The sequence below is a fragment of the Bacillus cereus group sp. MYBK14-1 genome (genome assembly GCF_051916885.1).
Taxonomy (GTDB): Bacteria; Bacillota; Bacilli; order Bacillales; family Bacillaceae_G; genus Bacillus_A; species Bacillus_A cereus.
In genome coordinates, this window is sequence record NZ_JBQAHM010000019.1 from 1 (window position 1) to 52,159 (window position 52,159).

Genomic DNA, 52,159 nt, shown 5'->3' on the forward strand with positions numbered 1-52,159 from the left:
TAGCTCGGCTGTCTTAGGACGAATTCGTTAGCTACCAAAAGTAACGACTAACCGAGAAGCCCCCACTTCAAACAGTCCGTTAGGACGTTAAGTGGCGGGTAGTTCACAAACCTAGAAACGTATATTTTATTAATTCTAAAATAAAACCCTTACTTGATAGCGAATTAGTAAATTTAATTCTTATTTAACAATATAAATTTTTTCTTCATAATATGTTTTGTAGCGATTCATATGAAAGCGGGCTGAATGATTATGCTTTATTCGAATATAAGTAAGCAAATTAGAGTACATTCTCATGGTGCAGTTGGGGTTCATGCTATAACACATAGTGCTGCACACAGTACAGTTCAAGCTGTTCATCAAGCATTGCAAATGCAACAACAAATGTATGAAAGTATGCAGCCGCCTATTTATCTGGATATGCAACCATACTATATATCTGGAGGTTATTACAACCCTATAGTGATTTCAGGGGAAGGGATATATTTTTCAACAATTCCTTATGAAACTGTATACAATCTATAGAAAGATTTTGATTGTTAAATTAGTATTTATAAGTAATAATGGTTTTACTAAATTGGTATAAAAAAAGAGCAGCTGAACAGGGTGTTCTCCCCATAATTATGAATTATTCTCCATCATACGTGCAAACAATTATAGGTTATTTTAAATTGAAATATTTTCAAAATACACAAGGACATCTCGCCTAAATTGAATGAGTAAAGAAAGCATACTAAGAGAGCAAAAAATGCTTATCAATCAAAAAAATTTTCTTCATTTTATAACTTGTTGAAAAGTATAAGATACTTTTTTGCAAATGACAGAGGGTTCTCAATTGAACTAAAATGTACAAACATAAGTAATGGATTCATAAAAAGCCAATGGTTATGGAGAGAATCAATAATTATTCCTTGTTGTTGTAAAAGAAATATAAAAGGGTATACTTCTTCTTGCCTTAAAGCAGTTTCTCCTAAATTTAAAGCATTTCCCTGTTCAGCTAAGCTTTCAAATGAAAACATAGCCCCAATGACGTGATTGGGGGCCGCATTCCTTCCCATAATTGAGGTATATAAATTATTCCTTTTTATTTTTACTGAACAAACTCCATCTTCAACTGTATGTTTCCCACCTAAGATTTGTCCAAATTGTTCACATAAGGTATTCATATTAGCCATGAATCTTTCTCCTTTTAAATAAGACTTATATTATAAGGTTTACTTAAAAGGTTAAAAACATAGAACAGGTACAGAACTCTTCTGTTAAAAAATATAATAGTTATGACAATTTAAAATAAACTATGAATAATTTTATTTAATATTTGTTCTACCGTATTTAATAATGAATTTTTATTTTTGTTTATTATAGAAAGACTAACATTATACTCATCTACATTAAAATTATTTTCTGTATAATCAATACTGTTTATCATGTGCTGGAAAGCGTTCGACATTTCATTTAATCCATGTATTAGAATCGAATGTTCTTCTAATATGATATTTGGAGGTATTGTTGTTTTTAGCCCTTTTAAGTTCTCATCAAAATTCTTAGTGTATGCTACAAGTTTTTGATGTGTATCTTCTCCAGAAGAATTAGAAAGAAAAACTATTTCGTCAGATAATTTAATAAGAATTGAACCCATGTTTTGTAGATACTTTCCGTATTCTGAAAGTTTAGCATTCATCTGCATCTTCCTTTCATTGTTTCAATGAATTAACACAATGTTTAAAGACTATTGGGATGTAATTAGCATATATCATTGTTCTTTACATATTAATATGTAAGTTAAATTAATAAATTACATAAATTATTGCTTTTCATCATTGATGGAAAGCATAAAACGTAGTTGATTGAGAACAACAATATTATTTTTATAACTAAATAAAGCTAACATATTTGAATATATTTTCTCTAATTTATTAGGTATATATTAAAAATTAAAGTACAACCTAAGAAATAAAAATGTAGCATATAGAAAGGGTGATCGTGTGAATTTTATTTGGCAATCATTAATTTTAATTCTTGCTGGAATTCTGTTATTAAGAATTGCTGGAAGAAAATCCATATCTCAAATGACTTTAGCACAAACTGTTGTCATGATTTCCATTGGTACGATTATTGTTCAACCCATCGTAGAAAAAAGTACTATAAAGGCTATTGCTAGTGCTTTTATATTTGTGGTTACGGTTATACTTTTAGAGTATTTTCAATTAAAGTCTAATACCTTTGAAAAATTTATCACTGGTAAATCTAAAGTAGTCATTGAAAACGGTAGACTTAATATTGAAAATTTAACTAAATTACGTTTAACAGTCGATCAGTTAGAAATGCGTTTACGTAATCAAGGGATTTCTAAAATTGCAGATGTAAAAACAGCGACTCTTGAACCTAATGGTCAATTAGGTTATGAATTGGAGGATGAGGCAAAACCTTTAACGGTGAGAGATTTTCACAAAATCATGCAATCATATAATCAGTCTCTATACGATGTACATAATGAACAGGGAGAAAATAATAATATATTTCAAGAAGTAAAAAACAAAAATAAAAATAAAAATAAAAATAATCATAGTCATAAAGAACTTAAATAAAAATGGTTCTAACGTACCTTACTTAAAGGATGAAAAATACAACTTTAATGAATATGCTATGTTTTGGAAATAAAGAGGAAGCATAGCGTATTTAATAAACTTGTTACTAAATAACCTAATCATGTGAAAAGATAAATAGCAATTAATTATTTTTTTGTATAAAAAGCCCATCTCCTTCTAACCATTCTCCTAAAAAAACATCTTCATAATTAGAGATTTTTTGAGAAATAAGTTGAGTTTTCAACCAAGATTCAGAAAAATTTAAATCCTTTAATTCATCCCATAAGACCTTACCATCCCGTATAAGAGTTACGGGTACATAAACCGGTTGATCAGGCATATTAAAATCCTCCCGAGTAGTTTTTTTGTATTGTGTCTTTTTTAAGATACTAATGGATCCATTGACTTCCAAATAACAAAATGCAACTTCTCGAATAGAAAATGTTTCACTCTGCCTTAGTAAACTTTGTAATTGATTAATATTCATTTTATTTTTCTTTAACTCTTCTCTGTCAACTATGCCATTTTTTATAAGTGCCGATGGTTTTCCTTCAAACGCTCCTCTAAAAAACAGAAATTTTTGTCCAAGATACTCTACGATAAAAAGCAAAAGTCCCCATAAAGTCATAGAGTAGATAATAGTAAAAATACTAATTTTTTGGTCATAAATTGCATTTCCTAATAATTCACCTAAAACTATAGCAGAGATAAATGTAAACGGGGTAATTTGATTAATAATTTTCCTTCCAACAAATTTAACTATTATAAAAAGAAGAAAAAAACCACTTATAAGTTCAGTAGTTATATATATATATTTCATATTTTAAAACCTCCAATCATCAAAGTTTTTTAACATAAAAGTTAATTCAATAAAACATTAAATTATAAGAACTCCGAAAGTAAGTTATAGAAGATATTAAAATATATTTTAATTAATCCACAAAGAGTATATTTAATGTTATTTCCAGCATTGATGTTACATATTCATACTTCAATCTAATATTTGAATACTTGTGAGGAGGTATTTATAAAAAGAGACCTAACTAAGTAAAGAATAGAAAACAAATGATTCCATTTTTCACGAACTAGAAAACGAAGTTCCTTATACTAAGGCATTATTCTATTCATAATCTATATATAAACAAGATAGATATTTTATATTTTTTATTATCAAATATAGAATAGTTGTAACAAAAATACGTAACATTATTATTTATAGCAATATCCTTGTTCAAAGGTTTTTTGTACAATGTCTTGTAAAGGAGATGATAAACATGAAGTTTGGTTATATGCGTGTTTCTGCATTTGATCAAAATTTAGATTGACAAAAGAAACAGCTTGAAGAATTTGGATGCGACCGCAGTTTCTTCGAAAAATAACCGGTACAAAACGAAACCGGTCAGAATTAAATAGTATGCTGGAATTTCTTCGTTCAGAAGATACAGTGATTGTAACGGATTTAACTCGATTATCACGTTTTACAAAAGATCTCATTGAAATTAAGGAACAAATTTCTCAAAAAGAGGTACAGCCGTACGCCCATTAACTTAAGGGGGAAACAAGCTGAACCTTTATTCGGTCAGGTCAAAACATTCTTAAAATAGAAGTATAAAATATATAATGCTATGAACATTTACAACATAGTCTTGGTCGTTAAAAGCAAAACCACAGCAATCGCTGTGGTTTTGCTTATTAGAGGCACTTCTGTTATTTCCTAAATTTTATACGTTTATTTTGATTGAACATCACCAAAAAACTCTGCAATTAAGAAATATGGCACCATTTAAGCATCAAAAATTTTACGTTTAAAATAAAAAAAAGATCTCTAAAAAATAGAAATCTTTTTTTAAAACTAAAGAATTGAGAACTTAGATAATTATATAGATTTAGTAATTGTTATATTTATTTTTACAATTTTTTTTGTGATGAGGGTAATAAGGTTCAAAACGACAATAGCATTTTTTCACGTAGTATTTTTTGTAGTAATAGTCATAGTCTTTTTCTTCATATTTATCTTTTTTATAATCATCACAATCATATCTTTCTTTTTTATGATGCCCACACTCATGTTTCCAATAACTCATCTTTATCCCCTCCTTTATATTTTTATAATATGTTCTTTTTATTCTGTAGTATCAGCTTGTCTCCTAGATTAGTTAAAAAAGGGGCAATGTCCATGCCCATCAACTTAAGGTATATAAATTTCCCCAAAAATGAAAGAATGAGCTATATATCCGTGACTTAGGATATTTTCGTCTAAAAGACTTTAAGTCTATTCAAGACAAGCAGGGGGTATTATTTATCCCATCTTAAGTTACCAACTAAAATATATAGAAAAGAGTTCGAAACAGTCATATTTAAAACAAAACCTCCTCAATTGAAATCAGTATATACACAAATTCATTTGGAAGACATTATGAAACAACTACAACGTGGCCAAGTTTATGAATTACACGATATATATGTAGGGAGTAAAGACAAACTGCCTACTCGTATTGTAGTTTATAGGTGTAACGAGGAGCAAAAACAGAAACGCTTACGTGACCGAACTATTCGTGAAAAGAAAAAAGGGATTACATATACAGTGCTCACTAAGCTTTTACAAGGTATCACGGTATATATGACAAAAACACCTACAGACATTGTCCCGATGGGACAGGTACATGACTGGTATTATTCTTTGCGTTGGCAAATCGAAATTTTATTTAAAACGTGGAAGTCATTCTTTCAAATCCATCATTGTAAAAAGATATAACCAGAACGATTGGAATGCCATTTGTATGGGCAACTGATGGCCATTCTCCTCTGTTCCTCTACTATGTTTCAAATGCGGCAATTACTTCTTATAAAAAAGAAACGAGAACTGAGTGAATATAAAGGCCATCTATATGATTAAAGATTACTTTTTTCTTCTTTTCCGTGCGATACAGAAAGACACCCAAGAGCTATCAAAGGTGTTACTTCGCCTGTTCAATCTTCTACAACAAAATGGGCGAAAATCTCATCGGTATGAGAAGAAAACAGTCTTTGATATATTAGGTGTCGTTTACAATTTTACCCTGTCTGATAATCAAGCGGCTTAATTCAAAAAAGGAAACCCGTTAGGGTTTATTTCGTATGCAAATCTTTCAACTTCTTACGCATAGCCTTTAGAAAACAGAAACAGCTTCTACTATAATTTACCTTGTATGAGCTTAGCTTGATAGCGATGTAGTGCTAGCACATAAACAAAAATAGTATAATTGTGTTAACAAATGTAAGGAGAATATAGAACGTGGCAAATATTTATGGATATATATCTGTACGTACAAAACATCAAAATGAACAACGTCAGTTACATAAGATGATGGAACGAGGAGTGGAAGCTCGACGCATTTTTGTCGATAAAGCAAGTGGACGACATTCTGATCGCCCTCAATATCAATTATTACGAAAGATATTAAGTACAGGTGATATTGTTTACATAGATGCCTTAGATCGTATGGACCGCAATTATGATAAGGTAATTTCAGGATGACAGTATATAACAAGAGAATTACAAGCTGATATCGTAGTTTTAGAAAATGAAACCCTGTTTGATAGTCGGAAATTTCTTGAGATGGGTGATATGGGCCGATTAATGGAAGATCAATTTTTATCTTTGCTATCCTACGTTGCGGATCAAGAGCGTAAAAAAATTCATCAGCCATCAGCGACAAGCGGAAGGGATTGCTGTAGCCAAAGCTCAAGGAAAACATTTAGGGCGACATCCACTTAACCTTTCAACATTAAGTCAAAAGCAACTATTTATCATAGAAGAAACCTATCCAAAATGGAAAAAAAGAGAAATCACGAGCGTTAAATTTATCGTTTTCCGACAGAAGACTCCTTCCTCAAAAATGTGAAGGTGTGAAACACCAATTTTAGGTGGGAGATGAATGTCGGTTGGCATAAGCCAACATGTTTGTTATCATTTACTTGTACAGATTGCTCTTCGAAAACTGAAGATATGAGGTTGGTTGCAGAAAAACGTTGCAACCGTAAAATCTTCAACGTTCTATCGCCCCATGCTTACCGAAGTTGCGAAAACCAAGCTAAAGTAGGGAGTTTGGTGCGTTAACGTACAAGATACTTATATTCTCACCGAAGGGACTGCGGGTAGAGCCTGCTAAGATAATGGGTGGATACACCGGTGTTCGCAGGAATCTCCCACTTCAAAAAGTCCGTAAGGACGTTAAGTGGTGAGTAGTTCAAGGAATTACTAGAACTTAAGAAGAATACCTTTTATAAGATACTAAAAGAATATGAGCCAAATATTCCTTAAAGTAGGAAATCAGGCTCATTTTAGTTTAAATTTTGCTTAACGTATATTTTTGTTAAAATGTGGGTAGTACGTCTATAATTACTATACCTTTATTTTTTGCCACTCAAAACCATTGCATTTCCTAATACTTTTTTGTTTAATAAAAGCTTTGGTAATTTTATTTCTTCAGCAAGCTTGTAGCTACTCAATTTAGAAATATTGAGTTTCTCTAGGTCATTTAAGAATTCTTCTGTATTACCAAATATTTTTTCATCCATAAATAAATCTAAGAAGATAAATTCACCACCAGGTTTTAATACTCTTAAAGCCTCCTTAATTACTTTTACTTTATTATTTGTATCTTTCACTTCATGAAATGTTAGGCAGCTTACAACTATATCAAATTCATTATCCTGCAAAGGGAGTTCGGCAGCACTTGCTTTTAGAAAATTAACCCTATCAGACACACCTTCTATTTCTGCATTTCGTTGACATTGATTCTGTGAGTATTCCCAATTCTTCCCCCAATAATCAAGTCCAGTTAAAAAAGATTTAGGAAAAGCCATTGCTAGCTTAATAATCAATGATCCACTACCTGTTCCTATATCTAATATTTTTCCTTTTCCATCCCAATTCACTTTTTTTACTATTAAATTATGTATTTTTGTTTGGTAATCCCCTCCGAATGCTGCAAATTGGTATGTAGAATAAGAAAGTATAAACGTTATATAGATAAAAGGCATTGTTATAATCCCTGATAGGATTCGCAGATATAAAGGAGTAGGCAATAATGTTATTAATAGAAGAATTATTGAGCTTATCAAAAAAACAAACAGTTTTTTCATTCGAATCCATGTATGATATTTAGTTTTATTTCTCATTTGCACCATCCCTGTATATTTTTCGAATGTGGACTTATTCATTATAAGATACTTTTATCTATTATCTCCTGTAAGATAATTTTTTTATCCATTAATAAATAATTTGTTATTAGTTTTAAATAATTCTAAAGTCACTTCAATTCATTTTCATATCTCCATATGCCATACTCCAATTTTTTCGCGGTCACTATAGGTATATTTAAAATAAGTCATATGTTGTCCGTAATTAAGTTCGGTTAAGTTTATTTCTATTTTCATAGCATTTAATATTATGAATAATAACATCATGATTTAGATTATCCCAAAATTCATCTCAAAAAAGTTTGCAATATACACCTAGATTGTAAATGGACTTAAGAATCTTTGTACTAAAATTACCTATTTACACAATGGCTGAGTGAATATATATGAAATTGGCTGGTTTCTATTATAAATATATACTTTATTATATAGATAAATACAAGTAGATTAGGGAGTCACTAGAAATATGAAAGAGATAGAAATTATAAAATCAATAGAAAAAATAACCATTACATGGCAAAGCGCAACAATTAGTATTCCATTAGAAGATATAATTGAGATTAATAATAATACATGTAAGAATACTAACAGAGCAGTGGAAATCGGTAATAAGTTCAAGCATTCAGAAACTATCTTTATTAGAACAAAAAAATTAGATTATATATTATTTACAGCTAATAAGTTAACGCTTCTAAATAAAATTAAGTTCTAACTCATGAAAAATTATGGTGCGGTTTTTTCTAAGTATTTTATAACAGTGTCCGCTAAGTTTTCTGGAAATTTCACATATTTTCAAGAAAACTTAGCGGAGAACTAATAATCCAATTCCATGAGTAAAACAAAACAAGTAGATAATAAAGCAACTTTAATTGTGTAAAAAATACATAACTATAAGTGGTAGTATTGAACTTATTTAATAATAAATTATATGTGAATGGTTCAATTTAAAAATCATCTTCCAAAATTAAATTACCGGCATCATTATCTTTCGTTAATCGCTGACTCAGGTAATTTTCTTTTGTAGTACGATCATTTTTATGACCTACTGCAGCTGCGATAACATGAGGTGGTAATCCTTTGTAATCATATAGGTACTGTACATAAAAATGTCTAAAGAAGTGGGGAGTAATTCCGATATTCTCTGTAAAGGGTAACTGAGTATCCTTAATGATTTTAGAAATATATTGTGACAAATAATTCTCTCTATAAGTAGTATGGTTTTTAGTTTGAAATACTGTTCCACCATTTCTATTTCCAATGTCTATAGGTAATCTTCTCCGTATTCGAAATGCGACAATCCGATTAAAAATCTCCTTATTAATGGAAACAATCCGCTCATTATCTCCCTTTGTATCAACCTTTAAATAATATCGTCCTCGTATAGCGTCATACTCAAGATCTTCCCACTTTGCATGTGCGACTTCTGCAACACGTAACCCTGTGGTAGCTAGAACTGACAATAAAGCGTAATTGATTTCATTATCCTTGTAGTAATGAAGCAATTGTTTTACTTCCTCATATGATAACTCCCGTTTAGGTTTATGTTGTTTATTTACAGTTGTACTTAGTATCTCAACATGTAGAGGATCCTGAATATATTGGATTTCATATAGCCATTTCAAATATGAACGAATAACACCAAGCTTTCTACTAACTGTAGATGGCTTGTATTTATCTTTTGACTGATAGGAGGTTGCTTCTTGAGATAACCATTTTTGATAATTACGGATATGCCGTTTCCTAAGGTTTCTCCATACTTGACCAAATTTATAATCCTTTACATCTTTCTGTAGAAATTCCTCACTTTGTCTAATAAAGAAATAAAACTGACTTAAATCACGTGCATATAGAATTCTTGATGCATCCTTGATTCGTTTTTCTTGGTCAAAATGTGTTTGTCGATTCAAGTAGTAGTAAAGTATTTCTTCATCTGAAAATCCTTCATATGTATATGAATCTTCTCTTTCGTTATTTTCCTTTTTTAATTCCGCTTCATTTATATAATCAGGATTCCATAATGTAATTAGATTTGTAAAATTTTGTTTTTGTTTCTCTATGTTATTTAAAGAAGTATCACTATGAATAATATCTATTTCAAATTTCAATGTTATTCAATCCTTTATAAATTTCTTTTATAATAAATATTATAACGTAATCATTTAGAAATTAAATTATATATTAAGATTAAATTTTACAAAGCTATAAATATATAATGACTATAGAAAATCTCCCATTTTCTATGGTTATTATTTAATTTTAAAAATAGTATTTTTATTATATAGTTTAATCATTAATAAAAGTAAATCTTAAAAGAAAATTAAATTAAACACTATTCAAATTTACAATCTAATATATATATTGATATATGTTATAATTTATTTAAAATGTAAATACTATAAATTTTAATTTACATAATATTATTATGTAAACAGAGAGGTGTGAGGAGGAATTAGAATGATTAGCGCATATGAAATGACTATGACTACAAATGAAGTAAAAGATTATTTAGATATAAGTCACTTTATTTTTAATAATTTAATGAAGCAAGGAAAGCTAACACCAATCAATAAGGATACGTGGCGTTTAGATGGTAGTTTTTTATTTAGTAGAGAAGAAGTAGAAAAAGTAAAAGAAGAACGTAAAATTGAGGGGATTACTTTATACCAAGCAAGTAAAGAGTATCATATTAGTATGAGCCAGCTTGAAAAATGGATAGAAGAAGGAAAGTTAGTTTATTTTTTAATAGAACATCGTAATCGACAAACAAAATTTGTGAAGGAGGAGGATGTTCGTGAACTTGTTCAGCAAGTAGAACAAGTTAATCATATATATACATTTTCGCAGAAATATAATGTAGTATTATTTCAAAAGTTTGTAAAAGGCAATACATTGGCACGTGTTATTTCTATTCCAAAACGTGGTGATATTATAGTTCTTGATGAATTTGGAACTAATATGACACTTAGTGAGGCATTAAAAGCAGGATATGAGTCCGCTTATAAACTGTCGGATAAACCTAGAAGTCATCATCAAAGGTTTGTTAAGTTTCGTTTTCCTAAATCTGCGCAATTACGAAACAATATTTTTCACATAATCGATAATATATTACAGTACGTATCTCCAAGAAATATAAAGATTTTAGAAGAAGAAACATTTTGGTATTTTGAGATTCGTCAATCATTAATTACATTACCACCAGGAATTCAAATGGAATGGATTGAGGAGTTAACACCTTATATAATAGAAGGGAAAATTGTTCCAAGAATGAATCATAGCGTGTATTTGGATAGTAATACAGTAACCAAGTCTGTCATACTTACAAGTAAGGAATACAAATACTTGAAAGAAATTACAAATGAAACAAATAGCTCTATTGAAGAATTTATAGCCATTGCTATTAGAGACAAGATTAATGGGCACTTACTTAAGTGAAATTGAATTTTTTAAAGAATTAAAGCTAAATCTATGTATTTTCTCTTTTACTTTTATTAAAAAGCTTTAGGTGAAACGGAATAAATGCTAAGTTCCTATTACTAATAGTTGGGATATAAAAACTGAATATATAGTTTTTATATATTTAATACTTCCTATAAAGTCTGTTATCAGACTTTCGGAAGTATAGAAGAAAGAAAAAATTCAAAAATAGTTGTATGAATAATGTGGAGACAAATTATCTCTTTATGTATTATGTAAAATTATCTATTGTGTATGTGAAATAAATTTATATGTATGTTTTAATTATTAATGTTAAAAAATTACCCTATATTTTTTTGATATTATTTATATTTTTGTTTTAGTCCAAACTGCATTACGGCCTTTTGATATTAGTTTAATTAATTTTTCTTCTTGTAAACATGCAAATGCTTTATTGATCGTGCTAGGTGAAACATCTGAAAATACCATCCGTATCGCTTCTTTTGTAAAAGGGAGTTCTTGTTTTAATATATACTCTTTAATCTTAAAGCTTTTGTTCCCTTTCAGTTGGTAACTTGTAATATGTACGTCTAGTTCTTTATATGCTTCTAGAATAATATGTAATAGACATTTTAATATAAAAGATACATTGTGCTCTTGAAAATGCCAATTTGCTGAAGATTTATATAGGGCATCATAATAATCTCTCTCGTATTTTTTTATTATTTTATCTAGTGAAATATATTTTACTAGTGAATGTTTACTTTGTAATAGTAATAAAGATATAAGTAGACGTACCATTCTTCCATTTCCAGATTCAAAAGGAAAAATACATATAAAATTAAGTACAAAATTGCAAATTAAAATTAGTGGATCAATATCTTTTTGATTTAATAAATAATTATATTCTTCACATAAATTTTTTACTGCTTCTGGGATTTCTTTAATCGTTAAAGGACGATAGCAATAAAATGAGAAATTTAGTTGCTCATGTTCTTCAAGTAAGATGTCCTGTTTTCTCCACGTTCCACTATCCGAAGTAGCATATTTAAAAAGTTGAAAATGTATTTCTAAGATTGTGTTTGGATCAATAGTAAGCTTTTCATAATTATTATGAATGAGTGATAGCGCATCTACGTAACAAGATATTTCATCTTCAATCATTGTTTTTGGCGACAAATCATATGTAATTAATTCTTTTAACCTTTTATTTGTTATTTTTAAGTTTTTATACATTGCAACAAAATCTTTGGTATGTTGAAGCTGAGTAGATTTTTGCAACTTTTCTAATGTACATGGAAACTCCTTCTCATAGACCTCCAATCTTCCTTGGTATTGTTTTATTTTTCCGATTAGGCTAGCCACATCTAAATTTATCAATAAATTTGTGAATTTTTCGCCAAAATACGACATATTTTACCCCTCCTATCATATAAAACTATACAATACTTAACTGTATTTAAAGTGTTTTTTTGTATAATTTTCTTTAAAAAACTAAAAATATTATTTTTTGTGTGTGAAAATTACAATAATTAGGGTCTTTTTGCCTTATTTTGTGACAACATTTAACATCAGGTTAAATAGTTACGTAGTAAAAAATAGAAGTTTTATATTGGAAAATTGATTTTAACTAATAATTGAGTTATAGCATACAAGAAAGGGGTGAAATCCTTAATAATGAAGGCTATTGCTTTTTACTTACCACAATTTCATGAAATACCTGAAAATGACTTATGGTGGGGGAAAGGTTTTACAGAATGGACCAATATAAAAAAAGCAAAACCCCGTTTTCTAAATCACTATCAGCCTAGGAATCCATTAGGGTCATATTATTACAATTTGTTAGATTTAGATGTTCACAAATGGCAGGTGAACTTAGCAAAACAGTATGGTTTAGATGGTTTTTGCTATTATCATTATTGGTTCAAAGGGAAAAAATTACTAGAAAAACCAATAGAATTGAGAAATCAATGTAAGGAAATTGATTTCCCATATTGCTTATGTTGGGCAAATGAATCTTGGACAAGATCTTGGGATGGGAAAGACCAAGAAGTACTAATGCGACAAGAATATGGGGATGAGTCTAATTGGAAAGAACACTTTAATTATCTTTTGCCATTCTTTAAAAACAAAAACTATTTAAATATTAAAGATAAACCGATATTTGTAATTTATCGACCAGCTTCTATACCAAACCTAAATAAAATGTTGAGTCTATGGAATGAATGGGCTCAATCTGAAGGGCTTCTAGGGATACACTTTGTAGAAATGTTAACAATTTTTGAAGATAAATCAGATTTTCCTTTTGATGCGGCTATAGAGTTTGAACCTATGTACACTTTAAAAAAACTAATAGGTAATACAAATTCACTACATCAAGAAAAAAAAGATTTTCACTTAAGTTATGATTTTGTATGGAAAAGAATCTTAAACCGTCAAATTAAAGAACGTGAAAACATATATAAAGGGGCTTTTGTAGATTGGGATAACTCTCCGAGAAAAAAAGAAAGCGCTTTAATTATGAAAGGGGCTAATCCCGATAAGTTTAAGAAGTATCTTTTACAACATAGTAAGGACACTGACTTTTTATTTATTAATGCTTGGAATGAGTGGGCAGAAGGCACGTATCTAGAACCAGATGAAAAGTATGGATATAAATACCTTGAAGCTTTAATGGAGATAAAGAAGAGTCACTTCTAATAAATTATAAAAGCAAGAAGAAGGGGGAAACATTATGACTGATATAAATACTATGATTTCCATTCGAAACATTAAGAAATCATATGGAGATTATACAGTTATTAAGAATTTAAGTATAGATATCCGTAAAGGTGAAATTATAGGATTACTAGGACCGAATGGAGCTGGGAAGACAACACTTATATCGATTTTATCTACTCTTACTCTGCCAGATGAAGGATATGGTACAGTATGTAACTACGACTTGTATACTGAACGGAATAAGATTAAAAAAAATGTGAGTGTAGTACCTCAAGATTTAGCGCTATACCCGACTTTAACTGCATATGATAACTTATCTTTTTATGCCGATTTGTATGGATTAAAGGGAAATAGGAAAAAAAGACGCATAAAAGAAGCTTTGCAATTCGCACAGCTTGAGGATTGGGCACATAAGAGAATTGATACATTTTCAGGTGGTATGAAAAGAAGAATTAATTTAGTGGTTGGTTTGTTAAATAAGCCGAAAGTTATTTTCTTAGACGAACCAACAGTGGGCATTGATCCACAATCAAGAAACCATATTTTTAATTGTATTCGCCATCTCGTAGAAGAACTAGGAATCACTGTCATATATACAACTCATCATATGGAAGAGGCAGAAATGTTATGCCATCGTGTAGCTATTTATGATAAGGGTGAAATATTAGATGTTGACACCCCAAAAAATTTAATAAAAAAATATGGGGAAAATTATTTAGAGATTGTAATATCAAATATTCCAGAAGAATTTATACATAAAACAAAAATGATTTCAGCTGTGAAGTCCTGCACATTGGTAGATAAAAAAATCATCATTCAATGTGTAGATAGCTTTAATGTTACAAGGGAAGTTATGAAATTGATTCAAAAATATAATCTGAAGATCGATTTATTTAATGTTAAAAACTCTAATTTAGAAAATGTATTTTTACATTTAACGGGGAAAAACTTAAGGTCGTAAATGGAAAGGGGTTGGTAAACATGAAAGCTTGGTATATAGCAAAGAAAGATCTGCTTATTCTTTTAAAGGATATTCCTGGTCTAATCTATTTATTTATTACACCCATTATAGTAATAGCAGTTGCTAGTTTTGCATTATCCAATGTATTTGATAGTAAGACAGAAAAATTCAAGATTCCTATAGTAGTAAATGATAATGGAGAACTATCTAAAAGGGTTATTGAAGAGTTAAAAAAAATACCTGCTCTTGAGCTAGAAGAAACTTATGAATTAAATGGTAAAAAGAAAGCCTATACAGAAGAACAGGCGAAAAAGGAAGTTCAAACTAAAAAAGCGGCAATCGTTATCCCTAAGGATTTTACACAAAATGTATATTCAGGGACAGAGGCTAAAGTCATCATCATAGAAGATAAGGTTGATCGTATTATTCCAAGTGTTGTTTCAAATGCTGTAACTCAAATTGTGTCAGAAATACAAAGAGATATGACTAAAGAGATTGTAAAACAAGCCTCTGCCCAAATGGAAGTAAATGTGAAAGTGGAGTTTAAAGAATTAGCATCAGATAATGAACATACACCTACTCCATTTGAATCTAATGTACCAGGATATGCCGTAATGTTTGTACTCTTAGGTACTGCTGCAGCTGCAGGTGCATTAGTAGAAGAGAGAGAGAATGGAACGTTAAGAAAAATTCTTACTTTACCTATTAATACATTATCAATCATTTTTGGAAAGATGCTCTCATGCTTTATAACAGCTATTGTCCAATGTGCAGTCCTTTTTAGTGTAGGACATTTTGTATTTGGAATGTGGCTAGGGAAAAGTGTATTAGGAATCATATTGCTAGTGATATGTACTGCATTTGCAGCTTCAAGTCTAGCAATTTTATTAGCCTCTATATGTCAAACAAGATCTCAAGCAAATGGTATTTCAATTTTAATCGTGTTAACTATGTCTGCTTTAGGTGGATCTTGGTGGCCACTCTATATAGAGCCTGAATGGATGCAAAACCTAGCGCATATTACGATTACAGCCTGGGCAATGGGAGGCTTTAACGATTTATTAGTATATAACAAAGAATTCTCCTCTGTTCTTATTCCATCAGCTGCATTAATTGGTATGGGAATTTTATTTTTAACAATCTCAATACAAAAATTTCGACGCTCTTATGAAAAGTAGGTGAAATAAGTGTATTTAGTAAAAAATGAGGTGAATGTTCGTTTTGGGGAATGCGATCCTATGGGAATTGCTCACCATTCTCATTATTTTCATTGGTTTGAGCTGGGTAGGTTTCAAATGCTAGATAAGACTGGTATAAACCAGTATTTAAAACAGGAAAAATTGCATTTTCCAATTATTGATATAAGATGTACCTACAAAAAATCAGCTCGCTTTCAAGACGACTTAATTGTAGAAACCTATCTTAAGAATGAAAGTAAAATTTATATAGAATTTGTTTATAAATTATTACGTAAGAGATGCCGAGTTTTGTTAGCGGAGGGATTTTCAAAACACGTTTTAACACGGTCAAATGATCAATTAATTAGTAGATTACCAGAAGAAATTTTAGAAAAGCTTCAATTTGAAAATAGCGGGGGTGTCATATGATTACATTTATTTTTCCAGGACAAGGGTCTCAATCCGTAGGGATGTGTAAAGGGTATTTAGATAAATACCCAAACATATTTGTCCCATTATTTGAGGAAGCAAATGATACGCTAGGATTTGATTTAAAGCAACTATGTTTATATGGGCCAAGTGAAAAATTAATAGAAACCAGTGTTACACAACCAGCTATTCTTACGGTAAGCACAGGGATATCACGAATTTTACATTTGTACGGTATAAGGCCATCTAAAGTAGCGGGTCATAGCTTAGGACAATTCTCTGCACTGGTAGAAGCAGGATCTTTACAATTTTCGGATGCTTTATCTATTGTACGAAAGCGTGGCCAGCTGATGAGTAATGTAAAGCAAGAGGGATGTATGTTAGGGATTGTGTCGAACACATATCAAACATTATTTGAAGTTGTAGAGGAATCTAAACAATATGAAATTGATATTGCTGCCTATAATTCCCCTACACAGGTTGTATTTTCTGGTGAGAGTAAGAGCATTCTTAAATTTCAAAAGGTACTAGATCAAAAAAATGGTATAAAAACTAAAATACTCTCAACGAGTCATGCATTTCACTCACGTTTAATGAGAGAAATGGTTCTTGAGTTTAAGGAGTATTTAAATTTATTTTCGTTCAAAAATGCTCAAATACCAATTGTTTTAAACTGTTCAGGAAAACCAACTACAAATAGAATCAATATTTTACAAGATATAGAAAGACAATGCGTAGATCCAGTTATGTGGCAAGACACTATCTACACTTTATTGAATAATGGTACGAGACACTTTATAGAAGTAGGTCCCGGAAATACTTTAACCAAGTTATGTCGCTCCTTTAAGCAGAACATATCTGTGTCCTCTACAGAAACACCGATGTATTTAAAAAGAAGCCTTACTACAATAGAGAAAGAATTTAAGGGGGAACGGGTCTATGTTTAATGGAAACGAAGTGGCATTAGTTATCGGAGGATCACGAGGCATTGGTAAATCAATAACAATGGATCTAGCCAAACAGGGCTTAACTGTTTACTTTACATTTCAAAGTAATCAAAAATCAGCAAATGAAATAGCAAATACTATAGGAGAAAAAGGTAGAAAAGCGTTTCCTATGCATGTAGATATTACAAATGAAGCCTCTATTCATAAATTGTTTCAACACATACGCTCAAAGGAAAAAAGAATAGATATTTTAGTAAATAATGCGGGAGTTATAAATGATGGATTTGCTGCAATGATGAGCGAGGAAAAGTGGGATCATGTGGTTGATTTAAATTTAAAAGGAACATTTCTTTGTTGCCGACAAGCATTAAGAATAATGATGAGACAGAAAAAAGGTTCTATTGTAAATATCACGTCGACAAGTGGAATAACGGGTGCAAGAGGTCAATGTAATTACTCTGCCTCAAAGGGTGGGGTTATTTCCTTAACTAAGACTTTAGCATTAGAAGGTGGGGAATACGGGATTAGAGTTAATGCTGTTGCACCTGGTTTTATACAAACAGATATGACAAAAGGAATGGATCAACAGACATTAAAAAGGATGTTAGAGCTAGTGCCGCTTGGCAGAATTGGGGATCCTAAAGAGGTAGCACATTTAACAACATTTTTATCCTCTAACTATGCAAGTTATATAACCGGGAAAGTTTTTACGGTGGATGGTGGATTAGTTAATGGCTAAACAATAGAGGATTTAATGACGAATTTTGAGTTAAACAAGGAAAAGGGGAAAACAGATGTTTACGTATGTAGAAACAAGAATTATTGCTGAAAAAAGAAAACAATTAACTACTAGAATTAAAGAAATTATTACTGAGAGATTAGATTTAGAAATCGAACCGCATTTCATTACTGATGATCAGCCATTATTCGGAAGAGGCTTAGGGGTTGACTCCTTGGATGCATTAGAGCTATTTCTGGCAATTGAAGAGGAATTTGGCGTTGCGGTATATGACGAAAATATGGCAGTACTGGGTTCTATTAATAAAATTGCTGATTTTATTGAAGAAAATAGGGAGGATGATGTGCAGTGAGACAGATATTAAATGCAGATCAAATCCGAAATATCTTACCGCATAAATGGCCATTCCTTTTCTTAGATAAAGTTATTCAACTTGAGCCAGGAAAGAGTGGAATTGGTATTAAAAATGTAACAGTAAGTGAACCTTTTTTTGAAGGGCACTTTCCAAATGAATCAATTATGCCTGGAGTGTTAATTATTGAAGCTTTGGCACAAATGACTGCTGTTGTTTATGTTACAGGGGAACTAGCAAAAATAGATGCACATGGTGCATGTTCACCTAAAGTAGATCCGAGTTCATATGTGGGTTATTTAGTTTCTGTACGTAATATGAAATTTTTAAAACCTGTAGTACCAGGAGACCAGCTAGAATTACATGTCCAAATTGGAAGGTCTCTTGGATTAATCTCACAAGTAGAAATTACAGCTTATGTAGATAAAAAGAAAGTTGCTACTGGTAGTATTCAAGTTTCTAAAAGAGTTGAGGAAATATGATTCATGGTATGGATGTTCAAGTTCGTGAGTGTACAGAGGCAGATAGTGAGAAGTTAGCCCACTTTTATAACAAATATCAATATGGTCCCATTAAATATGGGTATCCCTTAAATAAGCAAGATATTAAGCAATTTTTTCGAGAGCGGAAGATACAGTTATATTTAATTGCTGAATATGAAAATGAAATTATAGCCAGCTTATTATTTTCTAGTTTATCAGGTCAAAGAGCATCAACTCCAGATGGAACCTGGGCAGGATTCTTTTTAATTCACCCAGAATTTCGTTCGGGAAATATACCAGATAAATTATTTGCTTATGCGATTAAAAATCTTATCCAACAAGATATTAAGTATATTGATACAGAAGTGAATCCGGAAGATAAAGTAGCCATGGCTCTCTATAAAAGAGTGGGGTTATATCAAACAAGTAGGTCGTATATAGACTATGATGGCTACTTAAATTTAAGAAGCTATTTACCTTATGTTATTAGTTATCTATTAGATGCATTTAAACCGATTATTTCAAAAAGTGACCAAGATATATGGTTATCTAGAGGTTGGAAAACAGTTAGGGGATTGAAATCCTTACGTTCTATTCAGAGTAACGCCATAACAAAAAATGGAATTGAAGTTGTAAAATATGCTATTAATCTTGGAGCAAAAGATGTGAATTGTTGGGTCGATATAAAAAGTGAAAAGATTACTGAGGTAGAAACAGAACAAGTACGATTCACTAGTTATATTTTAGAAGGAAACAATTTAATCGTTGGAGAGAAGATTCACATCTGTTATGTATATGAACACCATTTTCCGAATCCTCTTGAAGCAAGTATTTCATCGAAGATAGGGAAAGATTACTTAATTGATTTAAAGAAAACTTTTTATCCAAATAAAAAGTACGAGTGGGAAGAAGTTATAACAGTAAATAAGGAAATAGAGGGAGAGCTTGTTACTAAGTTAAAAGCAAAAGAACTAGAATTATCTGTTCATTTTGGAGTAACCATAGCAAATCCGTTAGAAGTAAATGTCGCTAATTATCCTAAGTTAATTAATGGAAAAGAATCTGCATTTATCGTTAATGTAAAAAATAATACTTTAGATAGATTAATTTACAAACTACTTATTCAACAAGGAAACTCTAAAATACTAGATTTCAAACCGCTAGTAAAGCACCAAATTTGTATCTTAGAGCCGGGTGAAATTAAGCAACATCCTATTTTATTGAAACCTAAAAAAATTGGTATTACTAATATGACAATTTCGGCTGTTAGTCATCAAAATAAAAGTATTGGGGACTTAAAGACAATAATTCCGATTCATGCGCATGGGAAAAATCATGTTTATGAAACAGAAGAACACTTGGTACTAGAAAATATGTATATAACTGTACAAATAAGTAAAAGTACTGGTTGTTTATATATATATGACCTTAGAAGACAGCAATTATTAGTAAAAGAAGCATGGCCAGATTTAGATTACCCATTTTTAAATGCAGTAAAAGAACCGAAAGTAAATGAGCTGTCATGGGCAATAAAATCTGATTCATGTTTTGAGATCATTCATAAGGCCACAAGATTAAAGAGAAGCATTCGTTTTTTGTCAGATAAGATAGTTGAAATAAAAGATTTTGCACAAAAAGGAAAGTATATAAAGATATACCCTTGGTGCATGTTATATGATGCGAAAATGACGGTACCACTAAAGAGTGGGCTAGTTTCTAAACCTATGGTATATGGTGAGTATCCATATGCACTACATGACTATGAATTTGTAAATCAATTTGATCTACCTAGTCATCCAAACATGTATGAGCGAAATTATACATTGTTTGAATCGCAAAATATTAATATTGGATTTATATGGAAAGGAAATATAGAGCGTATCCTATTTGGATTAAGATGGATGCCAGCGGTAATATTTAAACGGAATGATAAAGAAAAATGTATAACAAAAACGCACTATTATACTTTATGTTCCCATGATAGCAAAGATGAAGTGGAAGAAATCTATAACGATATTACTAGTCATACATCCAAATTCATATCTAATAAGATTCCGTACTCAATTGAGACTGACCAATTTCATATTATAAATGAAAACGGGGAATTTCATATTCATGGAAGTCTAAAAAACTTATTTTCTTCCATATTAAAGGGGAAATTAACATTGTTTTTCCCTCAGACATCTTACGAACAACAATTGTTTATACAAGACATAGAATCTATAAGCAATTTTAATTTTGAATTTAGTGGAAAGGTTAATTGGTCAAAAGCTCATTATGCCGTACTTACGTATCAAGATGAATTAAATAGAAATGCGATAACTAAAAAAATATATCTTTTCCTTAAAGGAAGAAATAAATTAACATATAGCGAAAAAAAACAAGAATATCTAGTTCAAAATAATGTACTAAATTTAAAGATTAAAGTAAACCAAAGTAGTAAAATAACAGAATTTATGTATAAAGATAAAGAGATTTTAAAAGAAAACTCAGTATTAAGTTCTTATAATTTTTTACCCGGTGTAATGATACCAACAGCTAACTCTTATACTCCAGATTGTAGGAAAGATTTGAGCATTAATTCAATATATCTCAATAAAAGTAATTATTCAGTAGTAGCAACGGAAAATACATATAAGGAATTTATTAATCAGATTTTCTGTCAATCTGATGAGTGGAAAGTTAAATATACAACTGTATATGATCTACCTGTTTTACAAATACAATTGAAAAGCCTACAGAAAGATAAAATAAAAACTAGCGTCTTTCACTTATTCTGGGAGAAAAAAGGAAAAACAAAAATTAAAAAGATGTATTATTGGCAGAATGGAGAGCAAAATACATTATTACCAAATGACAAACAAAGAAAGATTTATGTAGATAATAAGGTAATTCTCGAATTATCTAATGGGTTATATGTATCTATTTTAGCACTATCTCAAAATACAAAATGTTTTATATACGAGTGGCCAAAGAAAGGTATACAAATCGGTATATATGGTAATCAGAACGAATTTTATGATACAGATATTCGCTTTAATATTGCAGTTGGAGAAACTTTACTTGATAGTGAATACTTTTCGCAAATTTTATTAGAGGGGAATATGACATGAAAGTATTGTTTATTGCACCTAGTCACTTTAGCATTGGTGAGTTGCACAATGCCTTATGTCTAGCGAAACAAATTGAAGAGGATGGGGAAGTATATTTTTTAACAAGTGAAAAATTCTTATGGTATGCCAGTAAATCTGTAGCAAATGTTACATCACTAACAAAGGGGCTAAGACAAAAAGAGGTTATTAAACAAATAATTGATTCTTTTCAGCCTGATGCTATTGTTCTAGCTGATTACCATAATTTGTTTTTAGAGTCTCCAATTATTGATCTTGATTATCTATTAAACCTCCACATACCTTGTTTCTCTATTGATTCTTTAGCTTGGGGTAGTGAGGATCGATTATTAGAAAATAAACTTTTTAAAAATGCGAATTACAATAGCTTAAAAAAAAGGTCATTGATAGAACTACCTAAAATCCCTTCTCAATTTAAGCTAATTAGAACATGTCCAGTGAATAGTTATAAACAAGATAGTGAGAATATTATTTCTGTCAAATTATATAAAGAGGCTTTACAAATAGATGAAGAAATAAGAATGAAAATAAGAGCACAACTAGGTTGTAGAAAACAAGATAAATTAATTATGATTGCAAAATCATCATGGGCCAACCTACTAGTAAAAATGAGGCTCATGGAGAAGAAACAGTACAATGATGCAAGGTTTAGTTATGAATATATATTACAGGAACTATTAAGCCTATATCTTCAGGACTTTCCAAGCGATACATGTATTAAATTAATTGGGGTTTCAGATGAGACCAAATTTATTTCTATGAAAAATGGAGGAAAAATAGAATTTGTTTCACTACCATTTCTTCATTTGGAAGAATATGAGCAACTAATATTATCATGTGATTTATTTATCACCGATAATATTACATCCTGCTCAATGGGAAAAGCGGTATTTGGAAAAATACCTGTAATTAGTCTGGTAAACCATATGGAATATGAAGAATTAAAGACTCAAAGAGATAGCCATAATCCTACCTTAAGAAGCATTATAGAAAAATGGAATTATATAATACCTAATGGACTTTATCCATTTCTTGTATTTCCAAATGGATGGCATAAAGAATTAGCACCATTGATGGAGCAAAATGATTATTTTAAATGTGTGCATGCTTGTGAAATATTTGATTTAAAAGAAACTAGTCAAACAATATTTAATATGCTGTATAGCAAAACGGAGATTGATAAATTAAAGAAAATGCAACAACTGTATATAAATAATGCATGTAATCTACCGACAATAAAAGATGTGATAAAGAGAGAATTGGGGGCGCTTAATCATGAGTAATCAAATTAATGTACATGAAGAAACTAATGAAGCATATGATGCAGTACGTAACGGAATTGGTGTAATAGATTTATCAACAACAGGAAGAATTGTTGTAAAAGGGGAGGACCATGTAGAGTTCCTAGATCGTTTAGTTACGAAAGATATTATGTTTATGGAAGAAGAAACTACACTCTTTACCTTATTGTTACAAGAAGATGGGACTGTAATCGATTTAATTAATCTATTTAAAAATGAGGATTCTATTACAGTTATTACTACACCGTATAAAAAGGACACTGTACTAGCTTGGTTAGAAAATCAAAAGACTAATGGCATTGAGATTATAGATATAAGTCAAACACATTCTCTCCTTGGATTTGAAGGCCCTTATGCATGGAGATTAGCTCAACAATTTTTAGATTTCGAAATATCATCACTACCATTTCAATCATTTGTGTTAAATCAATTATTTGGAAAAGAAATTCTATTGGCAAGAACAGGTGTAACAGCAGAGTATGGTTATCAATTATTGTTTGAAAAATACTTGGAACCAATAGTGATTGAAACCATAAATTCTTTTAAAGATGACGATATTAACTTGAAAAAAGTGGATCGGGAAACATTAGAGACGTTAATGTTAGAAATTCGACATCCATATTTTGAATTTAAACATTTAGAAGAACTAAATATTTTCGAAGCCAGTTTAGAATGGTTTATTGATTTTTATAAAGATGAATTTTATGGAAGAGAAGCCTTAGAACAGCAATCGGAAGCTGGAGTTAATAAAAGAATTGTGGGATTCACGACAGGAATAGAGAGTCAAATTACAGTTAATGATGAGATTTTTATAGAAGAACAATTAATTGGTAAAGTTATTGAACTTAAAGAAAGTCCTGTATTAAACACGAGACTCGGGGTTGCTTTATTAGAGGAACCATTTGCTGTTTCAGGAATTGGATTTTATGTAAAAAATAAAGAAAATGCTTTGTATGAGGCACATACTCAGTCCTCACCATATATTCTACCTAAATCATGGTCAATCAAAATACTGTAAAGGTGATGGCATATGAACATGAATAATCAACGAATCGTCGTAACTGGCATGGGAATTATTTGTTCAAACGGAAATAGTTTAAAAGAATTTTGGGACAATATTAAATCTGGGAAATCTGGTATTAAAGTAATCCAAAATATCGATATGGCTGAAATGGTAACAGATTATGGCGGAGAAATTGAAAATATTCAGGTAGATGATTACTTCTTTAATGATGAAATAAAGGATATGGATCGATGTGGAAAATTAGGTGTCATGGCGGCAAGGGAAGCGGTTGAAAATGCAAAATTAAAAATAGAAAACTTTAATCCATACCGAATTGGAATATCATTAGGCACATCTTTAGGAGGCATGTTGAGCGGAGAAGAATTTCATAATCAGTGGATTAAAGATGGAATTGAAAAAGCAGATGAAACGTTACTTTTTAAGTATCCAATCCATACTCCCTGTGACAATATTACTCGAGACTTAAAAATAAAAGGGCCAAAAATGATTATTTCGAATGCATGTGCCGCTGGTACAAATTCAATTGGATTTGCGCTGGATACAATTCGAAATAACAAAGCAGATATCATGATAACCGGTGGTGTAGATCCCTTATCTAAATTGTCAATGAGTGGTTTTAATAGTTTACAGGCACTAGCACCAACACCACCATCTCCCTATAGCAAGAGTAATGGCGTGGTAATCGGAGAAGGTGCAGCTATTCTTGTTTTGGAATCCTTAGATCATGCGGTTAAAAGAGGTGCAAATATCCTAGCTGAAGTAGTGGATTACGATTTATCTTCAGATGCATATCATCAGACGGCACCAGATCCGGGCGGGGAAGGTGCTTTGAGATCCATGCAAGGTGCTTTAAAGAAAGCCAATATAGATGCTAAGGAAGTAAGCTATATCAATGGACATGGTACAGGTACACCAGCAAATGATGTATCAGAGCCAAAAGCAATTCGTACATTAATTACTGAAAATAAGACACCAGTTTCTTCAACTAAATCAATGATAGGACATATGTTAGGAGCCGCAGGGGCGGCGGAAGCAGTAACAAGTATTCTTGCTATTCAACATGGATATTTACCTCCAACTATAAACTTTGAAGTTGAAAGTCAAAAGTTTAATCTAGATTTTGTACCTAACATAGGTAGGGTAAGTGATTTGAGTTATGTACTATCAAATTCATTTGCTTTCGGTGGAAACAATGCAAGTATCTTATTCTGTAAGTACAATGAGAACCTTGAGTTATCAGCAGCAAAGGAAAAGCTAATTAAAGAAAAAAAAGTCGTAATTACTGGTGTAGGGGGACTTGCTGGGAATTCTTCAAACCTCCAAGAAATTAAAGATTGTATGTTTAAGGGAAAGAGTGGTACCTCAAAGATTAAACAGTGGAACGACAATCCTAAGTGCATACAAGCCGGAAAAATACCAGAACAAAACTATCGAAGGCTAATACATCCTAATTTATTAAGAAAGATGGATTCAATTAGCAAACATGCAGTATTGTCAGTGAAAATGGCTATAGAAAACGGGAACTTAAAGATAGATAAAAATAATAGGGACAAGATAGGAATTATTTTTGCAACTGGTACAGGACCAGTTGCAACGGTAGAATCATTTAACCGGATTATTATCCAAGAGGGTGTTAAGGCCGCCAATGCTAAATTATTTCCAAACACAGTTATGAACGCAGCAGCTGGACATATTTCATTAAACTTCAAAATAAAAGGGCCTACTTCAACTATTTCATGTGGCGGTGTTTCTGGTATTAGTGCACTATACTATGCCTATACCATGATTCAATCTAGTGATTATGACACATTCATTGTGGTAACGGCAGATGAAGTAAATGATCCAATAATAGAGGGACACTCAAAAATAAAAAGATACTTAACAACTGAGAACATAAGTCCTTTTGATTGTAATAATAGCGGTACCATACTTGGTGAAGGGAGCGTTGCCTTTATTGTAGAAAGTGAGGAGGCAGCGTTAAAAAGAAATGGTAATATTTTAGCTGAAATTAAAGGTTTTGGATTAACATCTGATGATAGTAAAATAGGGGACTTAAATCATCTAGGAAAGGCATGGGAGGAATCTATGCGTTTAGCAATGAAAGAGGCGATGATTTCTCCAGGAGAGATAGAATATATTTGTGCAGCCGCCAATGGTCATACATATTTTGACCGTATTGAAGAGAGAGCTATAGAACGTATATTCGGAAAAGGAGCTCCTGTTAGTGCCACAAAATCTATCTTTGGGGAAACTCATGCAACTGCAGGCCTTCTTTCTCTCATTAGTGTAATATGTGCATTTGATGGTGAAATACCAGCTACGCAAAATGTAAAGAGTCATAGAGGAAGAATCGATCTTGTCACAGGAAATGCTCGTAAGGCTCCGGTGAGCAATGCCTTAATTAGTACATATTCTTATGGCGGTAATTATAATTCTGTTGTAATAGGAAAATATTTAAATTAATTATTTATGTAGGAGGCTACTTTTATCAAGTAAGTATCGGTCTCCTGCATAATAAGCTATATAGTTTTTAAAGCTTAAGCTTTTTATTGAGCATATTAGAAAAACTATGAAGGAGTACAATGCCATGAAAGGTATCATTCTTGCAGGTGGGAGCGGTACTAGATTGTACCCCCTTACCCAAATTGTATCAAAGCAATTATTACCTATCTATGATAAACCCATGATTTATTATCCTTTATCAGTACTAATGTTGGCGGGGATAAGAGAGATACTAATTATTTCAACACCACAAGATATTAATAAATTTGAGCAAGTGTTAGGTGATGGTTCAAAATATGGAATTACTCTTTCATATGCTGTTCAGCCTTATCCAGAAGGTATAGCACAAGCATTTATAATCGCTGAGGAATTTATTGGAAATGATAATGTAGCTTTAATTCTTGGCGATAATATCTTTTATGGTCATGGACTAACAGAATTACTAGAAAAGGCTGTTAAGAAGAAAAGGGGAGCTACAGTTTTTGGTTATTATGTCAATGATCCAGAGCGTTTTGGAGTAGTAGAGTTTGATTCTAAAAAGCATGTAATTAATATCATGGAAAAGCCAAAGGAACCCAAATCAAACTATGCAGTAACTGGTCTGTATTTTTATGATAAACGTGTGATAGAAATAGCAAAAAATATTAAACCATCTAATCGTGGGGAATTAGAGATAACAGATATCAACAAAGAATATCTTGAAATGGGAGAATTAGAAGTTGAATTATTGGGAAGAGGCTATGCATGGCTGGATACAGGTACACACGAATCATTATTAGAAGCAGCACAATTTATAGAAACAATTGAGAAAAGACAGAGTTTAAAAGTAGCTTGTTTAGAAGAAATTGCATTTAAAAAGAAATATATAACCAAGCAACAACTATTAAAAATGGCAAATTCGGTAAAGGAAAATCAATACAGCCGATATTTACTAAGGGTTGCCCATCAATAGCATTTAAATGAATGGAGAGAGAAGAATGCGTAAAATTCATACAGCATTAGATGGTGTTTTTATTATAGAGCTTGATAAATGCAGTGACAAACGTGGTTACTTCATAGAAACATGTAACAAGAAAAAATTTGAACTTTTAGATTTACAGGGAGACTTTGTACAAGATAATCAATCATTATCTGTTCACACAGGCACGATACGTGGGCTGCATTATCAGTTGAATCCTAAAGCCCAAATGAAGGTAGTGAGCTGCATTTCTGGTTCTATTTACGATATAGTGGTAGATATCCGAAAGGGCTCTCCAACGTATGGGCAATGGTTCGGAACAATTTTAAGTGAGTATAATAACCGTCTACTTACCGTTCCTAAAGGGTTTGCACATGGTTTTTGTACTACAGAACCTAATACTATTGTCCAGTATAAAGTAGATGAGTATTATTCACCTAACCATGAAGGCGGAATTCTATGGAATGATGAAACGATAGGGATTTTTTGGCCAACTAATCAACCGGTTTTATCAGAGAAAGATAGAAAACTACCTAGATTAAAAGATACTAATATCAACTTTGTTTATGGAGATGATTTTAATTGAAATTATTAATAACGGGTGGGGCAGGATTTATTGGTAGTAATTTTATTCGGTATATGTTAAAGAAATATCCTCAATACCAAATTGTAAATGTAGATTTATTAACATATGCAGGGAATTTATCTAATTTAAAGGAAATATCACTAACTCAAAATTATAAATTCATCAAAGGGGATATTTCAAATGAAATATTCATAGATAAGCTATTTAAAAAGGAGAAATTTGATTATGTATTAAATTTCGCAGCAGAATCTCACGTTGATAGAAGTATTAAAACTCCCCATATTTTTGTCCAAACTAATATATTAGGTACACAAGCCTTATTACACTCCGCATATAAAACAAAAGTGAAAAAGTTTGTACAAATTTCTACAGATGAAGTATATGGGACATTATCTCAAACGGGTGCATTTACAGAGCATACAATAATAGCTCCTAATAGTCCTTATAGTGCAAGTAAAGCTAGTGCAGACTTAATGGTACGAGCGTATCATGAGACATTCGGTTTACCTATGAATATAACTCGTTGTTCCAATAATTATGGTCCCTATCAGTTCACGGAAAAATTAATACCATTAACAATAACTCATGCGTTAAATAATAAAGATATTCCTCTATACGGTGATGGATTACATATAAGAGATTGGCTTCATGTAGAGGATCACTGTGTAGCTATTGATTTAGTTCTTCATGGTGGGGCAGATGGGCACATTTATAATATCGGAGGAGATAATGAATACACAAATCTAGATATTGTACAAAAAATACTACAATTCCTAAATAAAGATCAATCGCAAATTACATTTATCTCAGACCGCTTAGGGCATGATCGACGTTACGCCATGGATGCTACTAAGTTGAAAGAAGAATTAGATTGGAAGCCACACTATCTATTTGATCATGGACTCACTCAAACAATTAAGTGGTATATCGATAACCGTACGTGGTGGGAATGAATTTTATCATTTTAGGCAAGAAGGTTCCTTCCTCAAGGAACGCGAAGTGAGTAGGTGGGAGATGAATGGGCTTCGGACAAGAGATGGCAGGAAGCCATCTTAATTGTTCGACATACATAAACTATTACTAGCTAAAAATTACATAAATTAAATGAGGTATTTTAAAATGAAGATACTGATAACGGGAGTAGATGGACAACTAGGACAAACTTTAATGCAAGTACTCAGCAGAACACATCACGAACTATATGGTGTAAATCGAACCAAATTAGATATTGCAAATAAAATAAAGGTTTACTCTTACATTGATAGAGTAAAGCCGGATGTAATTGTACACTGTGCAGCATTTACAAATGTAGATGGGGCAGAGAAAGACAAAGGGTTGGCATATGAAGTAAATGTATTAGGTACCAAGTATATCACTCAAGCTGCAGGGAGAATAAAATGTAAATTTGTATATATTAGTACGGATTATGTATTTGATGGCGAAAAGCATACACCATACAATCTTGAAGATCGTCCTAATCCATTAAATATATATGGAGAAACGAAATTGGCTGGAGAACATTTCGTAAAAAAATACACGAAGAAACATTTTATTATTAGAACGTCCTGGATATTTGGAAAGGGCGATGGTCACTTTATTGCTAAAATAGGAAAAATAGCAAGTCTATATGGTGAAGTACGTGTAGTATCAGACCAATTTGGCTCACCTACCTATGCAATAGATTTAGCAAACTTTATTGAGGAGTTAGTAGAGACAAATCAATTTGGATTATATCATGCGACAAATGAAGGAGTATGTTCGTGGTATGAGTTTGCAGTTGAATTTTTTAAAGACTTCAATACAGATATCAATATAATTCCTTTAACGACTAAAGAATTCCCGCAAACAGCCAATAGACCTAAATATTCAGTGTTAAGCAAAGATTGTATTATCCTGAACGGATTAAAACCATTAAGACATTGGAAAGAGGCATTAAAGGAGTATAAGGAACAATTAGATAGTAGATAATCATTTTAATTTATATAAAATTAGCAAGTTAATATAGCTTTATTTTTTTAGTAAGTTTCATTTTAATTATTTTGAAATTTGTCGTTTATAAAGTATTAACTGTAAAATAAAAAACCACTACTTCTAAGAAGGGTTTTATTATTTTACAACTATACATTAAATCGTAACAAAAGCCATTATACATTCGCTGAAAGATTAACAGTACAACAAATGGGGATCTTAAACACAATTTATGGAATTCCTAATATTACCCTTAAAAGTATTTCAGAACGACTTTCAGTACCTAAGAATACCGTGAGTGTAAATGTGGATGAATTAGTAAATCTAGGATTAATCGAGCGAAATCCCTCATCTGAAGATCGTAGAGAGATAAACTTGAAAGTAACAATGAAGGGGCAAGAAATATCACAAAAATCTATTGAAAATTCTACTTCCTATAAAGCAATGTCATTAGCATTAGAACAGCTTGAGGAAACAGAAATTCAAACATTGTTGCATATGCATAAAAACATATTAAATTCTTTACGTTCTTGAAAATTCAAAGCACTCTCTAAATAGAAATAGAAAAAATACGGATTTAAAAAGTTAAGAAAATTTAAATATAAAAGCCTAATTTCGCAGTGTAATAAGGGAGAAATTAGGCTTTTATTATTTTTTTAAAGCGCCCTATAATGGGATAACTAAAATGCTAATTTGATTTGCTAAAGAACTATAACGACATATGCCTTTGCATGTTTTAAAACACCTAGCTAAATAAAAAGGGAAGAGAACCTTAAAACTGTTTGCTTACTCTATAAGTTAAATATTTCTAGGGGGGAATCTTATTTTATTGAAAATTGAAATATTAAGTAATATTCCTATTGCTATTAAATTAACCATTAAAGAACTTCCACCAAAACTTATAAATGGAAATGGAGTACCCGTAAGAGGAAATAGTCCTGTAATACCACCTAAATTTACAATGGATTGCATACCAATCATACACCCTATACCAATTGCTATAAAACTGCCGAATGGTTCTACACATAACTGTGCAATTTTTAAAGAGCGAAGTACTATAGTCAAAACTCCAGTCAATAGAATAAATACACCAATAAATCCTAGTTCTTCAGAAACTATTGCCATTATAAAATCAGTATGTGGTTCCGGAAGATAACCTGTTTTTTGTATGCTATTTCCAAATCCACGACCAGTGATTCCTCCAGAGCCAATGGAAATAAAAGAATTTACAAGCTGGTATCCATTTCCTTGCGCATCAAGAAAGGGATTGAAAATCGTAGTAATACGTGTCTTTTGAACTTCTGACAAACTATATTGAATCAAGAAATATAAAATAGGTAACCACAAAATAGAACTGATGATAGTTCTTTTGATTAATAGATTTATATTTATTCCTGAGCAAAGAAATATGCTAAAACCTATACCTAATATTAAAAGTGCAGATCCTAAATTTGGTTGTTTAAAGATAAGAAAAAAAATTGTAGCTAAAAAAAATAAAAGTTTTCCGGTACCACTCCAGTTATTTTTAGCTTGTTCTTGTCGTAATGCAAAAAATCGGGCTGTTACAAGTATTGTTCCTAATTTAAGAAATTCGGCTGGCTGTATTCCAAAGATCCATGATTGAGCATTATTTACCACTTTTCCTTTCCATAAAACCATAATTAATAAAAAAATCCCCCCAACCATAATACAGATAGATACTATCCGTTTTTTCCATATTTCATATGGGAGTAAAGCACAAACTATTAACCCTATTGTTCCTAAAAGTAGCTTTGTTAATTGAGAATCAACAAAATGTCTACTGTTATAACCGTAATGTTGGACAGCGACAATGGAGCTTGCACTATACATCATGATAATACCTAAAGTACATGTTATGAATAGAGGAAGGAGCAATAGATAATCGAGTTTTAATATTTTTTTCATTTTAATATCCTCCTGATTTAAAAACAAAACATAATATTACATTTGCTAATGAATAGAATCTTGTTCTCGTCAATTACTAAATATGACTTTTGTTTAGGAAGATTCTATCGCTTACTCCCTGTTTTTTTACGCAAAAATCCCCCTAGTATGTAACTAGAGGGATTCAAAATGGCATGACTAAATAAGGCTTTTTTCCCCCTAGTAGAGCTTTGGCACTATACAACGTAAAGTAATGAAAATTCATTACTTAGCTATCTTAAGAAGAGCCTTAATCCGACAATTCCTGTTCTACCCATTGGCGTCTTTCGACATTTTTGGGCAATAGCCTGTGTTTGCATAGGAGCCTCACCTAACAGGTTAAGCAATATAAACTTTATGTGTTTGTTTCGTGTAGCAAGCATAAATATATTTTTTTTGCTTGTCAAGCAACCATATTGCTAATTTTATTTGTTTTATTGCTTTATAGTCCTTTGAGAAATGATATGAAAAAATGTATGTAATCATTCCGTATAAGTACATATTTTTGACTTATAGTGTATCGTTTGATTAAGTAGTTTAACCATATAAATTTGATAAACAGTAAAGAAGATTTTAATCATAAAAGAAGATTTTTTATGAATGTTCTTTTGATATACAGAATGACTAATTATTCATCTTTTGTTGTAAAGTTGGAATTTGATTAAAAACAATAAGATTCATATGTTTTATCACGTTTCTTCGAATTAAATCTATTTGAATTCTATGTTTTTAAGGGGAATTTTAAATTTATAATAAAATATAATTTCATTTTCTATAAACATTTTTTATGAATGGAATTGAAAGTCAGTTGACAAATATTAAATTCTGGTTTAAATTTTGAAGTAATTCAATAAACTTTGTTAGGTGAGGCTCCTGTATAGAGAAACGCTGCTGCCCAAAAATGTCGAGAGACGCCAATGGGTCAACAGGAACGGTCGGATTAAGGCCCTTCTTAATGTAGCTGGTTATAAAAAACCTATGCTATACAGTGCTAAAACTCAACGAGGGAGTGGTATACGATTTGATAGAAAGGCACCTCTGTGATTTCGATAGAGCTGTCTTAATAATCATTTATTTGTATTGTGAAAAAACCTTTACTCCTTTTTGAGTAAAGGTTTTTCTGTTTAATTTTATTTATTTTTATCTTGTCTATATTTAAAAAGGAGGTAATTCTAGCTAATGAATTGATTGCAATGTCACTATTATTGCTCTAATAAAAAATTAAAGACAGATAAAATAAAACAAAACCACTCATGAAACTCTAGAGTCTCCCTTAGCAATATGAGGAGGAGTTAACATGAAGAAATTATTAAAGGAATTACTTATAACCAAAAATAACTTGGATGCAGAGAAAGTTTTACGTCATCCATCGTATGATATTGCGCAAGAAGTAAGACAGTTTTCAATTGAAGATCAAGTCATATTGCTAGATACGATTCCTGTATTAAAAAGCTCTAAAATTCTTCAATATATAAGTGCAGAAGAAAAATATAATATCTTAATTCACTTATCTGAAAACAAAGCTAAAAAGTTACTAAATTTACAACCGATTGATGAATTAGTAGATTTACTGCTAGCGGTTCATCCGGAAAAACAGGCTAAATTAATGGCGTATCTAGATAAAATCACAAAACATAACGTGAAAAAATTGATGACTTTCAAACCTGAAACGGCGGGAAGTCTTGTTACAAGTGATTTTGTTGCAGTTAGAGGAAATTGGTCAGTAAAAATGACATTGAAGTACATTAGGGAACATTCTAAAAATGTAGAATCAATATCTTATAGTTATGTTCTTGATAGTCATGGTTATCTTGAGGGAATCGTTTCCATACATGAGTTATTACTAGCAGCAGATGAAGAGATATTATCTACTATCATGATTCAAGAGGTAATTTCAGTACACGCTGAAGTTGACCAGCAAGAAGTTGTAAAAAAGCTACTGAATTATAATTTAGCAGCAATACCTGTCACAACAGCAAATAATAAAATGATTGGTATTATAACATTTGATGACGTAATGAATGTTATGGAAGCAGAAGCTACAGAAGATATTCAAAAGTTAGGCGGAAGTGAACCATTGAATCAATCTTACTTTGAAGCTAGCATTTGGAGTATTTTCTTAAAACGTCTACCATGGTTATTACTTCTTTTTGTTGCTGAAGCATATACAGGTACGGTATTAAAGTATTTTGAAGACGAAATTGAAACTGTAGTTGCCCTTGCTTTCTTTGTTCCATTATTAGTAGGTACTGGAGGGAATACAGGAACACAGGTTGTAGCAACAATTACTCGTGCAATTGGTATTGGAGAGGTGAAATTTAAAGACATTTTCCGTGTAATGAAAAAGGAGTTTGCAATTGGTATGCTTCTTGGACTTGCACTTGGGATAGCTGGGCTCACTCGCGCCTATATGTTAGGAGTTGGAACAGAAGTTGCACAAGTTGTAGCAATCACTTTATTATTTATTGTTATTTGGGCCTCTCTTGTTGCAGCTGTTTTACCTTTGATTCTAAGAAAATTAAAACTAGATCCTGCAGTTGTTTCAGGTCCATTTATTACAACATTTGTTGACGGGACAGGATTAGTAATTTATTTCATGGTTGCAAAAACGTTATTAAATTTGTAAGTATACACTCAAATAAATACGAAATGTAAAATAAGTATTTTGCATTGCTTGCTAAGACTTAGTGGGGAACTCGGGAATGAGGAAAATAAACGCTTTTGTCTTTATTAAAAAATATTTTAAAGGATTCATTGAATGTAATTAATACCGGAGGATAAAACTATGAAACATCTAAGAAAAATCTTCAAACGAATTTTGCTTCTATTTTCTATTTTCATGCTTATTGGCATAGGAATATTATTTGGTACTAGCTATGGCCGAGAACTTCGTATAACAATCGCTGGAAGTATACTAACTTCTCAGCATCCACAATATGCGAAATATACATTCCTAACCCAAAAGGAACTAGATAAACTGCAAGATAGAATTAATCATCCGAAATGGTCAAACAGTGATGAGCATATTTATAAAAAAATAGCAGGAAAAAGATTAGAAGAATTAAAAAATCAGCCATTAGAAATTGATGTAGAAACAATTAAAAGCAATAAAGATAGTCGTTTTCTTTTCGAAGGAAGGTTAGTTACCATAAGCAATCCCTTCAATGTTAAACTTGTTAGCCATCAAGGAACACAGGGCGCTAACAGGGGAGAAAAAATTAGTGTAATGGCAAAACGTAATCATGCACTTGTTGCTGTGAATGCAAGTGGATTTGCTGATGAAACAGGGAGGGGTGGAGGAAATGTGGCAACTGGCATAGTAATAGAAAATGGGAAAGCTATTGATACGAATATGGATAGAAATACCCCTACAATTATTACGGGTTTAACAAAGTTTGGGCAAATGATAACAGGAAATTATTCAACCCAACAACTTCTGGATAAACAAGTCGTTTCAGCAGCAGGATTTATGCCACAGTTAATTGTAAATGGAGAAAAAATGATTACAGAAGGAGACGGTGGTTGGGGTTCTGCTCCGCGAAGTATTATGGCCCAAAAAGAAGATGGTACAATTATGTTTCTAGTCATTGACGGTAGACAGACGCATAGTATAGGGGCTACGTTAAAAGAGTGTCAAGATATTCTATATGAAAGAGGAGCAGTAAATGCAATGGCTATGGATGGAGGTTCTTCTGCTACGCTATATTTAGGGGGAAAGGTTATAAATTCGCCTTCCACATTATCTCATGAAGATCGTTATTTACCGAATGCTTGGGTGGTAACAGCAAATCCGAAACAGAAAATAAATATGACGGTAGATGGGGAAAAGGTAAATTCCAAAACATTTGATAAATTTGATACAAATATTATTTCTCATTAAGTGGTAATAAAAGGCAAGTAAAGTAAAAATGAAATGTTTTATAAACCAATTAATGTGAAATTTAAATTGTGTATTTTTTATATAATAAAACTAAATTTAGAGAAAAGAATAAGAGTTCAGCAATGTAAAATTGCTAAACTCTTATTCTTTATTCTTTCCTATTCTTCCTAAACTATCTTTAATAGTTGTTTCTCCAAGTTGAGTGTATAACAAAGCTGTATCTTGACTGGTATGTCCAAGTTGTTGCATCACTTGTAATGAGTCTTTTTCTTCCATATATAATTTATTTGCTAATGTATGTCTTAATTTATGAGGAGACATTCTTTTTCCATATGCTTTAGTATATTTTTCTACTATATCTTGGATAGCCCTAACAGAAAGAGGCTGTGCAGTATGTTTATATTTAGATAAGAATACATTTTGTAATTCTTTCCCTGGAGCATATTTCCTATCTCTAATTTCCATATATTTTTCAAGATCATTCAATGCAATTGGGGTAATCCATACTGAATCTTCTTTATTTCCTTTGCGAATTACATCGATTAGCCTTTCTTTTAGATTTATATCTTCCATACGGAGATCGGCTAATTCACTTACACGAATACCACTACCAAGAAAGAGGGAGAGGATGGCTACATCACGTTCTTTATCTCTTAGGAAATAGAATAATTGATGTTTTGTTAAAGATTTTTCATGTTCGTACTTAACATAATTCAGAAATTCCTGATCATCATCATTATGGAATATTTTAGATCTCATACGTTTTGCACGAGCATTTAATGTTTCTTTATCTTTATGTATTTCAATTTTAGCCATTACATTTCTATAAAAATAGCATTCTCCATCTTCATTCTCTGATAGGGAGGTGAGGTACTTAAATAAAGACTTTAAGGCCGAAATTTTTCTGTTAACAGAGGAATTCTGCATGTTTTGTTGTAGTTTTAAAAATCTCATAAAGTTCTCAACATCTTTTTTCTTTAAATTCTCCAAATCAGAGAAGGATATGTCTTTAATGGGCTTAAATTCAATAATTTGTTCAGATAATAGCCAATTAAAGAAGACTCTAAAATCATATACATAATTCAGTAGAGTGGAGGGAGAGGCATCATGCAATTCTTTGTACTCCACAAATTCTTCTATGTAAAAGGGCATTTCATTTAAATTCTCGTATAATTTCTTACGATGTACGGATTTTTGACGTTGTTTGCTGTAATCCATAAAAATCACCTCATATATACTATAACAGAAAATAAATACGAACACAAGTTCGCGTTAAATTCAATTTTTACACAAACTTATTTACATAATTAAATTATGAAATACTAAAATATGCTCGAAACTGAATGGAACAGTATAGTTAGTTAAATGAAAATTATAGCTAACTAAGTGATAAATTTGTATAAAACCATAAAAATTAGTGCAAAAACTACATATAAATGTATGTAAAATAAAACAATTTTTATATATAAATTCATGCAAAAAATCAATATATGAAAACAGTTTAAAATTCGTTATCTAACATAAATTGGTTAATTTAATCATAATTATGAGGAGTTAATTAGATCAACATAAGAAAAAATCCTATATAGTAAAAGATAATTTACTATGAATATTTTCAATGAATTGTTCAGTATTTAATGATTCCTATATAAAATATGAATTATATAGACACATACCAATATACTGAGATTCATGTAATTGAGCTAGAAATCCCTAAATACTGTATTAGATTTTTATTTATACAACTTATTGTTCGTAAAATTGGTATTTCGTGCGAAGTTGTTAGTGATTATTTTTCCAAGCTTTTATAAAGGCATCATATACCCTACCTTTCATCAGTATAAATATCTTTTAGTTTCTGGTATGTTCAGCTATACATATTTATATTATAAATGATTGCTTATAGAACATATCTAATATATAACATTTTAATGCGAAACAGTTTACTTTAACTCCTTAAGACTAAATAGATGGTGTATTTTACAAAATTTAATTGTTGTAATGTCGAAATAGAGCATTTCCTTTAATTCTTTTTATTATAGCCGGTTTAGCTAAGCGTTCTGCTAAATATTATTTAAATACAAATTTCAAAATGTAACTACTAAATTTCTCTTTCCGTCTCAATGATATAAGTATTCTTTTCGTTTTGAGATTTATTCACTTGTTTTTTATAAATCCCTATTAGATATGTTATGTAAACTGATTAAAAGTGATTTATTGTAAATCCCTTTATATAGCCGTTTTTCAAGTGACATTCCCCCCCTACTTTACCAATCGGTGTAACCACATTCTGTGTACTTTCTGCCTCATGTAAGTGCAAATCCGTACATCAGCATTCGCACTCATCATGATAATACGATGAAGATTTTATTCCTCAAATCCAAATGTAATCAGCAACCTTGCTACTCCCGTTGCAAGTCCCTTTCCCCAATAATCTGGATTTATGTTATATCCTATTTCTCCCTCCCTATTAGTAAAATCTCGAATCATAATCGCACCTGCCCCTACCACTCTTTCGTACTCCAATTCAACCAATGCAAAAGAAAATCGACTTCTCGGGACCTTACTTGCATCTTGAAGAACTTGGTTTACAAATTCTTTTGTTTCCGTTTCCGAATTAGGGCCCCATGCTTGGTATCGGCACACAATGGACTGTGATGTGTATATATGTATATCCTTCCAATCATTTTCTTCGATTTCTCGTAGTTTGAATCTATTATGTTATTAACCATCCAATTCCCTCCGTTCACTTAATCCCTTTAACACACTAAATTACATCATAATATTTCATTAACTTATCTTAATTACAACATGAAAAAAATCGTATATCTATTGATACAATTTATCTAGTAAAGGCGAATCAGTACATATAACCTTTGTACGTTTCTTCAAGCATCTTACTCGAAATCGATCCTACATATTCGAATGTTCTATACCAGAAAATAAGTTCTAGTAGAGATTTGTCAAACACTGTACACTGAATACGTGCCGTCTTTGCCCTTCTCTTTTTAGAGGAGGTGACAATAGAACGTGGAGAATACTAGAACCGCCTGCAAACGTTCAGAGAGAGAAAAGAAACGTAAGCGTCTTTTTTCTTTTGGTACAATCGTTACAACATTCAGTTTCCTTAGAAATATACATTACTTTTTCACAAAAAGTGAAATAGGTAAGGGGATAACTGAATATGTAAGACATCTTCTTAAATAAAAAAGTGCCGCTATAAGTAGCGACACTAAGACCAGTTTGTAGTTATGATTGGGTTCCAAGGTGAAGTACTGACCATACTTTCATTGCACACGACCAATGCAGCATCATTTTGAAGTGCAAAGACGTTGAAACCCAGCTTACTACTCTATATAGTATTGCGACATACAGTGCTTTTATTCCTGTCTGCGTACGAAAAAAGCCTTGGTGACCAAACCAAGACTTTTCAAAAAGCTTACGACCTATCAATAGAACGAGAATCAGAACCACCCGACTTCTTGTTCGTTATAATCTAGCTTACACCCTTATTGTACTATACGTTTTTTATATTTTCAACAGTCTGCATTTCTTTCACGCAATATTCATACTTCTAATACTGAAAGTTACCTTACACGACCTCTATCCATTGAAGATTCACGTCACACTTTACATACTTCATAGAAAAGATACGATAACATTACTATTTTTATAGTCTGTAGCTTGGTATATAATAAGAATATCCATATACTAGGAGTGATCAGGATGACAAGCACTTTGCTACTATTAGCTCTTACTTTGTTCGGAATAAGTGGGGTATTCTCCCTAATTAGGAAGCTAACTACGCCAAAACAAGATGAGGCTAAACGTTTAATTATTATCGAATCATTGTCTATATTAGGAGTTGCATGGATAGGTATTGGGCTATTCTTGTAACATACTTACACATTACTTTCGTTATGAATGAATGAAACTTATTATTCAGTCAATGATACAAATAGGCATTAGCCAAAACTCATTTAAAGTCCTTAGTCTTTCTCCTTGGAGATTCCTTGAGCTGGAGCAGTTAGCTTTACTAACAGCTCCTTTTTTGTATCTGTAAATGCATGATTTGATTTGCATTTGTTTGAATTGCATACAGAATGCTTTCCTAAAGTAATCGGTACATAAAATTCCATTCTATATGAAGACTACCTGTGTAATGTACCAGCAACTCCTACTCGTACATTTACTCTTTTAAACTAGAATCTGTTTTCACTTCACATTCACTACGAAGCTCATGCCAATTCTCTATACAATCCAGCTTCCAGGCATTCGGATTTTCTTCATTATGTAGTTTTTTTAGTATGTATTTATTTTTTCTTTACCTTTAATTCTAAGTCCATATGTCGACTCTCCCAGTTATGCGTATTGAATGTTTCCTGCCCAAAATCAATATACTACTTTGAAATCATTTGAGTGCTAATTCTTTTTATCTAGTATCTATTCCCTATGTGATAATTATAAGTTGTAATTAGCTATAAGCATTCCATTTATCACTTTGATATAACGGTTGACCTGTGTTCCAGTCGCACATAATCCATTCCACCGTTCCACTCCCAGCATCTTTAAACTGCATTTGAACTTCTACCTTATCCGTTGTAACATGAAAAATATCCATTGCCCTTCTCTCAATTTGTAACACGTTCTTCCCAGCTTCTTTTGGATATTTCTTCATCATTTTTTGTATGGCTACTCTTGCCATTTCCTCATTATATGGTGAAGCATGATCATTATCCTTTACTTTATCGTTTTCTACTTGACCGACAGATTCTTCATTTGTGTTTGCACGACTCTCTGATCTACCCTTTAATTTGTCTTCGTTTGAGCATGCTGTTAACAGTATTCCTAAACTAACAATATATGACACTACTTTTTTCACTATTTAAACACCCTTTCATTATTAGTATGTTTCTATTATTAAAATCCATTTAATAGTATATTAATATATAATTATATATAGTATAATCGTATCAATCAACATATCTTTAGGAGGAAATTATGAAAAGAAATATGCTTAAAGCAGGTAAGAACATATTATTAGCAGGTTGTACGTTTAGCTTATTGGTAAGTTGCTCTTCCAACAATTCAGAACCAAAAGAAGGAAGTAAAACAACTGCATCTGCGAATGAAAGTACAACTAAAGACCAAGTGGCCAGCGGGTCAAAAATAGGAGATACTAGTAATTCTGATTCGTCTAAAAAGAAGGAAAATGCCAAGGATCATAAAGAAATTACTATAGATCAATTCGGCGGAGAAAGCTTTTCTAATTTATTAGACGATAGAAAAGTGAAAGAACTTGGTGTTGCTCGAAAAGGTGATTACATTTACGTCATGTTCCAAAAATACATCCAAGAAGAGCAAAAAGATAAGACTTTTGTATCAATCGGAAAAATAGACGATAAAGTAGGAAAATGGATTATAAAAGATCAACATTTTTATAATGGAGAAGACGGCGTATCTTCTACACTCTTTGGAGATGCACACATCATTTCAAATGGTTTAGTAGCAAGAACCTCTCTTATGGATGAACAAGCTAAAATGATAGAGATTGATACGAACCTAGAGAATTCCTCTTTTAATAATATCAGTAATAGCCAAAATACAGCCAATACATATCATTATGTACAAACCTCGAACGGTAGCGCTCTTTTAGTACAAGAGGGAGAAAAGGTCTTCCTGCATTTAGATGACGGTTCGAAAAAGGAGATACAAAATCTGAAATTAAAGGATTATGGCACTAACAATATCTATATTGATTTAAAACAAAACTTACTATATGATGGCTCTGGAAAAACAGTATTTGATATAAACAAGGGCGATTATGTGTATGATAAACAAGGTCAAAAATTAAAGTATGGGATAAACTACGGTCAAACCCTTATCGCCGCAAATGCAAAATACGTCATTGCTAACACAAACAATGGTTCAAAATTAAAGTTTGACGTGTATAATACTACTACTGGCGGTAAAGCAATGAGAAGTATTGAATCAGAAGCAATTACACGCGCAGGTGTAGGGGGACTATTAGGTGGTTCTGAAAAGCATTTATACCACTTCAGTTTGACAGGTGACTATATTCACTATGTTGGGCTAATCGAATACAAAGGTAAGCCAAGCATTCAATATAAAAAGATATACGCTGGAGAATAACCATTTCTAAATGCATTACTTATTGGCTTCATAGCTCCCTTATCATTTCTATAATTAGTATTTATGTCCTATCATAATAAAAAAGAGAACCCAATGAGGGTTCTCTTTTGTTTTTAAGTACTTTTTATAACAATAACCAATATCACATAGAAACGATTCCTAAAGGGACCTGACAAATTCTATCATATAGAATTTGTCAAACGAAGTAAAAAGGAGGATATTTACAACTCTTTCCCCACTTTCTACATGTAATGTCTTTATTATCTTTTGTGTTTTGTTACCAGTAAGTACATCCTAGACTCGGTATTTCCACACTACTGATATGCTTCATATCTTGTTATTCTTGGTCCGTCAGCGCAAGAATACAAGTTTCATTCCGATATGTAAGAATGCATATTATTTCTCTTGGATGTTATGATATACTCTCTTTGTGAGCTGATACAATATTTCTTTAGATTGGAAAACTAAAACCTCATTAACCCAAGTTGGGGGCGCCATTTGGCGTCTTTTTTTAGTTTTGCTCCATAGGCATTTAGCTTAGATATTGAAGTAACCCCAAAACAAAAAATAAGCTGCCCATTTGGAAAAATTATGTACATCATTTTCGAATGCGGGAGTTCCATCTTTCAAAACTAACCTATTAAATAGGGTTCAATGTATAAACTATATTAGTATCGGAAGACTCTCGACTTGGGGTTACCGTAAATGCTTTCTCCTAATCATCCATATCGATAAATGACTTACTTCTGATCAATTTGCCTTTGTTGTTCTTCGTTTAAAAGGAGCTAGTTTTACATACGATAAAGCACTAAAAAAACTGTGCACAAAAACCTGCATGGTAACAAGTTTTTGGCACAGTTCTATTATTTAATCCCTTTCATAAGTACCTGAATCTTTGGAGCCATGAAATATAAAATAACACTTAAAACAATGGATATTCCGCCAATTACACCGAAATAAATAATCTCTGTTTCAGGATTATATAATCGAACAAGCTGCGCATTGATAGCTTGTGCAGATGCACTCGTTAAGAACCATAAACTCATTGTTTGAGCAGAGAACGCTGCTGGTGCTAGTTTTGTAGTAATAGATAAGCCGACAGGTGATAAACAAAGTTCCCCGATTACGACTAAAAGGAAGCTAATGATTAACCAAATTGGGCTAACAAGGGATTCGGTACCATGGATATATGCAGGAATAATCATCACTAAGAATGATAAACCAGCAAATAATAAACCGATAGCAAATTTATTTGCTGTACTTGGTTGGCGTGAATTTAGCTTTACCCAAAGCCAAGCAAATACTGGTGCTAGTAAAACAATATAAATAGGGTTTAAAGATTGGAACCATGAAGATTGAACCTCAAATCCTGCAAAGTTTAACTGCGTACGTTGATCAGCATAACTAGCTAAGATGATTGCTCCCTGCTCTTGAATCGCCCAAAACATTGTAGCAGCGATAAATAGTGGTATGTAAAGTCCTATTGTTATATACAGACAGGGGCGGTTTCACAAAATAGATTTTTGGATTTACCCATTTATTAAGATTTAATTTTATACCAAGAATAAAAGATTTATCGGATTCAAAATCATTTACAATAGATAGAGCAATATACTCTCCCTTTAGAAAAATGAAACAATTCCGCCTTAAATTGACTTTGTATAATCTTAACTTGATAACAATGTCGCGCTAGCCAAAATACAAATATCTTCTTCAAAAAAAGAAAAGCGGTAACTAATGTATGACTGTGACCTAGTTTTACCTAACTTGGATTGAACCCCCTTGTTGTAGATTTTTATTTTAATATTAATAATTTCGGTACATGAAATTATTAATATTAAAATAAAAAAAGGCTCCCCTCAAAGGAGAACATTACATTACAAAACACTTAAGAAATTCTTCTAATAACAGCTCTACTTAAGATTTGGAGTATGGTTATAACTCATCCACCCCTGTTTGTTACGATAAATCATTGGCCGAAGACTATTCTTTTTCTGTATATTATTTCAAACTCTTTAGATTTTTTCTTTTTGTGAAATTTACCTCAAAACAAATTAACTAGATAACAAAACGTAAAATAACAATGCAGCTGCCTCTTGTCGTTTCATACTTTGTTTTGATAGATAATCTGCTGATCCATCTTCATTATATATAACCTCAGGCCCTACTAAACCATGACCTACAATGTTTTTCACAGATTCTATGGCCCAATCATCAGTTTCTCCCTTTAATATTGCAACTGCAGATGGCGCTCCTAACATTTTTAAATACTGCCAGGTAATCCATGCTGCTTCTTGTCTAGTAATTGCACGGTCTGGATGGAATTGTTCCCCTTCTTTTTCATATAAAATACCAATTTCATATAACTTTTGAATATGTGGTGCATACAGATGATTTTTCACATCAGAAAACACTGGTTCTTTTTTGAAGGTGGCGTAAAGTAAGCAATTTGAGATAACCAATATGCAAATTCTGCTCGTGTAAGAGAAGATCCTGGAGTGAAATTCCTCTCCTTATTTGCTTGTAATACCTCGTATTGATGTAAAGGATTTTTGAACTACCCCCACTTTCACTTCGTTTAGAAGTGAGGGATTCCTAAGTAAAGATTCTTTCAAACTCTAATTGATTAGGCTACCCCCGCATCCCTTGCGGTTTGAAGCCTTATCGCTTCATTCTTTAAAATAAAAAAATGTGAAACTTTATATCATTATGTAAGACATTTAATATCAAATATATTACATTCACTATGAAATTAGTTTATTTATAGGATTTCTATAGATAAACAAGGTACTAAATTGACTCTTAAGAAGTCATAACGTTGCATTTGTCTAAAAATTGAAAAAATATGTGTAGATATATATTATCTTAAATACATATATAATTAATTTTAATTCTCTGACATAATTCCACATCATTCTTAAAACCGTTTTTTGTGCATTATGAAGTAAAATATTACACAATGTCAGTCTTTAAAAGATTATATATCAAAACTTTTAGAGAGGAAGAAAAACTATGAAGATGAAAAGGAAAATCATGATGACAACAGCACTTGCAGCAACATTAGCTACAGGTGCACTACCTACCACATCAGTGTTTGCTGTAGAAAAAGGAGCTCCTATCCAACAAAACGAGGCACAAATGGGTATTCAACCATTAGCACAAAATAATTTAGAAACAGCTGTTAATGCTGCCTTAAATGGTCCAGAAGTCAAAAAAATAAAAGTATTCGAGCATGAATTTAACGTTAAAGAAATAGAAGTAGTAAATCTAGGTGCAGGAAAAAAATATGTTAAGGGACAAATTTCTCATCACTTAAGTTTCCGTCCAGATGATCAATTTTATTATGAGTTTACTGTGCAAGACGGAAAAGTAGTAGATAAGCCTGTATTTAGTATTGATAGAGGTGGTTGGACACCATTTGCTGCTCCACTTTTATCAATTCTTGCTGCTTATAATGGAATTCCAGTTAATCCAAATGATTTAAATACACTTGGTCAGCAGATTGGTAAAGTTATAGATGGAAGCTGGGAACATGCAGCCCAATCAATCGCAACTGTAGTTAGTCTAAGTTTTAATGAGTAGAATCTTTCAATTTTTATTAGCATTATAGGGATTCATTTTTTGTAATCAGCCTTGTTATAAGAGATTCTAAAACAGCTATTAATAAATTTTTACCACTCATTCACATTATCTTGATTTGTTTACCACCTTATAATTCATTATATGTCACAAAATAGAAGTCTTTTTTAGGACTTCTGTTTTGTTTGTATACAATGCGATAAACAGGTGTTTTTTAGAGGCTATACTTCGATTTTTCAAGAATACGTTTGGCTATTAGGTACTATTCATAAAAACAAATTATTAAAGTCCCAAATAACTTACTCCCCCTATTTTTAATTATTTTCAACTCCAAAAATTTATTACCTTAAGAATGAAAAACAATAAATATAGGAAAAATCATCTAGCATTATTTAAAGGTCAGGAGAGATCAAATGAAGAAAATAAAAATGAGAAATTTCATTAAAATTAGCATCCTCACTTGTATTACACTAGCAAGTTTAAGTACACCATCTACTATTTTAGCTGATAGTCATTCAGGTTATTCCTATGAATCCAATATAGGATATCAAAATCCAGCGTTGATGTCGAAAATAGAAGATTCTACAAAATTAAGTGAAATATCTATTCCAGGCACTCACGGTACAATGGCTTTACATGGAGCAAGCTTTCTTGATGAAAATTTGACAAGAAATCAAACTATGAGTCTATCCCAACAATTAAATTCTGGAATCCGCTATGTAGATATGCGTGTTAAACGTGTAAAAGATTCTTTTGCAATGTATCATGGCATTGTAAATCAAAAAGCTGTGTTTGAAGATGTATTAAAAGAGACAATTCAATTTTTAAAAGATTATCCAACAGAAACAATATTAATGCGCTAATGCGCCTAAAAGAAGAAACTACTCCTGAAAGTGGCTCTCTATCATTTGAGGAGATATTTTTAAAATATAAAAACGTTAATGCTTCATATTTTTGGAATCCTAATTCCGTACCAACTTCAGATAGAAATAACTCTACTTTAGGAGATACCCGCGGGAAAATTGTAATCTTACAAAACTTTACATCTACTCAATTGTACGGTATTGATTACGAAGGTTTGAATATACAAGATAAATTTGAAATTGGAAGCGGACCAGACGAAATATATGCAAAATGGATTGCGATAAAAACCCATCTACAAAATGCAAATACTAATTTTAATAATGGAAAAATTCATCTCAACCATTTTAGTGGTACGGGAGGCGCAGCAGCATTTTTAAATAATGTATATCCTTGGTTTGTTGCAAGCGGAAAAGAGAGCAGAAATACTGATAGTAGTCCTAAATTGATTCAAACGAATTCCACAAATGCATGGAGTGATTTTCCTCGCGATAGAAACGGACAAGTATACTATGGGGGAATGAATACACTTGGGACCGAACTCTTACAACAAGGCATAATTAAACATTCTGGTATCATCGCAGCTGATTTTCCTGGTCCAGGTTTAATTGATAGTATCATTAAATTAAATGGTATACATTCTAATGAAAAAGAAATATTAATTTCGCAAATACCATCTGAATCTAGTCCTTTATCCGGGCAACAAAATCGATCCAGTCAAAACTTTAAAATTGATAGTTTACCTGTAGGTACCAAAAAATTAAAATGGGTTATTGAGCCTTCAGAAAAGGATTATCCTTCTACTATCTCTTTCAATGTAATGATTGATGTTTCCCTAGGAATAGATTCTACTCGTTGGAAAAACATTTCACATGGATCTAGGACTGAAGCTTACACAAATACTAAATATTATATTGCAAGTCCAATTGGTGCCACTAGCAAATTCACAGTGAAAATATATGCTATTACAAATTAGAAAAAAAAGAATCCCAATGAAATTCCATTGGGATTCTTTTTTAATTTCATTTCGTAAACATTAGGATGGGGTTCAAATCTTATTGATTTATCATTTAAATCAATAAGATAATTCATATTTGGAACAGCCCTTAATTTTTAAAAGAAAACCCAAAAATGTTAGCTACCTTTTCCCACCTGTTACTTATTCAAAACTGGCTTCCAAAGCGATAAGGCAAAAATCCAATTTGAGTCGCCATTTCCTTGATGATCTTGAACTGCTTCATACACTTTTCCCTCATATACTACTCTATCGCCTTTTGTATATGCTTTTCTTGCATCCCATTTTTCATATGTGGAATCCTCTGACTTTGTTGTTACATTCAAAACATCACTTCTACTAGATTCATTTCCAGCTAAATCAACCGCCGTCACTACATATTTATACGATGTATTAGCCTTCAAATCTTTATCCATAAAGGATGTATTAGCCGCTGTCCCAATTTTATTCATACCCCCAGCGCTTTCTCTATATACAATATAATGGTCAACACCTACATTATCTTCAGACGGACTCCACATCAAATCAACAGTTGTCGCTGTTGTACCCATACTATGTAATCCTTTTGGTTGACTTGGAGCCTCTATATCTGGGATTGCATGTGTTGTCTTAACCTTTAGTTTTTCACTTTCTTTTGATATGTTTCCAGCAGAGTCTAATGCCTTTATTGTATAGGTATATTCCGTATCTGCTGTTAGTTTTTTATCAATAAAAGTTGTACCTGGTACCGTATCAATTACTTCGCCATTACGTAACACTTGATATTCTTTTACACCTATATTATCAGTAGAGGCCTTCCATGTTATTTCAACACTATTGGCAGAAACTTTAGAAGCATTTAATTCAGTTGGTTGACTTGGAGCTACTGTATCGGGAGTTTCATTATTTACTAGATTTACATCAATTACATTATAAAACGCATTTGACGTATCTGCTACATCCCATACAGCTAAAATAACATGATAACCATTGCGATCAGTTGGTACATTAATTGTATGTTTTAAATTATTTGATGCGGCAGAACCATCATGTTTCACAGTTCCAATTGGTTCTAATTCAGCACGTGTTAATGGTTTATTAGGATCCCATCCCTTTTTTGTAATGTAATAATGCCATTTACTTGTAGGATGTGCAGCTGTATATTTCCATGTAAAGGTATTTGCTCCACCCTTAATCGTGTTTTTGAACCAGCGATTTGATGTTTGTTGGTCAAGAATCCCTCCAAACAGTCCTCCTGCCGAAGCAATTTTTCCATCAATCGGTCCCCCATCTGGGAATCCTTTAGGTGCTTCTAGGCTTTGAGGTTCGTACATTATATTTCCACAATTTAAATTCAATGCTCCATAATTCTGACTACATAAAGCAGCACGACTACTTGGCTTTTCAACAAATCCATGTGCATAAGCACTTTGAGGAATCATAGTAATAGCCGTTACCCCTGCAGCTAAAACACAAGCACCAATTCCTTTTTTACTTTTTCTTAATCTTTCCAATTTAGATGTTAATTTCAAATTCATTCTTGTCCCCCCAATATATTATTGTTATCGCTAATATAATAGCAATATAGAGATAAACGAACAAATTACTAATAAATATACTAATACCTCTCATACATTGGTACGTTTATTATTATTTTTAATCTCATTTAAAAATAAAGTAAATACAATTACGCTATTTTGTAACATTATGTATTTAAAGAAGAATAAAAACTTCGTTTAATTTCACAAAAAATTCAAATATTAAAACAGATAATTAAATCATGTAGGAAAATAAATTTTTTATATTACAAAAAAGCAAAAAAAGTCTGGAAGAAACCGATTATATCCGTTTCTTCCAGACTTTCACTTCTTTTATAACACTCACAAATCCTTTAACCTTAAACATTTACACTTGAGGTTAAAACCCACATAACTAATATAACCTATATGTTGACTAGCTTCTAAATGTTAAAATTCATAAATTAATAGTAACAGACCAATTAAAACAAGCCATTTAGCAAACACATATAATATTCTTACTAATTCAATCTAACGCTTAATTACTTATAAAATGACCTAAGGTATCTAGCTTAACTGTATTTTCTTTATTAATAACCATTGTCAATCCTGCATTTCCTTACTTTAAACAGATCATCAAGAGATTTTTAATGTTTAAGGAGGAAAATTTGAAAACCCATTTTTTATTATCATATTCTAAAAATTTATTATATTATTTTTATCTAATAAGGCACAGAAACAACGGGTAAATTTCAGTGTGCTTGAGAAACGTTCTTAGGGTGAAACGTTTAAAGGGTACTTTAGTACTGAGTTTTTATTAAATGTTCCTGTACCTAATATTTAAATTAACGTATGTCAAAATATTTTACAATACGAGTGTTAAACGTTACATATTTCTATATAAAATGATACATTTCATCAGCACGCCTCCCTAATATTTATGCTAAATATAGAAAATTCAGCTCGTTAGGATTTAATTTTAGAATTCTCATAAAAGCATATGATAGATTAGGCACGTAATTGTCACAAATTAATAGTCTATCTACTTTTTAATTACCTATGAAAACTCTATTACCGCTTTATTATTTACTCCTAAACCAAAGCACATCTATACCTACAATTTCTTAAAACTCTTTTAGATAATATTTCAAAAGAGTCGATAGTTTTATTTTTTTTATTTTTTTATTGTACATTTGTGCATTTGATGTTAGGATTATGCCTATTAAAATTGAATCCTAACGATTCTTCTTTATAATTTCTATATTTTAATTGTTAAATAAAAATATAGATTCTGATATATATTCAAAATCAGACCGAAAATATCTTTATTTTACAATGATGTCGTAGCATACCTTTAGAATGGAAAGATATATGCAACAACGTGTTAAGGGGTTACAGGAGGAACAAAAATGAGAGACTTTTTTGATGATAAGTACAAAAATATTGAATTAAAAAGGAGGTTAATCAATTTAATAAGTGAAATTAGCGAATTCAAAGGAAAATTAGCTGCTTATCAGGAACAAAACCCTGACATATTTAATAGTTTAGAAAAAACTATACCACTACATTACATAAAAAATTTCACAACTATTTATGAGGATATAAAAGTTCCTAATAAAAGATTAAAAGAACTTATTTTAGATGATATAGTACCTCAAAATATTTCTGAAGATGCTATTTTTTGTTATTATCAAACACTTTCTTTTGTACATAAAAACTCCTGTACTTTATCAATTAATCCAGCAACTATACAGGAATTACATTTTCAACTAATACATTACCTTACCTCTGACAGTGCCAAATGGCGTGAAAAACCTTTTATTATTCCGGGAGTTCCAGAACATGGAATGCACTTGAATAGTTACCGCATTCTTCCGCATGAACTTATCCCACGGTTTATGGAGCAATTATGTGATCAATACAACTCATTAAATACTAGTAAGGGGCTACATTCACTTTTATTAATAGCTCGTTTTATATTAAATTTTTATTGCATAGTCCCTTTCAATCAAGGTAATAACAGGCTGGCATTTATGTTAATGCAATTGCTGTTAATTAAGAGTGGACATACATTTGTAAAATATGTATGTTTGGATAAATATATTAAGAAAAATGAATCTGATTATTACAATTCGATTTATAAATCTTCCGTGAATTGGTACTGCGAGGAACATAATAATAGTTTTTGGTTAAAAACGTTTTTAACAATTATATTAGAGGCTTACAAAGATCTTCATAACACAGTTCTAGATTCTATATGTAAACATACTAAAGTTGAGAGAATTCAGGATTTTATACTTAAACAAAAACAACCTTTTACTAAGGAAAGTATTCGTAACACTTATCCAGACATTGCAGAAAGTACAATCAGTAAGGCTTTAAATTCCTTGCAAGTGTTTGGCCATATTAAGCTAGTTACAAAAGGAAGAAACGCAACGTGGATTAAGATTTGACCATATTTTCAATACACATGAGGTTTAAAAATTCAATTATAACCTTATCATTGAATTTCATTTTAATTTTAAGCTAATATTACTTTTTTAGTTATTTCTAATTCCAACAAAACATTTTATAGGAAAAGGTCCGCTTTCCCCCGCCTTTTCCTATAATAAAATGAAATATAAACATAAAATAATTGTCGAAAAAAAGTCTAATTTTAACGAATTTCCCGAAAGAATTCTCCTTCCTCAAGCGTGTGAAGGGCGTAGCCCACCGGTAGGTGGGAGATGAATTTCGGTTTGGCGTATCCAAAAGGTTTTCCTTTTT

General features: G+C 31.4%; 39 protein-coding genes, 7 pseudogenes and 2 riboswitches. Of the genes and pseudogenes, 32 read left to right on the top strand and 14 right to left on the bottom strand.

Going from position 1 to position 52,159, the window contains the following annotated elements; translation table 11 throughout:
• The first annotated feature begins 252 nt into the window (after positions 1–252).
• Complete coding sequence (locus ACTFR3_RS27410; protein WP_142954745.1) at positions 253–525, top strand: DUF3947 family protein; 273 nt, start codon at positions 253–255, stop codon at positions 523–525.
• Between the two features lie 254 nt (positions 526–779).
• On the opposite strand, the gene ACTFR3_RS27415 is transcribed toward ACTFR3_RS27410, so the two are convergent.
• Together ACTFR3_RS27415 and ACTFR3_RS27420 are read right to left on the bottom strand one after the other, a co-directional pair.
• The gene (locus ACTFR3_RS27415; protein WP_409532409.1) at positions 780–1,175 is read right to left on the bottom strand and encodes a DUF1259 domain-containing protein; all 396 of its coding nucleotides are present in this window, start codon (positions 1,173–1,175) and stop codon (positions 780–782) included.
• Positions 1,176–1,285: 110 nt separating this feature from the next.
• Positions 1,286–1,681 carry a hypothetical protein gene (locus tag ACTFR3_RS27420; protein WP_322471625.1) on the bottom strand — a complete coding sequence of 132 codons (396 nt, stop codon included), beginning with the start codon at positions 1,679–1,681 and terminating at the stop codon, positions 1,286–1,288.
• A gap of 304 nt (positions 1,682–1,985) precedes the next feature.
• Between ACTFR3_RS27420 and ACTFR3_RS27425 the strand changes: the two genes are divergently transcribed.
• The gene (locus ACTFR3_RS27425; protein WP_440045002.1) at positions 1,986–2,588 is read left to right on the top strand and encodes a DUF421 domain-containing protein; all 603 of its coding nucleotides are present in this window, start codon (positions 1,986–1,988) and stop codon (positions 2,586–2,588) included.
• Between the two features lie 142 nt (positions 2,589–2,730).
• On the opposite strand, the gene ACTFR3_RS27430 is transcribed toward ACTFR3_RS27425, so the two are convergent.
• Positions 2,731–3,408, bottom strand: coding sequence for a DUF421 domain-containing protein (locus ACTFR3_RS27430; RefSeq protein WP_440045003.1), 678 nt, complete (start codon positions 3,406–3,408; stop codon positions 2,731–2,733).
• A 454-nt stretch (positions 3,409–3,862) separates the two neighbouring features.
• Here ACTFR3_RS27430 and ACTFR3_RS27435 point away from each other — a divergent pair.
• A pseudogene (locus ACTFR3_RS27435) lies at positions 3,863–4,110 on the top strand (recombinase family protein); the annotation flags it as partial.
• Between the two features lie 364 nt (positions 4,111–4,474).
• Here the strand turns inward: ACTFR3_RS27435 and ACTFR3_RS27440 are convergent.
• Positions 4,475–4,672: a hypothetical protein gene (locus ACTFR3_RS27440; RefSeq protein WP_440045004.1), complete on the bottom strand. Its 198-nt coding sequence runs from the start codon at positions 4,670–4,672 to the stop codon at positions 4,475–4,477.
• 133 nt (positions 4,673–4,805) lie between these two features.
• On the opposite strand from ACTFR3_RS27440, the pseudogene ACTFR3_RS27445 reads away from it, so the two are divergent.
• Positions 4,806–5,671: pseudogene (locus ACTFR3_RS27445) on the top strand (IS4 family transposase); the annotation flags it as partial.
• 191 nt (positions 5,672–5,862) lie between these two features.
• A pseudogene (locus tag ACTFR3_RS27450) lies at positions 5,863–6,472 on the top strand (recombinase family protein).
• Positions 6,473–6,980: 508 nt separating this feature from the next.
• On the opposite strand, the gene ACTFR3_RS27455 reads toward ACTFR3_RS27450, so the two are convergent.
• Positions 6,981–7,751: a class I SAM-dependent methyltransferase gene (locus tag ACTFR3_RS27455; RefSeq protein WP_440045005.1), complete on the bottom strand. Its 771-nt coding sequence runs from the start codon at positions 7,749–7,751 to the stop codon at positions 6,981–6,983.
• Positions 7,752–8,238: 487 nt separating this feature from the next.
• Here ACTFR3_RS27455 and ACTFR3_RS27460 point away from each other — a divergent pair, with 487 nt between their 5' ends.
• A complete protein-coding gene (locus ACTFR3_RS27460) occupies positions 8,239–8,484 on the top strand; it encodes a SunI/YnzG family protein (protein WP_439963135.1) in 246 nt (81 codons plus the stop codon).
• A 232-nt stretch (positions 8,485–8,716) separates the two neighbouring features.
• Here the strand turns inward: ACTFR3_RS27460 and ACTFR3_RS27465 are convergent, their stop codons facing one another.
• A complete protein-coding gene (locus ACTFR3_RS27465; RefSeq protein WP_440045006.1) occupies positions 8,717–9,877 on the bottom strand; it encodes a tyrosine-type recombinase/integrase in 1,161 nt (386 codons plus the stop codon).
• 349 nt (positions 9,878–10,226) lie between these two features.
• Between ACTFR3_RS27465 and ACTFR3_RS27470 the strand changes: the two genes are divergently transcribed.
• Positions 10,227–11,204 (top strand): DNA-binding protein, encoded by a 978-nt coding sequence (locus tag ACTFR3_RS27470; protein ID WP_440045007.1) that lies wholly within the window; start codon positions 10,227–10,229, stop codon positions 11,202–11,204.
• Between the two features lie 348 nt (positions 11,205–11,552).
• Here the strand turns inward: ACTFR3_RS27470 and ACTFR3_RS27475 are convergent, their stop codons facing one another.
• Complete coding sequence (locus ACTFR3_RS27475; RefSeq protein ID WP_440045008.1) at positions 11,553–12,599, bottom strand: Fic family protein; 1,047 nt, start codon at positions 12,597–12,599, stop codon at positions 11,553–11,555.
• 264 nt (positions 12,600–12,863) lie between these two features.
• On the opposite strand from ACTFR3_RS27475, the gene ACTFR3_RS27480 reads away from it, so the two are divergent.
• From ACTFR3_RS27480 to ACTFR3_RS27560, 17 genes and pseudogenes are all read left to right on the top strand, one after another.
• On the top strand, positions 12,864–13,886 hold the full coding sequence (locus tag ACTFR3_RS27480) for a glycosyltransferase WbsX family protein (protein ID WP_440045009.1): 1,023 nt from the start codon (positions 12,864–12,866) through the stop codon (positions 13,884–13,886).
• 34 nt (positions 13,887–13,920) lie between these two features.
• Positions 13,921–14,868: an ABC transporter ATP-binding protein gene (locus ACTFR3_RS27485; protein ID WP_440045010.1), complete on the top strand. Its 948-nt coding sequence runs from the start codon at positions 13,921–13,923 to the stop codon at positions 14,866–14,868.
• Between the two features lie 20 nt (positions 14,869–14,888).
• Complete coding sequence (locus tag ACTFR3_RS27490; RefSeq protein WP_440045012.1) at positions 14,889–16,046, top strand: ABC transporter permease; 1,158 nt, start codon at positions 14,889–14,891, stop codon at positions 16,044–16,046.
• A 9-nt stretch (positions 16,047–16,055) separates the two neighbouring features.
• Positions 16,056–16,475: an acyl-CoA thioesterase gene (locus tag ACTFR3_RS27495; RefSeq protein ID WP_440045013.1), complete on the top strand. Its 420-nt coding sequence runs from the start codon at positions 16,056–16,058 to the stop codon at positions 16,473–16,475.
• The gene (locus ACTFR3_RS27500; protein ID WP_440045014.1) at positions 16,472–17,422 is read left to right on the top strand and encodes an ACP S-malonyltransferase; all 951 of its coding nucleotides are present in this window, start codon (positions 16,472–16,474) and stop codon (positions 17,420–17,422) included. The genes ACTFR3_RS27495 and ACTFR3_RS27500 overlap by 4 nt, the downstream gene beginning before the upstream one ends.
• Positions 17,415–18,161, top strand: a complete 747-nt coding sequence (gene fabG / locus ACTFR3_RS27505; RefSeq protein WP_440045015.1) for a 3-oxoacyl-[acyl-carrier-protein] reductase — start codon at positions 17,415–17,417, stop codon at positions 18,159–18,161. Before ACTFR3_RS27500 ends, fabG begins: the two co-directional genes overlap by 8 nt.
• A gap of 55 nt (positions 18,162–18,216) precedes the next feature.
• Positions 18,217–18,513: an acyl carrier protein gene (locus ACTFR3_RS27510; protein WP_061660225.1), complete on the top strand. Its 297-nt coding sequence runs from the start codon at positions 18,217–18,219 to the stop codon at positions 18,511–18,513.
• Positions 18,510–18,995: a 3-hydroxyacyl-ACP dehydratase FabZ gene (fabZ, locus tag ACTFR3_RS27515; RefSeq protein WP_440045016.1), complete on the top strand. Its 486-nt coding sequence runs from the start codon at positions 18,510–18,512 to the stop codon at positions 18,993–18,995. The genes ACTFR3_RS27510 and fabZ overlap by 4 nt, the downstream gene beginning before the upstream one ends.
• Positions 18,992–22,108 carry an N-acetyltransferase family protein gene (locus tag ACTFR3_RS27520; RefSeq protein ID WP_440045017.1) on the top strand — a complete coding sequence of 1,039 codons (3,117 nt, stop codon included), beginning with the start codon at positions 18,992–18,994 and terminating at the stop codon, positions 22,106–22,108. The genes fabZ and ACTFR3_RS27520 overlap by 4 nt, the downstream gene beginning before the upstream one ends.
• Positions 22,105–23,409 carry a DUF6365 family protein gene (locus ACTFR3_RS27525; RefSeq protein WP_440045018.1) on the top strand — a complete coding sequence of 435 codons (1,305 nt, stop codon included), beginning with the start codon at positions 22,105–22,107 and terminating at the stop codon, positions 23,407–23,409. Before ACTFR3_RS27520 ends, ACTFR3_RS27525 begins: the two co-directional genes overlap by 4 nt.
• The gene (locus ACTFR3_RS27530; protein WP_440045019.1) at positions 23,402–24,445 is read left to right on the top strand and encodes an aminomethyl transferase family protein; all 1,044 of its coding nucleotides are present in this window, start codon (positions 23,402–23,404) and stop codon (positions 24,443–24,445) included. The genes ACTFR3_RS27525 and ACTFR3_RS27530 overlap by 8 nt, the downstream gene beginning before the upstream one ends.
• A 12-nt stretch (positions 24,446–24,457) precedes the next feature.
• The gene (locus ACTFR3_RS27535) at positions 24,458–26,914 is read left to right on the top strand and encodes a beta-ketoacyl-[acyl-carrier-protein] synthase family protein (RefSeq protein ID WP_440045020.1); all 2,457 of its coding nucleotides are present in this window, start codon (positions 24,458–24,460) and stop codon (positions 26,912–26,914) included.
• A 124-nt stretch (positions 26,915–27,038) separates the two neighbouring features.
• Positions 27,039–27,905: a glucose-1-phosphate thymidylyltransferase RfbA gene (rfbA, locus tag ACTFR3_RS27540; RefSeq protein WP_205190570.1), complete on the top strand. Its 867-nt coding sequence runs from the start codon at positions 27,039–27,041 to the stop codon at positions 27,903–27,905.
• A gap of 25 nt (positions 27,906–27,930) precedes the next feature.
• On the top strand, positions 27,931–28,497 hold the full coding sequence (gene rfbC, locus ACTFR3_RS27545) for a dTDP-4-dehydrorhamnose 3,5-epimerase (RefSeq protein WP_440045021.1): 567 nt from the start codon (positions 27,931–27,933) through the stop codon (positions 28,495–28,497).
• A complete protein-coding gene (gene rfbB / locus ACTFR3_RS27550; RefSeq protein WP_440045022.1) occupies positions 28,494–29,450 on the top strand; it encodes a dTDP-glucose 4,6-dehydratase in 957 nt (318 codons plus the stop codon). The genes rfbC and rfbB overlap by 4 nt, the downstream gene beginning before the upstream one ends.
• Positions 29,451–29,616: 166 nt before the next feature.
• Positions 29,617–30,465 (top strand): dTDP-4-dehydrorhamnose reductase, encoded by an 849-nt coding sequence (gene rfbD, locus ACTFR3_RS27555; RefSeq protein ID WP_440045023.1) that lies wholly within the window; start codon positions 29,617–29,619, stop codon positions 30,463–30,465.
• Positions 30,466–30,660: 195 nt separating this feature from the next.
• A pseudogene (locus ACTFR3_RS27560) lies at positions 30,661–30,999 on the top strand (MarR family winged helix-turn-helix transcriptional regulator); the annotation flags it as partial.
• Between the two features lie 264 nt (positions 31,000–31,263).
• Here the strand turns inward: ACTFR3_RS27560 and ACTFR3_RS27565 are convergent.
• Positions 31,264–32,391: an FtsW/RodA/SpoVE family cell cycle protein gene (locus tag ACTFR3_RS27565; RefSeq protein ID WP_440045024.1), complete on the bottom strand. Its 1,128-nt coding sequence runs from the start codon at positions 32,389–32,391 to the stop codon at positions 31,264–31,266.
• A gap of 187 nt (positions 32,392–32,578) precedes the next feature.
• Positions 32,579–32,755, bottom strand: a riboswitch (M-box (ykoK) riboswitch).
• Positions 32,756–33,258: 503 nt separating this feature from the next.
• A riboswitch (M-box (ykoK) riboswitch) is annotated at positions 33,259–33,425 on the top strand.
• 281 nt (positions 33,426–33,706) lie between these two features.
• On the opposite strand from ACTFR3_RS27565, the gene mgtE reads away from it, so the two are divergent.
• Together mgtE and ACTFR3_RS27575 are read left to right on the top strand one after the other, a co-directional pair.
• Positions 33,707–35,035, top strand: a complete 1,329-nt coding sequence (mgtE, locus tag ACTFR3_RS27570) for a magnesium transporter (RefSeq protein WP_440045026.1) — start codon at positions 33,707–33,709, stop codon at positions 35,033–35,035.
• Positions 35,036–35,194: 159 nt separating this feature from the next.
• On the top strand, positions 35,195–36,289 hold the full coding sequence (locus tag ACTFR3_RS27575; protein ID WP_440045027.1) for a phosphodiester glycosidase family protein: 1,095 nt from the start codon (positions 35,195–35,197) through the stop codon (positions 36,287–36,289).
• A gap of 141 nt (positions 36,290–36,430) precedes the next feature.
• Here the strand turns inward: ACTFR3_RS27575 and xerS are convergent, their stop codons facing one another.
• On the bottom strand, positions 36,431–37,507 hold the full coding sequence (gene xerS / locus ACTFR3_RS27580) for a tyrosine recombinase XerS (protein ID WP_440045028.1): 1,077 nt from the start codon (positions 37,505–37,507) through the stop codon (positions 36,431–36,433).
• Between the two features lie 1,149 nt (positions 37,508–38,656).
• Positions 38,657–38,986, bottom strand: coding sequence for a GNAT family N-acetyltransferase (locus ACTFR3_RS27585; RefSeq protein WP_440045031.1), 330 nt, complete (start codon positions 38,984–38,986; stop codon positions 38,657–38,659).
• Between the two features lie 1,029 nt (positions 38,987–40,015).
• Here ACTFR3_RS27585 and ACTFR3_RS27590 point away from each other — a divergent pair.
• On the top strand, positions 40,016–40,186 hold the full coding sequence (locus ACTFR3_RS27590) for a hypothetical protein (protein ID WP_017657634.1): 171 nt from the start codon (positions 40,016–40,018) through the stop codon (positions 40,184–40,186).
• 577 nt (positions 40,187–40,763) lie between these two features.
• Here the strand turns inward: ACTFR3_RS27590 and ACTFR3_RS27595 are convergent.
• A complete protein-coding gene (locus ACTFR3_RS27595; protein WP_017657632.1) occupies positions 40,764–41,171 on the bottom strand; it encodes a hypothetical protein in 408 nt (135 codons plus the stop codon).
• 119 nt (positions 41,172–41,290) lie between these two features.
• Here ACTFR3_RS27595 and ACTFR3_RS27600 point away from each other — a divergent pair, with 119 nt between their 5' ends.
• On the top strand, positions 41,291–42,442 hold the full coding sequence (locus ACTFR3_RS27600; RefSeq protein WP_440045029.1) for a hypothetical protein: 1,152 nt from the start codon (positions 41,291–41,293) through the stop codon (positions 42,440–42,442).
• 863 nt (positions 42,443–43,305) lie between these two features.
• On the opposite strand, the pseudogene ACTFR3_RS27605 reads toward ACTFR3_RS27600, so the two are convergent.
• Positions 43,306–43,917, bottom strand: a pseudogene (locus ACTFR3_RS27605) (oligopeptide:H+ symporter); the annotation flags it as partial.
• Positions 43,918–44,006: 89 nt separating this feature from the next.
• Here ACTFR3_RS27605 and ACTFR3_RS27610 point away from each other — a divergent pair.
• On the top strand, positions 44,007–44,135 hold the full coding sequence (locus tag ACTFR3_RS27610) for a hypothetical protein (RefSeq protein WP_391485058.1): 129 nt from the start codon (positions 44,007–44,009) through the stop codon (positions 44,133–44,135).
• 361 nt (positions 44,136–44,496) lie between these two features.
• Here the strand turns inward: ACTFR3_RS27610 and ACTFR3_RS27615 are convergent.
• A pseudogene (locus ACTFR3_RS27615) lies at positions 44,497–44,999 on the bottom strand (S-layer homology domain-containing protein); the annotation flags it as partial.
• Positions 45,000–45,454: 455 nt separating this feature from the next.
• On the opposite strand from ACTFR3_RS27615, the gene ACTFR3_RS27620 reads away from it, so the two are divergent.
• On the top strand, positions 45,455–46,024 hold the full coding sequence (locus tag ACTFR3_RS27620) for a hypothetical protein (RefSeq protein WP_048538653.1): 570 nt from the start codon (positions 45,455–45,457) through the stop codon (positions 46,022–46,024).
• Positions 46,025–46,434: 410 nt separating this feature from the next.
• A pseudogene (locus ACTFR3_RS27625) lies at positions 46,435–47,858 on the top strand (phosphatidylinositol-specific phospholipase C).
• A 179-nt stretch (positions 47,859–48,037) separates the two neighbouring features.
• On the opposite strand, the gene ACTFR3_RS27630 reads toward ACTFR3_RS27625, so the two are convergent.
• On the bottom strand, positions 48,038–49,414 hold the full coding sequence (locus ACTFR3_RS27630) for a lytic polysaccharide monooxygenase (protein WP_440045030.1): 1,377 nt from the start codon (positions 49,412–49,414) through the stop codon (positions 48,038–48,040).
• A 1,388-nt stretch (positions 49,415–50,802) separates the two neighbouring features.
• On the opposite strand from ACTFR3_RS27630, the gene ACTFR3_RS27635 reads away from it, so the two are divergent.
• Complete coding sequence (locus ACTFR3_RS27635; RefSeq protein ID WP_048538655.1) at positions 50,803–51,846, top strand: Fic family protein; 1,044 nt, start codon at positions 50,803–50,805, stop codon at positions 51,844–51,846.
• The last annotated feature ends 313 nt before the right edge of the window (positions 51,847–52,159 follow it).

Bases quoted from the DNA above. Each gene is read 5' to 3' on its own strand.
- ACTFR3_RS27410 (WP_142954745.1), top strand. From the start codon at position 253: ATGCTTTATTCGAATATAAGTAAGCAAATTAGAGTACATTCTCATGGT.
- ACTFR3_RS27415 (WP_409532409.1), bottom strand. From the start codon at position 1,175: ATGGCTAATATGAATACCTTATGTGAACAATTTGGACAAATCTTAGGT.
- ACTFR3_RS27420 (WP_322471625.1), bottom strand. From the start codon at position 1,681: ATGAATGCTAAACTTTCAGAATACGGAAAGTATCTACAAAACATGGGT.
- ACTFR3_RS27430 (WP_440045003.1), bottom strand. From the start codon at position 3,408: ATGAAATATATATATATAACTACTGAACTTATAAGTGGTTTTTTTCTT.
- ACTFR3_RS27440 (WP_440045004.1), bottom strand. From the start codon at position 4,672: ATGAGTTATTGGAAACATGAGTGTGGGCATCATAAAAAAGAAAGATAT.
- ACTFR3_RS27455 (WP_440045005.1), bottom strand. From the start codon at position 7,751: ATGAGAAATAAAACTAAATATCATACATGGATTCGAATGAAAAAACTG.
- ACTFR3_RS27460 (WP_439963135.1), top strand. From the start codon at position 8,239: ATGAAAGAGATAGAAATTATAAAATCAATAGAAAAAATAACCATTACA.
- ACTFR3_RS27470 (WP_440045007.1), top strand. From the start codon at position 10,227: ATGATTAGCGCATATGAAATGACTATGACTACAAATGAAGTAAAAGAT.
- ACTFR3_RS27475 (WP_440045008.1), bottom strand. From the start codon at position 12,599: ATGTCGTATTTTGGCGAAAAATTCACAAATTTATTGATAAATTTAGAT.
- ACTFR3_RS27480 (WP_440045009.1), top strand. From the start codon at position 12,864: ATGAAGGCTATTGCTTTTTACTTACCACAATTTCATGAAATACCTGAA.
- ACTFR3_RS27485 (WP_440045010.1), top strand. From the start codon at position 13,921: ATGACTGATATAAATACTATGATTTCCATTCGAAACATTAAGAAATCA.
- ACTFR3_RS27490 (WP_440045012.1), top strand. From the start codon at position 14,889: ATGAAAGCTTGGTATATAGCAAAGAAAGATCTGCTTATTCTTTTAAAG.
- ACTFR3_RS27500 (WP_440045014.1), top strand. From the start codon at position 16,472: ATGATTACATTTATTTTTCCAGGACAAGGGTCTCAATCCGTAGGGATG.
- fabG (WP_440045015.1), top strand. From the start codon at position 17,415: ATGTTTAATGGAAACGAAGTGGCATTAGTTATCGGAGGATCACGAGGC.
- ACTFR3_RS27510 (WP_061660225.1), top strand. From the start codon at position 18,217: ATGTTTACGTATGTAGAAACAAGAATTATTGCTGAAAAAAGAAAACAA.
- ACTFR3_RS27520 (WP_440045017.1), top strand. From the start codon at position 18,992: ATGATTCATGGTATGGATGTTCAAGTTCGTGAGTGTACAGAGGCAGAT.
- ACTFR3_RS27525 (WP_440045018.1), top strand. From the start codon at position 22,105: ATGAAAGTATTGTTTATTGCACCTAGTCACTTTAGCATTGGTGAGTTG.
- ACTFR3_RS27530 (WP_440045019.1), top strand. From the start codon at position 23,402: ATGAGTAATCAAATTAATGTACATGAAGAAACTAATGAAGCATATGAT.
- ACTFR3_RS27535 (WP_440045020.1), top strand. From the start codon at position 24,458: ATGAACATGAATAATCAACGAATCGTCGTAACTGGCATGGGAATTATT.
- rfbA (WP_205190570.1), top strand. From the start codon at position 27,039: ATGAAAGGTATCATTCTTGCAGGTGGGAGCGGTACTAGATTGTACCCC.
- rfbC (WP_440045021.1), top strand. From the start codon at position 27,931: ATGCGTAAAATTCATACAGCATTAGATGGTGTTTTTATTATAGAGCTT.
- rfbD (WP_440045023.1), top strand. From the start codon at position 29,617: ATGAAGATACTGATAACGGGAGTAGATGGACAACTAGGACAAACTTTA.
- ACTFR3_RS27565 (WP_440045024.1), bottom strand. From the start codon at position 32,391: ATGAAAAAAATATTAAAACTCGATTATCTATTGCTCCTTCCTCTATTC.
- mgtE (WP_440045026.1), top strand. From the start codon at position 33,707: ATGAAGAAATTATTAAAGGAATTACTTATAACCAAAAATAACTTGGAT.
- ACTFR3_RS27575 (WP_440045027.1), top strand. From the start codon at position 35,195: ATGAAACATCTAAGAAAAATCTTCAAACGAATTTTGCTTCTATTTTCT.
- xerS (WP_440045028.1), bottom strand. From the start codon at position 37,507: ATGGATTACAGCAAACAACGTCAAAAATCCGTACATCGTAAGAAATTA.
- ACTFR3_RS27590 (WP_017657634.1), top strand. From the start codon at position 40,016: ATGACAAGCACTTTGCTACTATTAGCTCTTACTTTGTTCGGAATAAGT.
- ACTFR3_RS27600 (WP_440045029.1), top strand. From the start codon at position 41,291: ATGAAAAGAAATATGCTTAAAGCAGGTAAGAACATATTATTAGCAGGT.
- ACTFR3_RS27620 (WP_048538653.1), top strand. From the start codon at position 45,455: ATGAAGATGAAAAGGAAAATCATGATGACAACAGCACTTGCAGCAACA.
- ACTFR3_RS27630 (WP_440045030.1), bottom strand. From the start codon at position 49,414: ATGAATTTGAAATTAACATCTAAATTGGAAAGATTAAGAAAAAGTAAA.
- ACTFR3_RS27635 (WP_048538655.1), top strand. From the start codon at position 50,803: ATGAGAGACTTTTTTGATGATAAGTACAAAAATATTGAATTAAAAAGG.